This window comes from Methylomonas albis (assembly GCF_014850955.1).
Taxonomy (GTDB): Bacteria; Pseudomonadota; Gammaproteobacteria; order Methylococcales; family Methylomonadaceae; genus Methylomonas; species Methylomonas albis.
This window is the reverse complement of sequence record NZ_JACXSS010000001.1, coordinates 4,203,524-4,261,194: the sequence shown is the minus strand read 5'-3', so window position 1 is coordinate 4,261,194 and position 57,671 is coordinate 4,203,524. Positions and strand designations below refer to the sequence as shown.

Here is a 57,671-nt window from a genome sequence, read left to right as displayed (position 1 = left end):
GCATCAGCTGCGGATATTTCAGATAGATAGACCAGACATCCGCGTAGGATACCGGCTGCTTCACCGCCTGTTTTACCTGGCGGATATAGCCAATGAGAGTGTCCACATCCATGTCCTTACGCAGCAGGACTTCATTGCCGACCAGCACGCGTTTTACCACATCGGGATTAGCGTTGACCGACTCGATCAGCGCGGTGATTTCCTTTTTATTGCTGGCATGGCCGTCGCCCAGCCAGCCTCCTTGGATCATCTCCACGCCGTGTTTGCGAGCGAATGCCGGTGTGGGTTGCATGCCGCCGAGTATCGAGTAGGTGCGGACGGCATGGGTTTTATCCGCAATTAAGCCGAGGTCGGCATCGATGTGCTCCGGCAAGGGAAATTTTTCTTCGATGGGGCTAAAACCTTCCCGATACGGCGCAAACGACAAACTGCGCAATTTGCCGGATGGCACGTCGACGCCGGCATCCTGCGGGCGATTCAGGCTCCAGGCGATGGCTGCATGAACGACAATGATTAAAACAATACAGAACAGCAGTTTGGCGGTGCGCATTAGAGACTGGTTAGGTGAGTAGAGAAGTTATCGCGATTATACAGGCTAGGCGCGCTGCAAAAATCAAAGTCGGGGCTTATTGATAAAACTATGTTATCTGCCGGATATGGCGCGCGTGATTTGACATGCTCCAAGCCGGGAGTCAAAGACGCTATTGGCCAGGTGCAGGCTGCCAGGCCAGGCCAACCAGCGCAATTCGCCTTTGGTTTGATTATTGCTAATGCTCTGCAACGACTTGGCGGAATTGGCCTGTCGTTGTTTTTATACAAGCCATCGATAATTCTCATCCGCATGAGTGCACAGCCATTGACCGATAGTACCGCGTTCTGGACTCAATCCTTGGCCGATGAGTTATTGCGTTTTTTGACCGGGCGCTTGAAATGCCCTGACGTCGCCGCCGAATTAACCCATGACACATATTTGGGGTTGCGGCAGATTGTGGAAAAAACCCCGCCGGATAATGCTCGAGCCATGGCGTTTCGGATCGCGATCAATTTGGCCATCGATCATCAGCGCAAAACCATGGTCAGGGCCCGTTACGGTGCTGACGAAGATTTCGACGCTTTAGCCGAATCCCTTCCTGGCGATTCTGCGTCACCGGACCGGGTTTTGATCGGACGGGAGCGCTTGGGCGCGCTGCAACAAGCGCTGGACGACTTGCCGCAAGCCTGCCGCAGCGTGTTTTTGCTGCATGGCGTCGACGGCCTTACCTATACGCAAATTGCTCAGCGATTGGGGATTTCCAAGTCTCAGGTCAATAAATTATTGGCAAAAGCCATGGCGCATTGCGCGCAGCAGCTGACCGATTAATCGCAAGTCTGCATTTTCTAGATTCAAGCCCTTCCCATGCAAATAGCAACAACTCCCGCCGCTTGTTTGAATAGCGCTGAGCGTGTCCGCCAAATTCGCTGTGACTTCAAGCTTTGGTATGATCGCATTCTCGTCTCGCACGTCTTATTAAACAACGTCCCTGCTTGATTGGAGAACCAATGCCCGCGCCGTCCGATAAATCCGCTCAGCCAAGTCTGCAAGATCAGGCCATCGCCTGGCTGGTCTGTCTGCGTGACGACAGTTTGAGCGATGCGGAACTTGAAGCGTTTGCCGATTGGTTGAGTCAGGATCCACTGCATGCCGAGGCCTTTACCGCCGCTGAAAATTTGTTCAGAGAGATGGTGGTGGCCGGCAGTCTGTCCGGACAAGCGAACGCAAAACAACTGGTGTCTAGACAAACCGCGCCGGCGACTTTCGGTGCGGTTAAAAGCAAGTCATCCTCTCCGCCTTTGTCCACAAAGGCGTCGCAAAGGCCTTGGTTTGCCGCCGGGTTTGCCATTGCGGCGACGTGCTTGTTGGTGATTGGCCTGATCATGCCTCAGCAATCGCGATTGTTGGTTGATTATTTGAGCGATTACCGCACACAAACCGGCGAACTGCGAGAAATTGAGCTTAGCGATGGTAGTCGCTTGTTGATGAACACCAATAGTGCGGTTTCGGTTGAGTTTAATGCGTTTGCCCGGAAGATCGTTTTGCATCATGGGCAAGTCCGCTTTACGGTCGCCAAAGACCTCGCCAGACCGTTTGAAGTCAAAGCGGACAATCTCAATATCCGTGCGCTGGGGACGGTATTCGATGTCTATGAAAGTGTTGGCTCCCAAACCGATGTGATCGTGCAGCAGCATGCGGTAGCCGTATCCCGGCTAACCACGCCGACGGATTACGTCGAGATCCAAGAAGGCCAGCAAATAAACTACAACGCAGGGCAATCATTGCCAAAACCCCAGGCGGCGAGGCTGGAACAAACGACCGCCTGGCAACAGCATCGCTTGGTCATCAATGACCGTCCGTTAATTGAGCTTATCAGCGAACTGGAGCGGTATCGCTTAGGTCGAATTTTCCTCGCCGATGCCGCATTAAAAAACCTGCGGGTTACCGGTGTGTTTTCGCTGGATAACCCGGAACAAACCCTGCACACAGTCACTGCGGCACTGTCGCTGAAACAAACCGCAATTGGGCCCTGGTGGGTTTTATTGCACCGCTAAGTCTTTCTCAACAATAACCAGGGCCATGTGGCGAATGAATGCGGCTCTACTGCTAGTTCTGATGGCAACTGCAATCGGGAAGTTAATTTTTGCTGAATCCGCATTGTAGTAAATCAAAGTGTTCACAATTGCCGTCCAAAGTTTTTCAAGCTTAGGGCGTCCACGCGGATATCGACGTAAATTATTGTTGCCGTTCATGACCAGACCAAAGGACTATTGTTTTTTTGGCACGCCAGCATTGCTGCTGACTTGTATTTTCTCATTCTCAGGTATGGTGTTGGTCGCTCCTGCGGTTTCGGCTGATACCTTGTGTCACTTCGATATCCCGGCACAATCCCTTAACGACGCGCTGCTTAGGTATGCTAATCAAGCGCATATTCAACTGCTTTTTTCCGCGGACATGGTGCGCGGTTTTAGCAGCAAAACTCTGCAAGGTGATCTGGAGCCCACGCAAGCGTTGGAATTGTTGTTAAAAAATAGTGGGCTAAGTTACCGATTTATCGATCCAGCTACCGCCACTCTGCTCGAGCAGCAATCGCAAATCGATGCTCCAAGTCGCGCAACCGAAGTCACTTTAATGGATAGCCTGACGGTTACTGCCACGAGACCAGTCAAGGCGCTTACCAATCTCGCATCGCCAGTTGATGTTGTCGGTCAAGAAGCCGGTTATCGGGTGACCACTATTGCCAGCGCCACGCGGATCGATACACCTATCAAGGAAATCCCACAGTCGATTCAAACCATCAATCGGCAACTGATCGATGACCAGCAAACACTGTTTTTAAGCGATGCCTTGAATAATGTCAGCGGTGTGGTTTCCAGAAGTCTACTATTCAGTCCGGTCATCGAAGGGACTTTGGTGCGCGGTTTCAGAGCCGAACAGCTCATCGATGGCTTTACCCAATATTACAATCCCGGTGATCGGGAAAGCACCGTTAACGTGGAAAGGGTAGAAGTGCTGAAAGGCGCCAATGGAATTTTTTACAGCGGCGGTTCCGGCTCGCCGGTGGGTGGCGTAATCAACGTGGTCTCAAAACTTCCGCAACGCGAAGCCTCCCGCGAAATCGGTTTTACCGCAGGTAGTTACAATTTTTACCAGCCGCATTTTGATCTCAATCAGCCGCTCAACGACAACATCTTATTCCGAGTCACTGCTCAGTACACTGATTCGGAGAACCCTATCGACGACATTCACACCGAGCGTTACAACATCAATCCATCGCTGGTTCTGACCGATAACGAAAACACCACTTTGACGCTCCAGGGCAAAGTCTCGCACTGGGCCCAGCCGGAATATCAGGGCCTGCCGGCGACCGGTACTATTGCCGGTAGTTTTCGGGTACCGCGCGATCTGTACATTGGCCGCTCAGACATTCCCGATAGTACCTCGGAAAGCCAGGCTGTGTGGGCCAAACTGGAGCATCACATCAACCGCATTTGGAGCATGGATTTGAGAGCGCGGTACTCCAATTCCAGCTTCGATGAAAAAATTCAGACGCTGTTTAACGGCACGTTCGTTGCCGACACGCCGCTGCTCGCGCCCTCAACCTGGGCCTTGGTCAATGGCGAGTTAGCGCAGCAGCAGCAGGAGTTTAGTTATATCGCCAACGCGATAGCCAGCTTCGATTTTGGCATCACCCATAACACGGTGTTATTCGGTGGAGACTATAGCAAGCTGAAAGATGATGGTTTCGTCGAGGCCGCTGGGCCGATAGGACTTGTCGATCTCAGCAAGCCGTCGTTTCCGGTCGCGTACAGCGATCCGGGAGTAGGCGCATATAACCAATTTGTAGCGAATACGGTATACGGCGGTTACCTGCAGTGGCAAAGTACTATTGCCAAAGGTCTACATACCTTGCTTAGTTTAAGGTTAGGCGGCCTGGAAATTGCCTACGATGATAAAGTCGTCAAACATTCCAATACCACCACTCGCCTGGAATTATTGCCACGGCTTGGAGCGGTCTACGATGTCACCGATCAGCTTTCGCTCTTCGCCGGTTATAGCGAAGGCATGCGCGGACAGCCGTTCGTGAATTTCGATAGTGCCCCGGTGCCGGAAATGTCGCAGCAAATGGAAACCGGATTCAAGTTCGAGTTTGCCAACAGGCTTTCCGGGCAAGTGGCCGTTTATCAGATAGACCGCCAACAGGTGGCTGTGCCGAATACCGGTGTGGGCTTGTTTTACACTTCTTCGGGCTATCAACGTTCCCAAGGCATTGAAACCGACTTACTCTGGCAATTCAGCGACGAGTTTCAAGTCGTGGCAAATTATGCCCATACCAACGCCCGTTTTATGCTGGACTCAGGTGGAATCGCCAAAGGCAACCGTGTTGCCTGGGTACCTGAGGACGCCGGGCGTTTGTGGGTTAACTACCGTTTTAAAAATGAATTGCTTACCGGGGTTTCTTTGGGGGTCGGAGTCAATCTGCGCTCAGGCAGCTACATCGCCCATGATAATGCGTTTAAGGTCAATGGCTATCACAGCTTTGACGCCACTGCCGCTTATGAAATGCAGGGCTTGCGTTTGGCACTCACCGCAAAAAACCTGACGGATAACGACTATTTTCAGCCCTTCCAATATTTCGGCGGCGGCTATATTGGCGGTGGGCGCGTGGTGCCTTCTGCCGGTGCGTCGCTGTATTTTTCCGCGGCGTTACGCTTTTGAACGGGTAGCCAGCTGCAGACCAATGCTCGCCAAAAGTCCTCTACACCGTTGAAGACTTCAGTGGAACAAATAGGCTATCCATGTTAGTCGCTCTAATTTAGCTCCAACCATCAGTCATCAAGACTTTGTCCGTCTAAGGGTTCTGCCCTTTATATTCAATTGTTTATAAAAAATTCCGCTAAAAACCACATCCCCCGGCAAAAAAATTCCATGTTTCCGTAGTCGATTTCTCCGCCCATACGACTTATTAACAGAAGAGCAATGGTTTATGGAATATAGCCCGTCTTATTACCTTACCAATGTTGCTTCGTTAGCCGCCATCGACAATCTGTGCTCTGCGATGGCGGTAAAGGCAAGCTTTACGTCGGACTTTTAGGACAACTTCGCTCAGGGAAAGGAGCAAAGTCCAGGGATGGACGCACTGCCACATCCGCCGTGAGACGGAGCCGGAAAGCCACGGGTCTTGGGGCCAAGACAGCCGGGTTGCACTTGGGTAGCGTGCCGTATGAGAAACTTGTTTGTTTGCGTGCCGCTTCCGGAGGATGAATTTCAACCCTAACAATGAAGGAAAATTTTGATGGAAAACTGCAATTTAAAATCGGCGGTTGCCGGTGTTTTTACATTGGTCGCAATTGGTTTGGTATTGTCTCCCGCGACTGCCAGTGCTTCGCAAGTCAGTGGCAACGTTTACGTCACTATCGACAACGCGCAAATGGCGGCGGCAACAATCGTACCTGGATACTTTCCGAATGGTGTCATTCTCGAGCAATATTTCGATTCGAGCTTTAACCAAACCTACATCACCGCTAGTAATGCTGGTAGCGGTGGCAACGTGCCGAATATGTTGTTCAGCGTGAACAGCAATACGTCGACGATTACTTATGCCAATGGCCCCGGCCTAGCGGATAACCGCACGCTGCAAAAAACTACCATGGATGCCAACAACACTTCCGTTGGTCAGATCGGCTTAACTGGTGCAATTCGTTTCAGGGACGCTCTGGGTGCAACCGGCAATTACAACTCTTCCACGGACTGGGACTTGCAGAAAGTGAATGGTGTCTGGAATGTCGTATCGAATGATGCCGGATTTGGTGCCAACACTTTGTTCACCTTGGTCAACTCCGTTGAATCGGTTGATGGTTCTGGCCTGCTTCACCTGAGCGGCGATTTGACTTGGGGCACTTCGGTTGACGGCAATTATGTCGGTGTGATGACTTACGGGGATTTTTTCGCTTCGTCAGATCCTCATCACATTTTCGGTCACCTGGAATTGAACCCATCGGCAGTGCCGGTTCCGGCAGCTGTATGGTTTTTTGGTAGCGGTTTGCTCGGTTTGCTTGGCATGAATCGCCGGAAACGTGTCGCTTAAACACTATTAGCTAAAACCATCCGGAACAGCAAATACTGATGTGCCGGATGGGTCCGCCTGCGCTCGTAGCCAACAGGATGATCAACAATGACCTTACGCATTTTTGATCGTCCCTGTTTGGCTAGCGCAATTTATTTGCATCAAACCACTCGGCCAACCTTATGTTTATGAAACAACGCACTACCAACTATTTCACAATGACTGTGATTTCAATGGGATTTGTCTTTTTTGGATTTTTCTTCCCAAGCTTTGCTAACGCCGCTACGGTTTCCGGCGGCGCACTCACTTTAAATATAGACGGCGATGCCTTGGCTGCGGGTATTGCTTTAGATAACACGCCAGCCCCCTCCATCTACGTGGAAGAGTTTTTTAATGCCAGCGCAGTGGCATCTAAAACGTTTATAGAACTGCGAGACGCCAATACGCCTACCGATCCCGCCGATTATGCGGCCAATGAAATCTCAGCTGTAGGCCTGCAGTTCGCTGTTAACGAAGCAGTCGTTCCTGCCAATCCGACCCAACGACAAAATAAAGCAACTACCTTTGCGTTCGATCCGAGCAATATATTCGGGACAGCCACTGGCAGTATCGGTCTAGGAGGCGTGATGCGTTTTCGAGTTGATGTGACTCCGCCTACTAATCGGGTGCTGTTGGGGGATATGACGCTGGAATATCGCCCGGAATTAGAGTCCGCCACACCGGGTCGCTCCGGATGGTTACTGGTAAATCATCTCGGTTTTACCGCTGATGCCTTCGAATTGTTCGACGTATCGACCAGATTGGTTGGCAATAATCTGACGCTCGCCGGTAATCTTGGATATGGTTGGGGCTTTGATCATTTGGGCGCAACCGACGCTCGATTGAGCGACGCGCGTATCGGCACCTTTAGTTTTCAAACCACAGTGGTGCCCGTACCTGCTGCCGTATGGTTGTTCGCGAGCGGTTTGATCGGGCTTGGCATCACTGGTCGAGTTGGCAGGAGAATCACAGCATGAACGGGGGCGATCGAATTCAAGCCGGTGTTTTATTGACGGTGATGATGTTGCCCGCAGTCGCTCAATCGGCGCCTTCTCAAGTCAATACCTTTGGTGTTTATGTCAGTCACCAAGTCAACGTGGATGCAAGCGGTCAAAACATCATAGGCGATATTGGCAACGAGCCGTCCATTGCCATTAACCCTTTGGATGCCGGCAATGTCGTCATCGGCTGGCGCATGTTTGATCCGCAGGACATCCTTACCAAAAAGGGTGGGTACGGGTATAGCTTTGATGCTGGTGCGAGTTGGGGTAATGGCGCACTTCCGGCAATAGCCATGCAGAATCGAACCGACCCGGTTCTGGATGCCGATTCGCAAGGTAATTTTTACTATCAATCGATGTCCCAGGGCAGTGTGGACGGCAGTTCCGTATTCAAATCCACGGATGGTGGCATCACGTGGCACGACCCGGTATACCAATTTATTGGTGACAAGAACTGGCTGGCTATTGATAGAACCGACGGTGAAGGTCAGGGCAATATCTACAGTACTTGGCGGCCTGGCGAAGCTGTACTCGATCCCAACTATGTACCGAAGTTCTTCATTCGCTCCACGGATGGCGGTCATAGCTATCAAGAGCCGGACGTCGGTTTGCCGATTTCGGCGTTCGGTTTCGGTCGAATGGCCATTGGCCCGAACAGTGAGGTTTATGTTTCGGGTATCAATGAGGAGATTTCATCGATTAATGCTATCGGCATTATCCGCAGCGGGCACTACTTTCTGAAATCCACCGACGCCAAGTCGTCCGGACTATCACCAACATTCACGGCCAAGCAAGTGGATATGGGTGGAAACAGCATTGGATTTTATGCGCAGAAAACGCCAAACCCCATAGGCGGCATTGGTGATTTGCAAATTGCAACCGATCAGTCGATAGGCGTCATGCGCGGCAATATTTACATGATGGCCCACGTCCAGAGCTACGATTGGTTGCCAGGCGATGATCCGCTGGATGTCTATTTCGTCCGCAGTTCCGACGGCGGCGAAACGTGGTCGGAACCCTTACGGCTTAACGATGATCCGCCCAGCGCCGGTTCGTTTCAATGGTTCCCGATGTTAGGGGTGGCGCCCAATTCACGCATCGATGCCGTTTGGTACGATACTCGGAACGGCAGCACTACCGATCAATATCGGCATTCGCAACTTTATTATGCATATTCATGGGATGGTGGGCTGACCTGGAGTAAAAACCTAGCCGTGACTCCTGAGTTCGACACCCATTTGCCCTATAAAATCGTCAACGGCCAAGCGCAACAAACATATAAATTGGGCGACTACACCCAGCTGGTTTCCGACGCCAGCGGTGCGCATATTGCCTACACCGCCACCTACAACGGCGAGCAGGATGTTTACTACCTTAACGTGTTTCCGGATTGCAATAGCAACGGCAAATCGGATGTGTTGGATATTCAAAATCGGCTCAGCGGAGATACCAACTTCAATCATCTGCCGGACAGTTGCGAGAATATCACCGTAAGAGGCGATCTGGACGGTGACCGTGACGTCGATCAACTGGATTTGAACGTGGTCATTGCGGCACGCAACCTGCCGGCATCCGGCGTAAGCGACCCGCGAGACCTGGATAAAAACGGCGTGATCAATGTGCTGGATGTGCGCAAGCTTACTTTGCTTTGCACCCGGGTGCGCTGTGCGGTGTAACCAGACAGGTGCCAATCGGTCAGCAATCGATACCCTCAGCCGATTATACGAACCGAAAACATATCGTCATTCCCGCGAATGCGGGAATCCAGGATGCCGAATATAGGATTAACAACGATGATGAAACAACTAAAAGCCGGTCTGGCCGGCATAGCTTTATACGCGACCTGCAGCGTTGCAGATGCTTCAATTGATTTGCATTTTGCACCCCGTAGCCAAACTGCAAATGCCATTGAAATAGGCTTGAATATTTCCGGTTTGGGCGACGATGCGTTAGCAACCTATGATTTTAATATTCAGTTCGACCCAACACATTTGGCTTTCGCCGGCGTGGATTTCGGCGATCCCGTGTTGGGCAACCAGTTGGATGTGCTTAATTTGGGTGGAAACAGTTCCGCCGCTGATTTGCTTGCTCCCGGCGTACTGAATCTGTTCGAGTCGTCATTGGACGACGCGGCGGATTTACAAACCCTGCAAGCCGGTAACTTTACGCTGGCGATCATCCGCTTCAATGTGCTGAGCGGTGGTAGCAGTGAGCTTGATTTACTGATTAACGGTTTGGCGGATGCCGAGGGTAACGCATTGTCGGCAAATGCGGCGCCGCTTACCGTTAATACGGTCGCCGCCGTGCCGCTGCCGGGGATGTTCTGGCCGATGGTTGGCGGGTTTTGGGTGGTACTGATGCGGCGCAGGAGTTAGTCAATGTAGCCTGGATGAAGCGAAGCGTAATCCGGGAGACAATTCGGTGAATAGCCTAGATTTAGACGCACTTCATGCTGGCTAGTTGCTAAGCGTGGGCTTGGGTGATATACGGAACTTTATAATTACTTGTTAGGAGAGTGATTTGAAATGTCAGAGCAATATTTAGATTATACAAGGAGTTACACTACTGTCTTGGCGGAAATTGCTGACTACCTTTCTCGATCCTCCCTACCCTACCTTGAGAATATCGCACTAAGGTTCTCCTATGCGCTTGAAGAAAAGGTCTTAGATCTTAAAAGCGGTAATGAGCAAGCTTTTCTGACCACTGTTCTGGTAAAAGTTACCAACGAAATGTTCGGAGAAATTGGGGCTATACGAAATGGAGCCTTGCTTGCGTCATATCACCATGCGCGTGCAGCTCTTGAGCTGTTTGCTTCACTTGAGCATGTATATTGCAATCCGTTAAAAAAACAACGAAAGCTAGATAAATTTATTCAATACCCGAACGTATCCAAGTATCAGCATTTCCAAGATTGGCAAACGTGCCTGTCTGAAGGAAAAATAACGCATGAAGAGTTTTTGAACGGTTGCAAGGTTTCTGAAAATAACTTTCAAGAACTCAAGTCTAAAATGCCTGATTGGCAACGTATTTGGAAGTTACAGGAAAGTAACCCGAGCAGTATCCTTAACTGGCATCACCCTGCTTCAATAAAGGGGCTATTTGAATCTTCTGACGAGACAAAGAGTCTTTGGGAAACATATGAAATGCTTTGCCATTTAACTCACTTGTCGCCGCTTGGGGAACGGGTAACAGGGGGGCTCTTCTTAATTGGGTTCCCACGTGATGGCAAAGATTTTGACTACCAAAGGATTAATTATCCAATTCACGGGGCCATTCTCGCTGCTCAGCAGATCACTATCTGCCTTCAGAAAAAGGTAGGAGCAGGGTTAATTGAAGGGGTGCTCGATTGGGTTCCGAACGATGAGGCTAAATTACCCACGTAAGGCAGACGGTTTACCGGGTTCGGCCGAATGGCAGCCTCGTAGGTCCGGGGGCGCGTTGGTCTTCCCTGGCAAATTGAAAGGCTGGTATTTAAATTTCGCACAACCGCTTATGCAGTATATATGAACGGTGGTCTGGGCTATGCCTGAAACTATTCCCGATCACCCAATTTAGGCAGCCGATCCGCCAAACCCATCGCATGTCGCGTCAGTAGTTGCTTGGCAAAGGGCAGGTGGTCCAGCATGGTCAAGCCGGCGTTGCGGACGGCGGCCAGCGGCAGGTTGTCGTTGGAGAACAGCTTCACCACGCTGTTGGTAAAACCTATGGTTTTGCCGTGATCCTGTTGGCGTTGCCTGCTGTAGTTTTTCAGCAGGCGGGCATCGCCTAAATCGCCATTGCGTTCGTGTTGATCAAGCAACATTTCCGCCAGTAATGCCACATCGCGTATCCCCAGGTTAAAGCCTTGGCCGGCCACCGGATGCAGTTGATGCACGGCGTTGCCGATGATGACGGTACGGCCGGAGACCATGCTTTCGGCGCGGATCAGGCTCAAGGGAAATGCCCGACGCGGCGCGGCCAGTTTCAGTTCGCCTAAGCGGTAACCGAAGCAGTTTTGTAGCTCGGCGAGAAATTCGCGGTCGCTGACGTTGATCAGGGTTTCGGCTTGCTCGTGAGTGCGGGTCCAGACCACCGCCGATTGTTTACCCGCTACCGGCAGCAAGGCCAACGGGCCGAATTCGGTGAAGCGTTCGAAGGCGATGTTGCGATGTGGTAGCGCCGATTGCACGGTGGTGACCAGTGCGGTTTGACCGTATTCGGTAACTTGCTGCGGTATTTCCAACAACTTGCGCACCGTGGAGTTGCCGCCGTCAGCACCGACCAGTAACTGCGCATTGACGTTTAACGAGCTGCCGTCGTGCTGCTTCAAACTGACGTTTACTGCATCTCGGCCGGACATTAAGCCGGCGACCCGGGTTTGATACAGACAAACCGTGTCGGTTTTTTCCACCAGATCGGCCATGTGTTGTTCGATGTCGCGGGCAACGATCACATAGCCCAAGGCTTCCACGCCCTGATCTTCAGCGGCTAGCCGGGTTTTCCCAAAATGGCCGCGGTCCGAGACGTGGATATGTTTGATGGCAGTGGCTTTATCGGCCACGCCGCGCCAGGCGCCCAAGTCATTGAGCAGTTCCACGGTGCCGGCCGCCAGGGCCAGCGCGCGGTCGCCGGCCGGCGAATGGCGTAGCTGTTCGCGGCTATTGGCTTCGACCAGGGCTATCTTCAAGCCGCTGTTTTTCAGCGCCAGGGCCAGACAGTTACCGGCTAGGCCGGCGCCGACGATGATCAGGTCGAAATCGTGTTGCATGGTTTAGCCCGCCATCAGCGCTTCGATGTCGGCAACGGCTTTAGGAACGCCATGCGTGAGAATTTCATGGCCGTCTTTCGTCACCAGCACATCGTCTTCGATGCGTATGCCGATGCCGCGCCATTGTTTGTCGACGGTTTCGCAATCGGCGGGTACGTACAGGCCGGGTTCGACGGTTAACACCATGCCCGGTTCCAGCAAGCGCCATTCATCCTTAATTTTGTAATCGCCGACATCGTGCACGTCCATGCCCAGCCAGTGGCCGATGCGGTGCATATAAAACTGTTTGTATTTTTCGTCTTTGATGAGTTTTTTGAGTTTGCCTTTTAACAGGCCTAGTTCGATCAGGCCCTTGGTCAAGGTTTCTACCGAAGCCTCATGGGCTTTGTTCCAGGGATTGCCGGGCTTGATCTCGGTCAACGCGGCAGCTTGGGCGTCCAGTACCAGTTGATAGAGTTGTCTTTGCGGTTCGCTGAATTTGCCGGACACCGGAAAGGTGCGGGTAATGTCGGCGGCGTAATGGTCGCACTCGACGCCGGCATCGATCAGCAGCAAATCGCCTTTGTTGAGTTTGTCTTTATTTTCGACGTAGTGCAGCACACAGGCGTTTTTGCCGCCGGCGACGATGGACGGATAAGCCACCGCGCGCAGGCCGTCTTGAATGAATTCGTGGATCAGCTCGGCTTCGATTTGATATTCGTACACACCCGGTTTGCAAGCCAGCATGGCGCGAACATGGGCTTTGGCGGATACCTCGCCGGCGTGGCGCATCAATTTCAATTCTTCCGCGCTTTTGAATAAGCGCATTTCGTGAACGATATGTTCCAGCGATACCAGTTCGCCCGGCGCCGTGACGCCGGAGCGCGACTGCTTGCGGATGTGGTTGATCCACTCCAGTAGTTTATGGTCCAGGTCGCTGTCCTTGCCCATCGGGTAAAATACCTTGCTTTTGTTTTCCAGCATACCGGGCAGGATGTCGTCCAGATCGTCGATGGGGAAAGAATCGTCGGCTTCGTAGTGTTTGGTGGCACCTTCCAGGCCGGCGTGGGCACCTTCCCACAAGGCTTTTTTCTCGTCGAACTCACGGCAGAATAGGATGTATTCGCCTTGCTCGCGGCCGGGAATGAACACGGCCATCGATTCGGCTTCGTTAAAGCCGGTCAGGTAGTAAAAGTCACTGTCCTGGCGGAATGGGTAGTGGACGTCGCGGTTGCGGGTGCGCTGCGGCGCGCTGGCAATGATGGCGATGTTGCCCTTGCCGATTTGCTTCATCAGGCTGGCGCGGCGTTTTTTGAATTCGCTTTGTTTCATGGTCGATCTACTTGATTAATGCGGTTGCGATTGGCCGAGTTCGGCAAATTGATCACGGACGGTAAACACGGCAGCGCGCACATATTCGCGGAGTTCGATTAAGGCGTTTTCGTCGTCTTCGTCACCGACATCGGTGTCGATTTTGGTGAGTTCTATGATGTCGCGCATCACTTCAGCGGTGTCGCCCGGCCAGTCGGCGCCGGTTTGCGCGTAACCCACGCCGAATAAAAAGCCCTGGCACCAACAGCGTAAGGCTTCTACTTGCTCATCGAGAGGATCGTCGTCCTCCGGCATCAATAAATCAAAGGCAAAATCGTCATTCTGGTTTTCCAGCAATACCCGGGTTTTTTCGAATACGCCATGCAGCAAGGCTTTGTCTTCGTCGATCAGCTGTTGCTCGTTGTCTATCAGCTCGCGCAGCCAGTTTTCCACATCGGCGCGGATTTCGACGCAGAGCATGCCGGTGGCGATGCCATGCGCCTCGGCGGCGCCGATGTCGGCGTCTTGTTGCTCTAAAATTGCTTCAATCGAACGGTAGGTCATCTGGGCTGTGTTTCCTATTAAAGCTGTTTAATAACATGGCTTATGCTAACATTCTTAGCCATCTACGATGATTATAACGTCATATCGGCCCATACTCCTGCTATGTCTCAAACAGAAAAAGATCCGTCAACCGAACTTGAAGCATTGGAAGCGAAACTGGATACGCTGATCGCGCAATTCAATCAAGTCAAAAACGAGAATAAATCCTTGAAAGTTAAACAGGATGCCTTGGTTAGAGAAAAAGCCAAATTGTTGGAAAAAACCACGTTGGCCAAAAGCAGGGTGGAAGCGATGATTGCCCGTTTGAAAGCCATGGAGCACGATTCGTGAGTAAAGCCGTCCAGCCTGTTTCACTGAATATCCTGGATAAGGAATATAAAATCGCCTGCGCCGCCGATGAAAAAGACACTTTGATCAATTCGGCTCGCGAGCTGGATAGGCAAATGCGCAAAATTCGCGATACCGGCAAGGTCAGCAGTACCGACCGGATCGCTGTATTGGCGGCCTTGAATTTGGCTCACGATCTAGTGTCTTCCAATAAAGCCGAAAGCGGCAGTAGCGTCGATATTTGTGCGCGTTTGGCCGATTTGCGTAACAAGATAGAAAACGTTTTGGAAAACCCGTAATTCCCCGGTAGACTATAAGTCCAATCTCCTGCGGCGTTCGAGCAGTACTGGGTGTTTCCTGAACCTGTTTTTACCCCGGAAACTTTTTGCCATTCATGGTGCGCATGCCTGTTTATTCAGGAAGCCTGATTGATTGGATTTGGTTTCCACTTGAGCCTTCGGTTCAAGGACGAAAGTATCAGACGGCGCAGGCGGGAGATCTTCTTCGTGTTTCCTTCTTAGTTCAAGTAAAGCGCCAATTCGGCGCTTGATCAATGCTCATAGGCTGTTGATTATCTCGCCAGTTTGTCAATTGCTACCCGGCTTCCAGCGCTTTTTGGTAACAGATCTTATCTTTTTTGGAACTTGCGCCCGGCAATCGAGACTTACCGGCGACGCGATGCATTTGCAGCCATGCTGCGTTGCTGGTCAGAATATGCTTATTGTCTTGACGCCCTGAAGTTTAAGCCTTAGGGTCTACGGCAAAGCGACAACACTTAATTCAAACACTCTGGAAACATGACTATCGAATTTCTGATCAATATGGCGATTGAGCTTCTCGGTGCTGCGGCGGCCTCCTTTTTGGCTTACCGCTCGTTTCAGAAGCGCCGGATTCAGCTCGGTGCGGAACCCACCCTGCCGCAGTACTTTATTCGGCGCAGCACTTACTGGACCGGGATTGCCCTTTACTGCGCGTTAATGGCGGTATTATTCTGCTTGCTGACCTGGCAGTGGTTGCCGTTGGAGCCGCTGGTAACGCTGATCGTCAGCCAATTGCGCGCAGGAGAGTTGGTGAATCTGCTCTACGGTCTGGACGGCAATAAACTGTTGCCGCTCATCGCCGCCGGCATAATGTTGTTTTTTGCCGGGTGGGAAAACCCCTTTAACCCCTTGCTGATTTTACGGGACAGCATACACGACGCGTTTGCAATTCCGACCAAAGCCGTCGAAGTTTACAACGCCCTGATCAAATCCCGGCTATCGGCGGCGGACGATAAAATAAAAGCACAAATCGCCGATCGGCTATTGGTGCAAAGCATAGACTCGGGCGATTTTGATAAATCCGGCGCGACGGTTGAATATAAATGGGCCCATAACAGCCTGTTGTTTGACCAGATCCAACATTATGCCGATCAATCTTCATATCGACGCCTGTTCAGCGAGCCCTCGCTGAAATGGGGGGAAATTTGTATCTCCTACAACGCTATGTCGGAAAAAGTCGCAGTTTGGAAAGAAGCCGAGCCGCATTACACCAAAACCGTCAATCTGCTAAAGGATTTGGATCGGCTAACCGGCCTGCTTTGCCGGTTACTGGCGGCGGCGGTAGTATTCGGCAGTCCCAGTGAGGACGATATGTGGACCACCGTGAAAAAACTCGGCGGCAATGTCCACGAAGCGCGCTTGAAGCATACGTATAAATACGTGCTGATATTTGCCGCGGCGACAGCGTTTGGCGTGATTTTGGGCCGCGAAGTGTCGGTGGCGCTGCACAATGTATTTCTGTTTCCGGGTACGCCGCTGGCGCACTTTAGCTATACCACCTTACGCTGGATAGCGTATTCGGTGGCGATTTATGTATTGCCGATTGCGCTAGTGTTCGTAATGCGGAGTATCGCCTTCAGACACCAACAGGAACCCGCCGAACACTATTATGGCTTCTACATGGCGGTGATGTTTGTCGGCTTCGTGGTCAGTACCACCATATCGACATTCATCCTAGAGCTGACGTTTTATCATCGGGATGACTTTGATTTCCTGGATAGTTTCCTCGACCATGCGCGCTGGGGAATCATGCCAGCCCTGATCAGCGGTTTTGTCGCCTACCGGATGGACGCGCCGGCCAGCGAAGCGGAAGCTTTGAGCAAAACCGTCATTTCCGCCGTGTTGCGGTTTCTAGCCTGGGGCGGGATTGCGGTGATTTTTATGCTGTATGCGACGGATGATTTGGCGATTGATAATCTGAATCTGCGGTTTACCTTGGTGGGGACGGCCTTCTTCGTGATTGGCTTATTGGGCGCTACCGCCCGGTTTAAAACGGCGAGTGATTGAGGGAGATTTGTTTTTGGTGGGTATGGGGTTTTGGGCCCATGTGGTGATGGGGACTATGTGTCGCTAACGCGACTGCTGTTTTAGAAGTCGGGTCTCGGCCCGACAGCCGAGGTACTTTCTTTTGCTCCGCCAAAAGAAAGCGACGTAGGGTGGGCACGGTTTTTGTGCCCACGCGGGTTTGATGTTTGTGTGTCGCTGGCGCGACGGCTATTTTAATGTCGGTTCGCGGACCGACAACCGCGATACTTTTCTTTGCTTGTCCAAAGAAAAGTATCCAAAAGAAAAGACACCCGGATGCCGCTTTGGTCCTGCGCTCCGAAGCTTTTATCGAGGGTCGGCAGAAGGGGCTTCCCAGCCCCTCCGCCGACGCACCGCATCCATGCGGTGCCCCTTCGGGCTATTCTCGATAAAAGCTCCGGTGCTCGGCGCGGCATACGGGAGAAACCCCGTGCCAACTCCGCAGTTTATTTTGTATGGGGTTTTGTGGAGCGCATTAGCGATAGCGTAATGCGCCGAATGATTTAAGGCTCACATATGGCGCAATACGGCTACTCCTATTGACGCCCTACGAATTGCGTCTTACGGCTTTTTCAAACACTAAATTTTCATACTCACGTACCCCAGCAATCACTGGATTCCAGAGGGCTATGTTATCGCCGTATTGTTCGAAGATTTTTCCATGATTCTTTTCTGCGATAATTTTCATCTGCACAAAATTACTTTCAAAGGATTTTTCCTCTGGAAGTTCATTTCTAATGTCAGTTTCGGTTATTGTTGTTACACCTGAGCGTTCTAATTTTAGGAATGCGTTTAATATTTTCGAATTTATTTGATTTTGTCGCTTTGCCCAAAGTTTAAGCCGCCTGTTAACTTTGTTTATCTCCCGCATGTCTGATTTCTTATAGACTTCTACCTCCATGGGGTTTGCTAGCATACCTTCAATTTCGGATAATATGACAAGACTTTGTACGATTTCCGAATGAGCTTCCTTCTCTAAAGCGCCCTTGCTTACCATAAAGGCAGCTGACTCAAGGTGTCCTTTTAGCTTGACTAGTTTAGGTTCGATGCTGTTCATTTCATTCTCCCAGGTGAAGCAAAAAGACTATCCTACTAGTCATTTTTAGTCAATACGAGAGATGTGGTTAGTAAATATGTGTGTGCCTGGATAGGATCTGTAAATCTTCCAGAATTGGATAATATCTGTTAGAAGTGAATTAGAAGGTTGGCCTAGTCGGGAGATCATTTCTGCTCGTCAATTTTGTTTGGGTGCAAGTAAACGGCAGCACGAAGAGGTTAAAAATTGACTTATTGGTTTGAGCTTCGATTTTGAGACGAATTCCCCCGTATGCCGCGCCGAGCACCGGAGCTTTTGAACGGAATAGCCCGTTAGGGGTGCGGCATGGGATGCCGCACGTTGCCGAAGGGGCAGGAAGCCCCTTTCGGCAACCCCGTTCAAAAGCGAGGAGCGCAGGAAATAAGCGGCATCCGGGTGTCTTTTCTTTTGGGTACTTTTCTTTGGACAAGCAAAGAAAAGTATCTCGGCTGTCGGGCCGAGACCCGACATAAAAACAACCGTCGCGTTAGCGACACAAAAAAATCAAACGTTATACGGCGTAGAAATCCAATCCCGTAACACCGCCTCGTCCCTCTCCGGCAAATACGCAAAATCCCCTGAGATGTCCTTGTAGACCGACTCGGCGCTGTAGGTTGAGACCAGCTTGCCTTTCACCATGTAGAAGTACCAGGCAAATGGATAGCCGGCCTGGCGGTCGAAGCGGCTTAGGACATTACTTAAAGCGCTGCCTTTTTTACCGGCGAAGTTTTCCAAATGCGGCAAATTGTTTTTGTGGGTGTTGACGATTTCCACGTTGACGATTTGTTCGCCAAAGCGGCCGGTGTGCCGGTAGGGGCGGATAATCCAGTCTTCGGACATGCTGTGTTTCTGACCGGCACTGCTGCGGTTCCAGTCTTCCATGAAGCGTTGAACGGGATGTTCACCGGGATGACGCTCGTTGATGACTTCCATGAACAGCTTGACATCGGTTTTGCGCCGGTAGGTATATCTTGAATGTCCAAAGCCGAAACTCTCGATGCAAAAGGGCTGCAACGGGTCGATGAATTCTTCCAGGTCGTCGGGCGGATTGTTTTCATCCACCAGCATCCGGTCCGACACTTCGTGGGTTTTATCGATTTCGATCAAGGTAAAGTCTTCGGCTTTGGTACCGGTCTGAACCACAAAATACAGGGTTTTGCCGGTCTGTTTGGTGGCTATCAGCTTTTGTTCCAGCGTGTAATCGATCAGGGTTTGCAGGTTTTGCCCGCATTCCAGATAGCTGCGTTCCACCCATTCGATTAAATCGTTGGCGATGCGTTTGCCGTCCATATCCACCACGCCGCCTAGCCGGTACCATTCATCGCCGGTTAATGCCAAACGGATAGGGTGGTCGGGGATCAGCGCCTGTAGTTTGCTGAGCAGTAAATCGTCGGTTTGACCGGGGATGATTTTTTTACAACAATCGGTAATGTCTTGTCCGGCAAGATTGAGTCTTGATTCAGTCATGATCGGCTTCAGGAGTAGAGTTTGAAGTTAAGCGTTGCTGCACTAGTTCGCGGACATCCGGTTCGGGATCGTCGGCTAGTCCGGCTAAATGGGCCGGATCTACTTTTAGTGCCGCAGTGTAGCGTACTACCCAGTCGCTGTCATTTAGTAGCATGGTCGCGTCATCCGGCGACATGCGTTCCGCGACGATACGGCGCACATCCGGTGAATGGTCGGCAGCCATCAGCCCCAGGCTGACTTCCGGCAGCCTTTCGGCAACGCGTTTGCGTACTTGCAGGTCCTCATCCTTGATAAAGCGAAACAAGCGGCCTGGCGCTAGGCGTTTGGCTACCATCAAACGCACGATATAGTCGGGATCGTTAGCCAGCAATTCCAGATGTTCCAGATCGATACGGTCAGCGACCGTCATCCGTACTTCGCGGTCCGGATCCTCGATCAAGGCCTGTAGTTGCTGGGCCGGAAGCCGAAAAGCCACGGCGCGGCGCACTACTTCGTCTTCGTCGGTGATCAGCGCCGATAAGGCTTTTAGCGGTGCGTAGCGTACGGCGATGGCGCGGCGTTCCCAGAACGGGTCCTGCAGATAATGCGGGGCATAAGCCGGATTGACCCGAAAGAAGCGGTCGATCTGCCGGCCGCTATTGATGAACACGCAAGTATCGCCGGGCATGCAGCGGCCCATTAACAGGGTTTTCCCCCGGAATGGGCAGAGGCTGCAATCGGCGACGGGCAGAGTAACAGGGCTGTCTTGTTCCGCCATGTTATCGCCTTATTCGGGGATAACTTCTGCTATTACAATGCCTGAGGCATTCTCGTAATTATCGGTAATCCGTAAACAATGTTCCCGGCCATCGACCAGATAAAGATTGAAGCCGGCGCCTTCGAATAAGGGTTCATTGTTAGGCAGGTCGTCATCCATGCAATAGGTGAAATGCACGCCGGGATATTCGCCGCGCAGTCCACTCACCACGGTTTCGTCCAAGACGTGGCCGTTAATTTTGTTGGCTATGGTTTGTAGTTGCTCTGGACTAATCATCGCTAAGATTCCTGTTCGAAACAAATTCGTTGCACGGGCTGGATGCCCATCGATTTGGCGAGCCACGGTGGCGGGGCATGCGCTAAAACGATTTGCAGCTGCTTGATAATTTGGGTTATGGCTTCGCCCTGATCGGCTTTGACCGGATGAATGCCGTATTTGATAATTTTCGCCGCCGCCGGACCGCCGATAGAGGCAATATACAGCACTCGGCAATCGGCTATCAGTTCCGCGCGGTAAACATTTTTGTCGTCATGTTGTCGTTGCGCTTCGCTATCGATGCTACGCACATCAATGAGACGGGCGTCGTCGGCCGCAATCTGATAGACCAAAAACTGTCGGCACGAACCGAAATGGCCGCTGACTGTTTGCGGATCGTCGCTGCCAATAGCAATGCGGATCGAGCTGGCGGTTTCGGGTAATAGCGGGCTATCGGCTTCCGGCCTTTTGGCCTCGGCATTTTGCAGGATATTCAGCGATTCGCAGATGCTGTCAGCATCGGCGGCGATACCGAAATTGTTCAGTGCTTGTCGAAACTGGGTTTCGCCGAGTTCCGCTAAGCTTTTGTCGTTTAAAACCGGCCCGGTACAGGCACGCAACACTGATATGAAAAGTTTGGGAGGGGTATCGGGCAGGGCGCGAGCCGCAAGCCCGATGCGCAGGGCCAGTTCCCGGGTTAAGGTAGACTGGCTCATGGCGTTACGCCGCTACAGGCAAAATACAGTTGTCGATTGGGCAAACCTTGACGCATTGTGGTTCGTCGAAGTCGCCATTGCATTCTGTGCATGTCTTTTTGTTGATTTCAAAGACGATCGCACCTTCCTTAATTGAGTCCGTTGGACAGACGGGTAGGCAATCGCCGCAGGAGATACATTCGTCAGCAACAATGTATAAAGTCATGGTAGCCTCATAATTCCGATAGACGTTTAGCTTGTAAAGTCATGGGGATTTTAGGCGGAGTATCCAAAGGCTCAAAGTAATATTTTGAACCGTCGCCTAACACGACTTCGCCGCCCCATTTGTCAGGGGTGTCGAACTCTAAGGATTCGATGGTTTCTTCCAGGTCTTTTTTGGCAATGTAGAACAGCAATTTGCCGTCTTCACGTTTCCTGAGCATGACGCTAGGCATTGGGATTCTCCAGACAAGTGTAGGTCGGGTTACGACTGCATGGATGCAGAAGGATAGGTAATGCAGGAGCAATTACCTATCCATGCGCCGTAACCCGACACGATGTGGTTGACTAGCTTAAGAAGCGGTGGGCACCGCCATCGGTGCCCACCCTACGATTAACGGATCAAATCGTAGTTGTAGTCGGTGGTTCCCATGCCTTTGGTTTCTTTATCCAACTGTTCCAGCAAGGCATTCACAATGGTGGTCAGCAAATACATGCCGCCTTCGTAACCTAAAGTGGTCATGCGGTGTAGATGGTGACGATCAAAGATTGGGAAGCCAACACGGATCAATGGAACTTCGAACTCTTCGCCTTTGTAAAAGGTGTCGCGTTGAATGAATTTACCGTAGGAGTTGCCGATCATGAAGTCGGGTTTGTTAGTGAACATCAATGAACGGAAATGCCACAAGTCCTTACCAATATGTACTGTAGCAGTTTGGCCGTATGGAGACGCTTTCAACACTTCTTCAACCGCTTTTTTGTAACGTTTGTTCGCATGGTTGACCAACACATCGGTTACCTCGGCGCCCATTTCCAGCAGGAATTTGGTCATACCTAAAGCAAAGTCTGCGTCGCCGTACAAGGCGAATTTTTTGCCGTGTAACCAAGCGTGTGAGTCAGTCATCATGTCAACATAACGGCCGCGTTCCACTTCCAGCGATTTTGGAATCGGTTTGCCGGTCAGTTCGGAGATTTTCATCAGGAACTGGTCGGTCCACTCCAAGCCCATTGGGATGTTTAGCTTAGGTGCGTCATGTTTCCAACTGTTTTCAACGAATTTTTTGGTTTTTTCCAATTGCCAAGGTTGCAACAGAATGGTCGTAATCGCATTCGGCGCATCTGTAACTTCGTCGATTGTGGTGCCACCGGCATACATGTTGAAGTGGCCATCAGCAGGCGTATCCAAAACTTCAGTAGGATCGCTCAACAAAGTGTGGTCAACGCCCATTTCGTTCAACATCCGGTGAATGACGCGGAAGTTGCCCAAATAGGTTTCAAAGCCAGGGACTAAGTTGATTTTGTTGTTACTGCCAACTTCGTATTTACCTTCAGGCATCATACCTTTTTCAAGGGTGAAGTAGCGAGCAATGCCTTCGAACATGTTGTCCCAACCTGTGGTATGGCTACCAACGAAGCTAGGGGTGTGAGCGAATGGTACAGGGTAGTCTTGATCGACGTGGCCTTCTTTTTTAGCGTTGTTGATAAACGCGTTCAAGTCGTCGCCGATAACTTCAGCCATACAGGTGGTCGATACTGCGATCATGGTTGGTTTGTACAATGCTTTAGCATTTTCCAAACCGGCAAACATATTTTTTTGACCGCCGAATACCGCCGCGTCTTCAGTCATAGAGTCGGACACGCAAGAAATAGGCTCTTTGAAATGACGGTTGAAGTAAGTACGGAAGTAAGCGACGCAGCCTTGTGAACCGTGCACGTAAGGCATGGTTTTTTCGAAACCCAGTGCGCAAAGGACAGCGCCCAGCGGTTGGCAAGCTTTTGCAGGGTTTACCGTGATCGCTTCGCGTTGGAAGTTTAGATCTTGGTATTCCTGAGTTGTCGTCCATTGGAAGACTTCGTCAATTTGATCTTGCGGATGACGTTCTTCGTATTGCTCACGTTTATTGGCCAGATTTTCCTTGTATTCGTCGGTTCTGAATAAAGGATAACTTGGTTGAATATTGTCGACTTGTTGGCTCATGATAATCTCCTAACGCGCCACTAATCTGTGGTCCGGCGTTGATTGGATTTTGCCGGGAATGACTCCCGACCGATATTTGGCACCTGGTAAGGTGGACGCAAGCCCACCTTTCCGGGAATTAAGGTGGGCTTGTGCCCACCCTACGGATTACGCAACCGCTTTGACGGGTTCGCTCTCAGTAGCCTCGGTTTTCCAAGGTGCTTTAAAGCTTTTCCAGCAAGGGTTGTTGATGGTCATGTCCATATCGCGGGCGAAGATCGCAAAACCGTCGTAACCGTGATAAGGGCCTGAGTAATCCCAGGAGTGCATTTGGCGGAAAGGCACACCCATTTTTTGGAAAATATATTTTTCCTTGATGCCGGAGCCGACCAAGTCAGGTTGGACTCTTTTTACGAATTCTTCAAATTCGTAGCCTGTTACGTCGTCATACAACAAGGTGGCATTGCCCATTTCCTTGATAGTACGGTCGTAGTCGTCGTTGTGACCGAACTCGTAACCGGTACCAACCACTTCCATGCCCAAATCTTCGTAGGCACCGATAACGTGGCGAGGACGCAGGCCGCCGATGTACAACATCACGCGTTTGCCTTCCAAGCGTGGTTTGTATTTAGCGATGACCGCGTTGTATTCAGACTCGTAACGAGCAATAACGCGTTCTGCACCTTCTTTGATGGTGTCATCGAAGTGAGCGGCGATTCTGCGCAAAGACTCGGCGATTTTAGTTGGGCCGAAGAAGTTGTACTCGATCCAAGGGATGTTGTACTTTTCTTCCATGTGCCGAGCGATATAGTTCATCGAGCGGTAGCAGTGAATCAGGTTCAACTTCACTTTTGGCGTTTTTTCGATCTCGGCAATGGTACCGTCACCGGACCATTGTGCAACGACGCGCAGACCCATTTCTTCCAACAAAGTACGTGATGCCCAAGCATCGCCGCCGATGTTGTAGTCGCCAATGACGGCTACATCGTATGGAGTCGTTGGGAAGCTTTCGTCGCCATCACGGTTTTCCAATACCCAGTCGCGAATCGCGTCGTTGGCTATATGGTGACCCAAAGATTGAGATACACCGCGGAAACCTTCGCAACGTACTGGCACGATGGTTTTGTTGTACTCTTTGTTTTTAACTTTGGAAACCGCTTCGATATCGTCGCCGATCAGACCAATTGGGCACTCGGATTGAATCGAGATACCTTTGTTCAGAGGGAACAACAATTCGATTTCGTCGATACATTTAGCCAGTTTTTTGTCGCCACCGAATACGATGTCTTTTTCGGTAAAGTCCGAAGTAAAGTTCATCGTACCGAAGGTGTTGACACCTGTAGTACCTACGTAATAGTTACGGCGACCGGCGCGGGAATATTGTCCGCAGCCAACCGGGCCGTGAGAAATATGGATCATGTCCTTAATAGGACCCCAAACCACCCCTTTTGAACCGGCGTAAGCGCAACCACGAATGGTCATTGTGCCCGGTAAGGATTTACGGTTGGACGTGATGCATTTATTTGATTTTTCCAAGCTTTGATCGTTTACGGCCAGATGTTTGGCGCGATCGGCTTTGGCTTTTTCGGGATAGACTTCCAGCACTTCTTGAATAAGCGCTTCGGTCTCTTCTCTTGTCATGGCTGCCATGATGTAATCCTCCTGGTAGTCGTGGGTAATCCCCCACAGACCTGTTAGGAACAATGCGAAAGCAGGTTGAACTGGCTTAATGGCCAGCCCAACCTACGTCTTGATTAAGCTGAAGCTTCTGCCGCTGCGGTGATACCAACAACGCTTTCGTCAACTTCTTCCATGACACCAAATTCCATCAACAGGTCTTCCAGTTCGTCCATAGTGATTGGAGTTGGGATGACCAAGTTGGTGTTGTTGATGATTTTGGTAGCCAAGTCGCGGTATTCTTGCGCTTGTTTAGCTTGTGGTTCGTACTCGATAACTGTCATACGACGGATTTCGGCACGTTGTACAACGTTGTCACGTGGTACGAAATGGATCATGTGTGTACCCATTTTCGCTGCCAATTCCATGATCAGTTCGTCTTCACGAGCTGTTTGACGTGAGTTGCAGATCAAACCGGCCAAACGAACGCCGCCTGAGTTAGCATATTTCACGATACCTTTAGCGATGTTGTTGGCAGCGTACATAGCCATCATTTCGCCTGAGCAAACGATATAAATTTCTTGTGCTTTGTTTTCACGAATTGGCATCGCGAAACCACCGCATACAACGTCACCCAATACATCGTAGAATACGAAGTCTAGGTCTTCGGTGTAAGCGCCTTCTTCTTCCAAGAAGTTGATCGCGGTAATAACACCACGGCCTGCGCAGCCTACGCCTGGCTCTGGACCGCCGGACTCAACGCATTTAATGTCGCGATAACCGACTTTCAATACATCTTCCAATTCCAAATCTTCTACGCTGCCAGCGTCAGCAGCCATTTGCATGATAGAGTTTTGCGCTTTAGCATGCAGGATCAAACGAGTAGAATCGGCTTTAGGGTCGCAGCCGACGATCATTACTTTTTTGCCGATCTCAGCTAAGCCAGCAACCAGGTTTTGCGTGGTGGTAGATTTACCAATACCACCTTTACCGTAAATAGCACATTGACGTAATCTCGCCATGATCTTCTCCTCTTGAGTGGATGTTGTTAATAACAAACTGATAAGAGCAATGGCCGTGCCAAAGTTTTGGTTAGTCATAAGTAATTGAAAATAAACGATTAATAATAATATTTTCTGTTTTTTGGATGGTCGGATTAGCAACATTTTTTGTAAGGCCTGTTATCTAACCAACATAAATCGCGGGGTTTTTGTGGGGTGGTAGGGTGAGTGGCTATATTTACACCTCGAATTGACGAGCGACTTACCCGTTAATCATGGCTCAGGGGCGCTCTTGGTTCGCTTTAGTTTGCGTTTGTTAGGACCAATATGTCGTTCTACGCGGACGGGGGCGACACTTAATTGGCTACAGGCCCTATACTCAACGTCGGGTTTTTGGGGGCTTGCTATACGGTCTTACTAAGGGCCTTATATTTAGTGTCCGGTTACAGTCACATTCTTAACCAAGGCGTGGTTACTGATGTTGTATTTTTCTTTTATAGCGATATTTTATTTGTATGTTTTATAAGAATTGGTGGCCTTTTCGCCGCAAGCTAAAGAATAAGGCGAAGAAAGACGATTCCTTTGATGTTAATCAGCGGGTCCACACACCGGTTAGCCTGTTAACCATAGGTATGTATGTCATAGAATTGGATAGACCTTGGTTGGAGAGCCCGTTTTTATTTCAAGGGTTTGAATTGGAAACCGAAGCGGATATCCGTGCGGTAAAAGACGTCTGTCAGTACGTGTATATCGATGCCACCAGAAAACGAAAACGCCCCGTCGCCAGCAAAGGTCTGGAAGAGAGCTTGCTCAACGAAAGCAATATCGATTTTGGCAAACCGCCGCCGCCAAAGCTAAGCGTGTTTGAGAAAGAGTTTAGCCGGGCCGAAAACGTCCACAACGAAGTGGGCCAGTTGGTATCCAGCTTTATGGAGCGCATCGCCAATGGCGAAGGTATCGATACCAAGGCCGCCAAAGAAGCGGTAGCCCAATGCGTAAACAGCATTTTGCATTCGCCGGATGCTTTTTTGTGGCTTAATCAATTAAAGAACAAAGATAAATACACAGCGCAACATAGCTTGAACGTCTGCACCTTGGCCATTGTTTTGGGTCGATACCTGAACTTTTCCGTAGCTAACCTCAACAATGTCGGCTTATGCGGCATGATGCACGATATGGGTAAAATGTTAGTGCCTTTGGACATCCTGAATAAGCCTGGCAGTTTGGATCCGGATGAAATGCTAATCATGCGCTCGCATCCCGCATTGGGTTACGAGTTGTTGAAGTCTAGCGACCAAATGTATCCAGGTGCTATAGATGCCGCATATACCCATCACGAAACGCTGGACGGTAAGGGTTATCCTCGGCAAATCGGTGAAAGAGGAATTTCGCTATTTACCCGGATCGTCACGATAGTCGATATGTACGACGCCATTACCAGCGACAGAGTGTATCAGAAAGGTCGGACCCATCTGGAGGCGACTAATATCCTGGCAAATATGGCCGGCACCCAATTGGATGAGCGTTTGGTGATCAAATTTATAGAATGTCTGGGCGTTTATCCGCCCGGCAGCATCGTCATGATGACTAACGGTTACATAGCGATTGTGGTGGAAGTAAATGAATTGCAGAAGCTGAGGCCGAAAGTGATCATGTTGCTCGATGTTCAAAAGCGGCGTATCCCCGAGAAAATCACCAATCTTGCCGAGATGTTGTTAGACGAACACGGAAAAGTGCTGACTATCAAATGCATCGTCAAAGCCCAAGATTACAATATCGACATCAAAAAATATTATCAACAAGGCATATTACAAAAGGGGTTTGCTAATGACAAGCGTTAGGGCAATTCACATAATCGGACATCTCGCGCAATCCTGCTAAAATGAGGAAGCTGACGATTGTGGAGGAATGATTTGTTCATGGGGATGTTCGTCTGGATTCTTGTGGCTGGCTAAGCCATGGATACAAATTTTCTCGGGGCATCTTGGTAAATGTACAGAAATAACATGGTGGGATACGGATTTACCTTGATTGAGATGCTGTTGGCGGTTGCTATCATGGCGGTGTTGACGACCATTGCGATACCTGCCTACAACGGTTATATCGATAAGACTAAGAACGATCTTGCCATTAGCTACCTGATAGGCATCCAAATGGAAATCGAACGGTATTACACCCGCGAATTTCGCTACCCGAATGCACTTAGCGACATCACCTCCGTTCTCCCAAACAACGGTAAGGACCCTTGGGGTAGAGATTATGTTTATCTCAATATCATTGAGGGTGGGCCGGGCACTCACGGCGAAGTGCGCAAAGACCACGCGCTTAATCCAATCAATACCAAATACGATTTGTACAGCCTGGGTAAAAATGGTGTCACAAAAAAGCAGATTAGTCAGAAGGACAGTCTGGACGATATTATCCTGGCCCGCGACGGTGGTTTCGTCGGTCTGGCCGCTGATTTCTGAGTAATCCATCGGCGATGGGTAGCAGGCTATCTTTTAGCGGTAGTAAAGTTGCCCGCCGCATTCTGTTTTCTTTCGTGCTGGCCGCGCTGATTCCTATTGTCATTCTGGGTGTACTTTCCTTTCAACAGGTGAAGCAGCAGCTGCAAGCGCAGACTGCCAAGGCATTACATAGAGGTTGTAAGGATTACGCCTACGGATTGGTCAGTCGTTTGCTGTTTGCCGAAAGCTCTCTGCGACTGGCGGCCTTGAAAATTTATAAATCCAGCAATAGTGATAAGCCGGTCGCGATGGCCGGCGAACAATGGCTGCAAGGCCAATTCACCGGGTTGGCGGTGCTGCGGGCCGATGGCCAACCCTCCACATTATCCCGAGACAACACGGCAATACCGACGCTGACGCCAGAAGAGCTAGCGCAGATTGTGATCGGGAAAACGTTGATTAAACCGGTGAGTGGTCAGCGGCTTGAAGACAATCGTTTGTGGATGGCCATCAATCTAGTCGAAAACTCACCGAAAGCCGGCATCCTGATGGCCGAATTGAAACCCGACTTGTTATGGAATTCCGAAACTATCGATCCCAACAATCTGCTATGGGTGATGGCTGCCGACTCGCTACAGATATTGTTCGCGCTGGAGCAAGATTTCGATCCGTCTCCGGAGCTTAGGGCGCAAGTCGCACAAGCCAATAGCGGCCGCTTCTCGTGGCAAAGGGACGGCGAAGCCTACCTCGGTGCGTATTGGAAGCTGCCGGTCGCTACGCTATTTTTCGGTCCGGACCTAATCATCGTGCAAAGCCAGCCTGAATCGCTGGCGTTTGCGGCAATCAAGCAATTCAGCGCGATTTACCCGCCCGTGATTCTGCTGGCCGCGCTGATTGTCGTGTATTTGAGCAGCAGGTTGATTGCTAAATATTTAACGCCGCTCGAACGCTTAAAAATCGGCACCCAACGGGTTGCCGACGGCAATCTGGAATGTCGAGTAGATATTCATAGCCATGACGAATTTGAAGAGTTGGCGGATTCGTTCAACGAAATGACGCGCCGCCTGCGCAGCCAGTTCGATATTCTCGCTATCATGGCGGAAATCGACCGCAATATTCTCTCCGCTTTAAATGCCGAAGATATTATCGACACTGCACTGAACCGATTGCCCAGTATATTGTTTTGCGATTTGATTTCCATCGCCGCCGTTAATCCGGATACCGGTATCGCCGACGAGATTCGGGTGCGGCGTAGCGGACACGATGCCGAAATATTAGCCGAGCCGGTGATTTTGAACCAACAGGATGTCGCGGATTTACGCGACTTGCAAAATGGCGCCCTCGAGATTGGTGGCGATGACGAGCGGATGTCCGAGTATTTGCGGGTGTTCGGCGTGTCTGGCGCATGGCGCTATTTGCTAGTTCCCGTTCACTTCAACGGCGCACTGGCTTCGATTATTTGCTTGGGTTATCAAGCACCGAATCAGATTCCACCGGAATCGCGCAACGCGGCCATCAACTTCGGCGACCGCATTGCCGTCGCGCTGTCCAATGCCGCCTGGGAAGAGAAGCTGTACCAGCACGCCCATTACGATTCCTTGACCGGGCTGCCCAATCGCTTGGTGCTGCATGACAGATTGGGGCAAGAAATGGCGCGGGCCAGACGCGATAATGCGCAACTGGCGGTATTTTTTATGGACTTGGACCGCTTCAAAAACGTCAATGATTCGTTGGGGCACTCGGCTGGCGATGAATTGCTGCGCCAGGTGGCGGGCATTTTCCTTACTTGTGTCAGAGCCACCGATCTGGTGGTCAGATTGGGCGGTGACGAGTTCGTCATCGTGGTTGGTGAATTACATACACAGCATAATCCGGCCGCGTTCGTCAGCGCGGTTGCCGAGAAAATCCTTTGCGCGCTGAAGCAACCCGTCACGGTGGCGGGGCTACCCATGACCGTGACCACGAGTGTCGGTATTGCCTTATTTCCCGACGATGCCGACAACGTGCAGGACTTACTGAAGAATGCCGACGCTGCCATGTATCATGCCAAGAGCGAGGGACGTGCCAATTTCCGGTTTTATTCGCCGGAATTGAATGCGGCCGCGTTGGAAAATATCAAGCTGGAACAAGAGCTGCGTGGCGCAATCGGTAGAAACGAGCTGCAGGTGTTTTATCAACCCAAAGTCGATTGGGATGGCCGAATCGTCGGCGCCGAAGCGTTGATCCGCTGGCGGCACACCGAGCAGGGCATGATTTCGCCGGCCAAATTCATCCCCTTGGCCGAGCAAACCAGTTTGATCGTGGAAATCAGCGATTGGGTGTTGGAGCAAACCTGTTTGTGGGTGAATGCTTGCCACGCGCAAGGACTGGGGCCGTTGCGGATTTCCGTGAATCTTTCCGCTGTCGATTTTAAGCATCCGGAATTGGTTGAGAAAATAGCGGCCGTTTTGAACAGAACCGGTGTGGACCCGAAGTTCATCGAGCTGGAACTCACGGAATCGGTGGCTATCGGCGATATAAAAATGTGTATCGAGCGCATGCATCGCTTAAAAGACCTAGGACTTACCTTGTCCATGGACGATTTCGGCACCGGTTTCTCGTCGCTGTCCTATCTAAAAGAGCTACCGCTGGATGTGCTTAAGATCGATCAATCTTTTGTGCGGCAGTTGGAAACCGAGGGCAGTAGCGCGGCCATCGTCCGCGCTATTCTGGCGCTCGCCGACGGCTTGGGTATGGAGACCATCGCCGAGGGCGTCGAAACCGCAGTGCAACTTGAGTTATTGAAACAACATCACTGTGGCTTATTTCAGGGCTATTTTTTCAGCCGGCCCGTACCTAAAGACGAATTTTTAAGCTTATTGCAGACTGATGCGCTTAACCGTGGCGCGGAACAGGCCGCTAGTTCTTGAGTGCTTACCCGATATGTCGTTCGCTGAGCGGAGCCGAAGCGAACGGTTGACTTCGGCTTCGCTCAGCACAAGTTCGCTCATTCAACGGCAAGTTGCTTATTTATTGCCATAAATCACCTTGTTAAGATTGCCGGCTATTTTGCTTGGCGCTTAAAAATCGGCGGCCCCAGGCGCTCAAGCCATCCAGGTACAGATAAACCACCGGCGTGGTATACAGTGTCAGCAGTTGACTGAAAATCAAACCGCCGACGATGGAAATCCCCAAGGGCTGGCGCAGTTCCGCACCGTAACCCGAGCCCAAAGCCAATGGCAGTGCGCCCAGCATGGCCGCCAACGTGGTCATCATGATAGGCCGGAAGCGCAATAAACAGGCTTGAAAGATAGCTTCTTCCGCGCTCAGGCCGTGCCGGCGTTCCGCGTCCAGGGCAAAATCGATCATCATGATTGCGTTCTTCTTCACTATGCCGATCAGTAAAATCACGCCGATTAAAGCGATGATGCTGAACTCGGTATCGCAGACCAGCAAGGCTAGCAAGGCGCCGACGCCGGCCGAGGGCAGCGTGGACAATATCGTCAGCGGATGAATATAGCTTTCGTAGAGCATGCCCAGCACGATGTAAATACTCAGCAGCGCCGCAGCAATCAGCCAGGGTTGATTACGTAGCGACTCCTGAAAAGCCTTAGCCGAGCCCTGGAAACTGCCGCGCACTGCGGCCGGGGTGCCGAGGTCGCGCAGGGTTTGTTCGATGAATTGCGTGGCGGTGGACAGCGAGGTGCCGGGCATCAGGTTAAACGACACGGTGGCGGCGGCAAACTGGCCTTGATGATTGATGGTTAGCGGCGCGTTGCTGGTTTGGAAGCTGGCCAGGGTGGCTAGCGGAATCTGTGTACCGGTGCTGGCGCTAACATACAACTGTTGCAAGGTTTGCGGGTTTTGCCAGTATTCGGGTGCCAGCTCCATCACTACCCGGTATTGGTTCAAGGGTTTATAGATAACCGAGACTTGGCGTTGACCAAAAGCGTTGTTCAAAGCGGCATCAATGGCCGCCTGACTGACCCCCAGACTTGAGGCTTTATCTCTATCCACCACCAGCGATATTTGTCGGCCTTTGTCTTGCTGATTGGTGTTGACGTCGCTCAGCTCCGGTCGCTTGCGCAACGCCGCGACGATTTTGGGCGTCCATTCGCGCAGTAGATTCAAGTCTTCCGATTGCAAGGCAAATTCGTACAGCGCCGCCGAGCCGCGACCGCCGATGCGTAAATCTTGCACCGGCTGTAAAAACAAGCTGGCGCCGGGTTCGTCGGCCAGTTTTTCCCGCAATCGGCGGCTGATCTCGGCTATCGGCGCATCGCGCTGCTCGGGCGGCTTCAGCACCGCAAACATCAGGCCGGAATTGGTGTTTTGCATGCCGCCGGCAAAGCCCACCACATTGGTCACCGCCGGGTCTTGCCGCAAAATATCGACAAAATCATGCAATTTGGTTTTCATGGCCTGGAAGGAAATACTTTGATCCGCCTGGATGGTGCCGCTGAGTCGGCCGTTATCCTGCACCGGGAAAAAGCCTTTCGGGACGATGATGTACAGATAGACATTTAAGCCGATGCAAGCCAACAGTACCGTCAGCATCAACTTGGGATGGTGTAAGGCCCAGCTTAAACTGCGGCGGTAGCCGTCGTGCAGGCGCTGGAATTGATATTCGATCCAGATCGACAGTCTGCCGGGTTGATGCTGCTCAGCCGGCTCCAGCCAGCGTGCGCACAACATCGGCGTGACGGTTAACGATACCAGCAGCGACACCAAAACCGCCGCTGACAGTGTCACCGCAAATTCCCGAAACAGCCGACCGACGATGCCGCCCATCAATAAAATTGGCGTAAATACCGCGATTAGCGACAAACTCATCGCCAACACCGTAAAGCCAACCTCGCCGGCCCCACGCAACGCCGCCTGGAACGGCGGCACGCCATTTTCTATATGCCGGCTGCTGTTTTCCAGAACCACGATGGCGTCGTCCACCACGAAGCCGGTAGCGATGGTCAGGGCCATCAGCGATAAGTTATCCAGGCTGTAATCGCACAAATACATCACCGCGCAAGCGCCCAGCAGCGATGCCGGCACCGCGATTAGCGGGATGAGGGTGGAATGCCAGCGGCGCAGAAACAACAGCACCACCATGATCACCAGCACGACCGAGATCAACAGACTGCGTTCCACTTCATCGACCGAGGCGCGGATGGTCGAGGATCTATCCACCACCACTGACAACTCGATGGCCGCCGGCAACAGCGCGCGCAGCTGGGGCAGCATGGTTTTCACCTGTTCGACGGTTTCGATGATATTGGCGCCTGGTTGTTTGTTCAGGATCAGCAACACCGAAGGCTGGCCGTTTTTCAGACCGGTGCTGCGCAAATCTTCCACCGAGTCGACCGCTGTGCCCAGATCGGCGATACGCACCGGCGCGTCGTTACGGTAAGCGACGATCAGCGGCAGGTAGTCGGCAGCATGCTCGGCCTGATCGTTGGCGTGAATTTGCCAATGCCGGTCGCCGCGCTCTAGTGTGCCTTTGGGGCGATTGGCGTTGCTGGCATTGATGGCTTTACCAACCTGATCCAGGCCGATGTTGTATTTGGCTAATGCCGCCGGATTTAATTCCACCCGCACCGCCGGTAAGGAACTGCCGCCGACGCTGACCTGGCCGATGCCGGGTAACTGGGCGATTTTTTGCGCCAAGATCGTCGAGGCGGCATCGTACATTTGCCCACGGCTGTGCGTGTTGGAGGTCAAGGCCAGAATCAAAATGGGCGAATCTGCCGGATTGACTTTGCGGTAATTGGGCCGGTTGGGCAGATTGCTCGGCAGCAAACTACTGGCGGCGTTGATCGCGGCCTGGACGTCGCGCGCGGCGCCGTCGATGTCGCGATTTAAATCAAACTGCAAGGTAATCCGAGTCGAGCCCAAGGAACTGGCCGATGTCATTTCGGTGATGCCGGCGATGCGGCCCAGCGCCCGTTCCAGCGGCGTAGCCACGGTGGCGGCCATGGTTTCCGGGCTGGCGCCGGGTAGGTTGGCGGATACCGAGATGGTCGGGAAATCCACTTGCGGCAAAGGGGCGACCGGCAATTGCAGGAAGGCGATGATGCCCGCCAGCGCCAAGCCCAGCGTTAAAAGTGTGGTGGCGACCGGCCGATAGATAAACAGCGCAGAGAAGTTCACGGCTGGCTGTCGCCGCTGTCTGCTAGTGTCGATTCGGTTGCGCCGCGCAGCCGGCGAGCCAGTCGGTCCAGGCTCAAGTAGATTACCGGCGTGGTGTACAGCGTCAGCAACTGGCTGAGCAACAAGCCGCCGACCATGCTAACGCCTAAGGGATGGCGTAATTCGGAGCCGACGCCGCTGCCCAGCATCAAGGGCAAAGCGCCCAGCAAAGCCGCCAGCGTGGTCATCAAGATCGGCCGGAAGCGTAACAGGCAGGCCTGGAAAATCGCCTCGTGCGGCGGCAAGCCTTGCTTACGCTCGGCCTCCAGAGCAAAGTCTATCATCATGATGGCGTTTTTCTTCACTATGCCGATCAGCAGCACGATGCCAATCACCGCGATGATGCCCAAATCGTTGCCGGATAACTGCAAGGCCAGCAGCGCGCCAACCCCGGCCGAGGGCAGGGTGGACAGGATGGTGATGGGATGAATATAGCTTTCGTAGAGTACGCCCAGCACGATATACACAGTGACTATGGCGGCCAGGATCAACCACAGCGTGCCGCTCAGCGAGGCATTAAACGCCAAGGCCGCGCCTTGATAATCGCTTTGTACCGCCAGTGGTAAGCCGATGGCTTGTTTGGCGGACTCGATGGCATTCAGCGCATTGCCCAAGGCTGCACCCGGTGCCAGATTGAAGGAAATGGTCGCTGACGGGAACTGATCCAGGTGGTTGATTGCCAACGCGGTTTGCCGTTCGGAAACAGTCGCTAAGGCGGACAGAGGCACCTGAGTACCGTTGCCGGAGGGGACGCGTAGTTGTTGCAAGCCTTCCGGGCCACTCTGCTCCTTAGGATCTACTTCCAATACCACTCGGTATTGGTTGGATTGGGTGAAGATGGTCGAAACCAGGCGTTGGCCGTAAGCGTTGTACAAGGCGTTATCGATGTCAGCAGTGCTGACGCCCAGTCGGCTGGCGCTGGCCCGGTCGATTTCGATATAGGCCTGCAGGCCTTGATCCTGCACGTCGCTGGCGGCATCGGCGATGTCGGGTATCGCGCGCATGCGCTCGACCAGACGCTGGGTCCAGCGGTTCAGTTCCGCCAAATCGACCGTCTGCAGGGTAAATTGAAACTGGGTGCGGCTGACGCGGTTTTCCAAGGTCATGTCCTGCACCGGTTGCAGATAAACCGAGATACCTGACACCTCCGCCAGACGCGGCCGCAAGCGTTCGATTACCGCCGTGGCGTTGTCGCGTTGCGCTTGCGGCTTCAGGTTGATCAGAAAGCGGCCGCTGTTCAGGGTGGCATTGCTGCCGTCTACACCGACGAACGACGACAAGCTGGCGACCGCTGGATCGGCCAGGATCTGTTTGGCCATGGCTTGCTGGCGCTCGGCCATCGCCGCGAAGGAAATGCTGGGCGGTGCTTCCGAGATGCCTTGAATCAGGCCGGTGTCCTGGATGGGGAACAGACCTTTAGGCATGGCCATGTATAAACATATGGTTAGTGCCAGGGTGGTAATGGCGATCAGCAGGGTTAGACCTTGTCGCTTCAGCACCCATTCCAGGCTGCGGCCATAAGCAGCGATGACTTTATTGATGAAGTCTTCGCGCTGAACATGGTCGGGGTCTAGCGGGCGCAATATCTTCGCGCACATCATCGGTGTCAAAGTCAGCGACACTACCGCCGAGATCAGAATCGCCACCGCCAAGGTAATCGCAAATTCCCGAAACAAGCGGCCGACCACGTCGCCCATGAACAGCAACGGAATCAGTACCGCTACCAGCGAGACCGTTAAGGAGATGATGGTAAAGCCGATTTGCTCTGAGCCTTTCAGCGCCGCCTGCAAGGCCGACTCGCCGCGTTCCAGGTAGCGGGAAATGTTTTCGATGACGACGATGGCGTCGTCCACCACAAAGCCGCTGGCGATGGTCAGCGCCATCAAGGTCAGATTATTGATGCTGAAGCCGGCTAGATGCATCACCGCAAAGGTGCCGACCAGCGACAGCGGCACGGCGACCGCTGGAATCAGGGTGGCTGGTAGATTGCGCAGAAACAGGAAGATCACCATGATGACTAAAGCCACTGCCAGCATCAATTCAAACTGCACGTCATGCACCGAGGCGCGGATGGTGACGGTGCGGTCGGTTAAAGGCAGTACATCGACCGCGCTGGGCAGGGTGGCGCGCAGTTGCGGCAACAGCTTGTTGATCCGGTCCACGACCTCGATCACATTTGCGCCCGGTTGGCGCTGGATATTGACGATCACCGCCGCCGTGTCGTTGGCCCAGGCGGCCAGTTTGACGTTCTCGGCGGCATCGACTGCGTCGGCCACGTCCGCGAGTCGCACCGGCGCGCCATTGCGGTAGGCGATGACCAGGTTTCGGTATTCGGCGGCGGAGCGCAATTGATCGTTGTTATCAATAATCGCCGAGCGTTGCGGGCCATCGAACATGCCCTTGGGTTGATTGACATTGGCGGCAGCGATCGCGCTGCGCAAGTCCTCCAGGCTGAGGCCGTAAGCGGCCAGGGCTTGATGGTTGGCTTGTATCCGCACGGCCGGCCTTTGGCCGCCACTGATGGCAACCAAACCGACGCCGGGCAATTGGGCGATCTTCTGCGCCAAGCGGGTGTCCACCAAGTCTTGGACTTTGGCTAAGGGCAGGGTCGCCGAGCTGATCGCCAAGGTCAGAATGGGCGCATCGGCTGGATTGACTTTGTTATAGATGGGCGGCATCGGTAAATCGGCCGGCAGGAAATTATTGGCGGCATTGATGGCCGCCTGCACGGTTTGCTCGGCGACGTCCAAATTCAATTCCAGATCGAATTGCAGGGTCACCACCGACGCGCCGCCGGAGCTGGTCGAGGACATTTGTCGCAGGCCGGGCATTTGCCCGAATTGGCGCTCCAATGGTGCGGTGATGGCCGAGGTCATCACTTCCGGGCTGGCACCGGGGTAAAGCGTAGTGACCTGGATGGTTGGGTAATCGACTTGCGGCAATGCCGAGATCGGCAATAAGCGATAGGTCAAAATCCCGGCCAGCAGCAGTGCCACCATCAGCAAGGAGGTGGCGACCGGCCGCAGGATAAAATGGCGCGAGGGGTTGAAGCCGGGTAAGGGGTTTTGCGCAGCTGCCATGCTTAGTGGCTCGGTGTGCCGGCGTTTGGAGCGGCTGGCTTGGCTTTGTCTATTACCTTAACTTCGCGGCCTTCGCGCAGTTTGTCGGCGCCGTCGATTACCAGTTTTTGGTTTGGCGTCAAGCCTTCCAGAATCGCCACGGTTTCGCCATCTGTTGCTCCGGTTTTTACCGGCCGCACGCTGACGGTATTGTCGTCTTTGACCCAATAGACGAAGGCGCCCTTGCTGCCCTGCTGGATCGCGGCAGTCGGTGCTAAGGTCACGGCGCGCAGGGTGTCCAGGCGCATTTTGATGTTGACGAACTGGTTGGCAAACAGGGTGCGATCTTCGTTTTCGAATTGAGCTTTTAATTTCAGGGTGCCGGTGCTGGCATCGATCTGATTGTCCACCGCCAGCAGTTTGCCGCTGGCCAGTTTTAGCTGGCCGGCCCGATCGTAAGCGTCTATGCCGATGGCCTCGGCCGAGCGCCAACGGCGCATGACCGCCGGAACTTGATCTTCCGGCAAGGTGAATACCACGGTGATTGGCTGAATTTGGGTGATGACCGCCAGGCCATTGACGTCGCTGGCGCGAACCATATTGCCCTGATCGACCAGACGCAAGCCGATCCGGCCCACTACCGGTGCGGTGATGCGCGCGTAACTCAACTGCAATTTGGCGTTATCGAGTTGGGCGCGGTCGATCTCGACGGTACCGCGATATTGTTTAACCAGCGCGGCCTGGGTGGCGGTTTGTTGGGCGGCGATAGAGTCCTGTTCCAGCAATGTTTGATAGCGGGCCTGGTCGATTTCGGCGTTTTTTAGCAGCGCCTCGTCGCGCAGCAACTGGCCCTCGGCTTGTTGCACGGCTACTTGATAGGGACGCGGGTCGATTTCGGCGAGCAGTTCGCCTTGGCGTACCGCTTGGCCCTCGCTAAAAGCCACCCGGATCAATTCGCCATCGACACGCGAACGCACCATGACGGTGTGTAGCGGGGTAACGCTACCGAGACCATTCAGATAAATCGGCAGGTCGCCTTGCCTGGTTAGCGCAACCGCCACACTGATCGGGGCGTTTTCAATCTCGCTGTGGCGGGCATCCGGATTTTCTTGCTTGTGTGGGTCGGCGTGGAGGAAATAATAGCCGCCGGTTGCGGCAATTACGGTGAGTACTGCAGCCCAGCGCCAGCGCGAAGTTGGCTTTAATGCGGCGTAATCCTGATCCTGGTTCATAGCCATGCGGGTATTAATAAGTGGGTTCCGGCCTCATGCCGGTCAGCGGAGTCTACCGGTACAACTAAAAAAGGCACCCTGAAGATGCCTTTTTGCAGATTGTCGGCCGATATAACAGCAATCAATCGTAGTGGTAGTGTTTACGCAAGGGCTTAACCACTTCCCAATGGCTATCCAGGCCTTCGTGAAACATCACCAAGTCGCCTGGCAAAATCCGCACTGGCTCGCCGCCGACAGGGGTGACGATGATTTCGCCTTCCAACACATAAGCGGTTTCAGTTTCGTCGAAATCGATGGTGAACGTGGAAATTTCTTTTTCCCAGATCGGCCAGCTTGATACGCCTAGCTCCTGTAAACGTTCTTCGCTAGGGTTATGCTCAACGGTAATTTGGCTCATGGGTTTCCTGTTTGAATGAAGTTTATCGAGCGGCGAATTTTAGCATTGTTGCTGCGCCGCAGCTATGATTCGGGCGTTTCGTCCGGCAATTGTTTCGGATCGTCCGCGCGGCGTAGTCTATTTACCGGCTCGAATCCCAAGGGTTTATTGTGGACTTCGTTTTCCAATTTGGGGTCGGGATGGTGGTAGAGCTGAATTTCGGTATAGGAATCTACGGTCGGCTGTGTGGGCTCTTTGTTCAGATAATCGCTAAGCCAGACCACGAGTAGCGCTATTCCCAGGCTAGCGATACAGGCGATGCTGGCGTCCTGGTCGTAATCGGGTTTTACCGGTTTATCCGGCAGAGAGGCCCAATCCACTACATCCAATTGGGGATTGCTTTGGCGTTGTTTTACGTCGATCTCAACCAGTCGCTGTTTGGTTTGCTGTGATAACTCCTCCAATTTAACCAGCTCTTCCTGCATGGCTTTGTGTTTGGCAAATTGATTGGTGTATTCAGAGGCTTTTTGTTTGTGTTCGGCCATTTGTTTTTGAATGGTCAGCACGGTGCGATGCGCCGCTTCGTAGGCATTCTCCGCTTCTTGCGTTGCATAGGTGCTGCCCGCTTGTTCCTTGCTGGCGATCTTTTCATCCAGCTCGGCCAGTTGGATTTTTAAGTTGCGCAAGGTGGGATGAAACTCGATGTATTCGTCTGTGTATTGGCTTCTTTGCGCTTCCAGGCGCTCGCGCAGGTGTTCGGCTTGCTGGGTTAATACCGCCAGACTTTGTGAATCGGCTTCCGGCACCACGGCTTTGCCTTCCGCAATCGCAGCGCGAATGGCGTCCAGTTTGGCTTTGGCTTTAGCTTCTTCTTCCTGGGCGGCATTCAGCGAGTTATTTAAGCCTTGTAAACGGGCGTGCGCCTCGTTATCGGTGCTTTCCAGGGAGACAATGTCATGCTGCAATCTGAACAATTCGATTTCCTGACGTTTGTCGCGCACTTGCTGTTCGATGCGTGTCAATTCGGCAGTAATCGTGGTGCTGGCTTTTTCGGTGATTTCGCCGATGTATTCAGTGCGAATTTGTTGGTAGGTTTTTATCCAGGTATTTAAGGCCAGCTGCAGAAATTGCGGATGGGAGCCTTCCGCAGTCAATTGCACCAGATTGGTTTCCGGCACCGCTTTTACTTGGAAGAGCGCTTTCAGTTGATTGACCGTGGGGTGTTCAATATCTTTCTGTTGTTTTAGCGTGTCGGCGGTTTTTTCCAATACCGGCTGACCCAGCAAGACCTGCTTTTGAATATTGACGTGTTCCGGATCCGCTTCGACATGCGATTGATCGACATCGGTTGCTGCGGTGGTCAAGACTAAGGCCTGGCTTTCAAAAATTGCCGGCTGCAGAAATACATAGGTTTCGGTAATCAGCAATAAAGGTAAAAACAGCAGCAAAAATAAGGTCCGGCGCCGCATTCTGTGTGGCCAGGGCATGGGGTTTGAATGGTAAAAATCGTCTCCGACGACGCGGAAATCATGGCGATATGGAAGCATCACGATTTTCTCCCTGGTGCTAAGTCCGAAGGTTATAGTTTTTGTTATAGCCGAGCTGGGCGAAATTTTAGAACATTTTACTAAGCTATCCGTGTCGAGAAAATCTTTAATGCCGAAACGAAGTCTGTGAAAGTTAGCTTCGATAACGGGCTATTAAACTAAGGTCGGGCTTAGTGTTTTCGATATTGTAAGCTAAGGTAAGCGGGTCGGTCTGATTGTTCAAGACGTCTTGAAAACTTTCAGTATCCGCGCTGGTGGGCCTGTTCTGGTGCCAAAACACTAAATATCACCGAGTTGCCAGTTTAAACCAATCCGAGAATCTAGCAATTCTAAATTTGCTAAAGGTTTTAAATGTCGGTCATCAGCTTGGCTTCGTCCTGGTTCTGGTGGTGTGCTAACGTGGAGGACATGGCCGGTTATGAGTCGAACGGTCTGGAGCGGTCGTAGCGGCTTTCAAATCGAAGATATTACGCCACGATAAAATATGCTTCGCCTATACTAAAACATCAACTGAATTTGTGATCCGCCGCTGGTTTGCGGACTTATTGTTCGGACAAGCCCGAGCTAGCTATGTATGCTAGCAAACTGACGTCTGAGGTTAAGTCAGAAGCAATTTTCTTAGATGCCGTTTTGGCAGCTATTTTTCAAGTTTTTTGGATTTTCACAAATCCCAGATTGGACTCGTATGGCTGATAAAGAGGATGGAATACTCAGAATTCATGTGTATGAACTGAGAGTTGGCATGTGCGTAAGCCGTCTGGAAGCGCCCGTGGAAGATTCGCCTTTTTTATTGGATAGAGTCGTTATTGAAAGTCATGCGGATATTCAAGCCATTCAGGCAATTTGCGATTATGTCTATATCGATGTTAAATATCAAAAGTCTTCTTCCGGTGCGATTCCCACCAAAAATACCGAAGCTAGAAAATATTTAGGTTTCGCCAGGTCATTTAATCAAACCGCCAATACCTATCAGCGCACCGGTAATTTAATAAAAACGGTGATGGACGATATTCGCTTCGGTAATCAATTCAGCGTTAGCGCGGTTAAGCAAGCTGTCTCCGAATGTGTCGATAAAGTATTGGAAAACCCCGATACAATGTTATTACTGACCCAGCTTAAAGATCAGGATCAATATACCGCGCAACACTGTATGAATGTTTGTATATTGTCAATTCTGTTAGGCCGAGAGTTAAACTTTTCGATAGAAGATCTCAATAAAGTAGGTTTTTGCGGTTTAATGCACGATGTCGGCAAAATGAAAGTGCCTTTGGAAATACTCAATAAGCCGGGTTCTTTGGAAGACTATGAAATGGATATCATGCGTAAGCATACGCTATACGGACGCAATGTTTTAATGTCTGCCCGTAACGTGTATCCGGGTGCCGTCGACGTTGCTTACGACCATCACGAGCATTTGGCCGGCACGGGTTATCCTCGGGGGGTAAACAAATCAACGTTGTCGGTTTTTACTAAAGTGGTAGCGGTTGTCGATACCTACGATGCCATCACCAGTGACCGGGTTTACCAGAGGGGCAAGCCCCATCTCATGGCTTTGGGGGTTTTGGTGAAAGGGATGAATCAACAATATGAAGCTAATTATGTGACGCAGTTTATTAACTGCATAGGATTTTATCCGCAAGGAAATTTAGTAGAATTAAGTACTGGCGAGGTCGGTATAATAGTCGAGCAAAATAAAGCAGATCGACTTAAGCCAAAATTATTGTTAATCCAAGATGGCAATAAAAATCCTGTTGAAGAGAAAATACTTGATTTATCCTTGAATCTTACCGACGCAAGCGGCAAACGTTATGGTGTTAAACAAGTGATAAGGCCGCAAGATTGCGGTGTCGATTTGGCCAAGTATTATCAAGATGGTAAGTTTACTAAAGAATACGCGGTAGTCATCTAAAAATTAAATGCTGTAAATTGGTAACTCCTTGGGTATTATTTTTCAATAATGGTTAAAAAAATTAATATTAACCAGCTCAGAAAAGGTATGTTTGTTTGCGGCACTGATCGGAAATGGATGGATATACCTTTCTTTCGTACTAAATTTCTGATTGCATCCGATAAGCAAATTAATAAATTAAAAGAGTATTGCCAAACCGTTTCTATCGATACCGCAAAAGGTATTGATGTCGATAAGCCGGCTGAAACTCAAGTAATAGTGGACGCGGACAGTTTCTCGGCGATAGAGATGTCGAGCCGCGTCGATGAAAACAATTCTTTTAAAAAGCTTTACGAACAAAGCCTATTGCTTTTTAGTGCCGTGTTAAACGATGCACGGTCTAACAGAGAGCTTGATTTGCTCAAGATTGACAGCATAGCGGCGGATTTACTGGCGGCAGTTACCGCCGATGTTCAGGCTATGTTTGGACAGATGCGGCTCAATGGCAAAAATATCGATGGTTTGGCGCATAAATCGGTCAATGTCTGTATTTTGGCTGCCGCTTTGGGTTTGTATTTAAAGCTGCCGGAAAATAAATTGCAGTTGTTGGGGCTGGGTGCGTTGTTGCATGATATCGGCATGGTAGGGGTACCGGAGGCCCTTCTTGTAAAAATCGAAGTGTTGATGCCGGAAGAGCGGCTTATTCTGGAGCGACATCCTGACTATGGTGCGAACTTGTTGCGCAAAGTGCCTGAACTACCTGCGGAGGTTTTGGAAATCGTCCTTAGCCATCACGAACAAATGGATGGTGGCGGATATCCAAACGGTTTACCGGCGGCACGCGTTGGCGAACTGGCGCGGATAGTCAGTATCGCCTCAGTTTACGAAGCTTTAACCGGTGAACGCGTTTACCGTAATGCCTTAACGCCGCTTGACGCATTGGAGCATCTATATTGTTCCGGTCAGTTTTTGTTCGATACGCAATGGGTGGCCCGTTTTATAGAGGTGCTGGCTATTTATCCGGTTGCTTGCATTGTCGAATTGCAAACTGACGAGCTCGCGGTGGTGGTCCAGGCAAATTCACAATTCCCTCAGCGTCCGCTATTGAAGGTAATCACCAATCCGCAGAAACAATTGCTTTTTCAAGAGCGGACGCTTGATTTGGCCGATGAGCAGCAAAATAACATCAAGATAGTCAGAGTTTTGGCCAGCGATGAACCGATTATCGAACTGCTGAAAATGTTTGTCGAATTGGAAAAAATTTAGCCGGCCAACAGCTCAGGCACGCGGTTCAGTTTTGCCGAATAGCTCCTTGCTTAGGGTAATGATGGCGTGCGGATCGATTTCGCCAATCGAATAGTCGTTTTTATCCAGTTTGAACGGATTGACCGGCGACGGCGACTTCAATACTTTATTGATATCGGTTTGGTAAACCCGGCTGACCGGCGTCGGTCCGAACAAGGTAATCGATGGTCGGTTTAAACCCCAAGCCATGTGCGTAGGTCCGGTATCGTTACCGATCACTAAATCGGCCCTGGCCAGCGCCGCTTTCAAATCATTCAGGCTTAATGGCGGTAATACTCTTGCCAGGCTGCGTTCGGCCAGCCATTGCGCCATCCAGTGTTCTTTCTCGTTGCCCCAACAGATCAGAAAATTCGCTTCCAGGCCGAAGATCACCTGGAGAAATTTCTCCAAAGGGTAATTGCGGCTGGGCCAGGTCGAGCCTATCACCAAAACGATGTTGGGTTGGCCGGCTGGAAAATACTCGTCCAACGGTGTTTGCGGCGGCTGAAAAAACAAAAACGCCTGTTTCGCCTGAATTTGTGCGGGTGTGACATCGAGACCCAGCGGCCGAGTCAGCACGGCGACATTGCGATCAATGGTGTTGGCGTCATAAGGGTAAGCGACATGCCTGCTATAGAAAAAAGCCGCCCATTTTTCCCGGATCGAATCTTGATCGAAACCCACGCAATTGGCCGATAGCAAGCGCGCGACCACTGCGGATTTAATCAAACCTTGCGCATCCAGAACCAAGTCGTAGCCTTGCTCGGCATAAGCGCGAATTTTACTTATCTCGGCAAAGACGCGCCATTTGTCGGTTTTCAGGGCTTTTAAATACACACCTAAAATATTATCCAGGTGTGGATTGTCGGCCAGCACGCCGACGAAGCGTTCTTCAACTATCCAGTCGATTTGTGCCAGCGGTAATGCGGCTTTGATGAATTGCAAGGCCGCCATCGCATGCACGATGTCGCCCAAAGCCGACAATTTGACGATGGCAATTTTCATCGCTTAGGCGTCCAACGCCGCCAGCACCTGTTCCGGCCGGATTTCCGTCAAGCAGCGCGTATGGCCCAACGGGCACTCACGCTTAAAGCACGGCGAACAGTCCAGGTGTAAATCCAGTATCTCCGCCTTGGGATGCAGCGGTGGGGTAAAGCCGGGGTCGGAAGAGCCATAAACCGCGATTAATTTTTTATCCAGTGCGGCCGCGACATGCATCAGACCGGAATCGTTGCTGACCACCGCATCGGCCAAGGACAGCAAATCCACCGCATCGGCCAGCGAGGTAATGCCGGCGAAATTGCGGCAAATACCGCCCGATAATTCATTGATTTGCTCGGCAACGGCTTTGTCCTTATCGGAACCGAATAACCAGACTTGCCAGCCTTGTTCTTCCTTTTGCCGGGCGACGGCGGCGTAATGTTCGCAAGGCCAGCGTTTGGCAGGGCCGTATTCCGCGCCGGGGCACAGGGCCAGGATTTTGCTGACTATAGGGCGCAATTCATCCGAGTCCTCAAGCAGGGCGCTGGGGTGGGGGATTTCGATTAAATCCGCGCCAGTAATCTCGAATTTTTTGCAGACGTTTAATTGTTGTTCGGTGGTGATCGTCAGCTTCGGAACTTGGTAAGTTGGCGGCTGAGGCGCTTCGTTCGGTAAACCCAGTGTCACGAAGCGCTGCACGGTCATGGTTAGCACGGTCTTATCCAGCTTGCGCACATCGTTCAACAGGCCCCGGCGCAGTTCGCCGAGAAAGCCGGTGCGCTTAGGAATGTGTGCAAAAAATGGAATCAAAGCCGACTTCCAGGAGTTGGGCAGCACAATTGCTTGATCGTAATGATGGCTTTGCAGTTGCCGGCCAATACGGATACGGCCGCGCAAATCAAATTGCCCGTGACCAAGCGGCATGGCGATACCCTGCCGTACTTCCGGCATGCGCTCCAGCAGGGCCAGTGACCAAGCCGGGGCCAGCACGTCGATAAGGCAATCGTGGTGTTGTTGCTTGAGGGTGATGAACAGGCTTTGCGCCATCACCATGTCGCCGACCCAGGATGGGCCGACGACCAGGATTTTATAAGGCTGCGCTGACACTTAAGAAACGAGGGTCAACCATTCCTTATGGTCAGCGCGGCGGCCTTGAACGTAGTCAAAATACAAGGCTTGCAGTTTTTCGGTGACGGGTCCGCGGCTGCCGGCACCGATGTCACGGTTGTCGTATTGGCGAATCGGTGTGACTTCAGCGGCGGAGCCGGTAAAGAAGGCTTCGTCGGCCACATAAACTTCGTCGCGGGTGATACGTTTTTCGATCACTTCATAGCCTTGTTCGCGGGCAATAGTCATCAAGGTATCGCGAGTGATACCTTCCAAAGCCGATGTCGTTTCCGGGGTATAAATTTTGCCGTTGCGGACAATGAACAGGTTCTCGCCGCTGCCTTCTGCGCAGAAACCTTCGTGGTCCAATAGCAAGGCTTCGTCATAACCGGTGGACAAAGCTTCTTGCAGGGCCAGGATGGAGTTGATGTAGTTGCCGTTGGCCTTGGCTTTACACATCGTGCTATTGACGTGGTTGCGAGTGTAAGACGAGGTGCGGATGCGGATGCCTTTTTCCATGTTTTCCGCGCCCAGATACGCGCCCCAGGTCCAAGCCGCGACCATGACATGTACTTTCAGGTTGTCGGCGCGCAGGCCCATGCCTTCTGAGCCAAAGAACACCATGCTACGGATGTAAGCGCTGTCCAGGTTGTTTTTGGCGACCGCGTCGCGATGCGCCTGGTTGATCTCGTCTTTAGAGAACGGCATTTTCATGTTCATGATATGCGCGGAGCGGAACAGACGGTCGGTGTGCTCGGCTAGTTTGAAAATCGCGGTGCCGTTGTCGGTTTTATATGCGCGCAGACCTTCAAAGACGCCGCAGCCGTAGTGCAAGGTGTGAGTCAAGACGTGGACCTTGGCGTCGCGCCAATCAACCCATTTTCCGTCTAGCCAAATCAACCCGTCTCTATCATCCATCGTTGCCATTATCTGAACCTGTGTTGTTTAGTGATTATTGCTGCGCCGCATCGGCTAAAAATTGGCGGAAATTGTACTATAAAGCGCTCTCCGGCAATACCGGCTGCGCAGAAGTCTTGATTTTGGCGTGAGAATGAGTTTGGCAGCTTGTGAGTGATTGGGTGTATGAGCGCTAACCGTTTTTCGGGCACCGGTGAAATAATTCACTGATTCCTCGTGGCATAGGCTACCGACGGCAAGCGCTGTTTGCGATAACTTAAACTCAGCGTCAATTTTTAGAAGTTGCCTAAGTTTAGAAAAAATCATACCACTATGATTTGTAAAGGCTTTTGTTAATTGGCGTTACTTATGCTCAAGATATATTAGTCAAATCGGCATATTCGGGAGAACGTCATGGAAACAAGCAATGAAGTCAACGAAATCAGTACACTGCGTATCGTGTTTATCGAAACTTTAAGCAGGCAGTTTATCGCCATTACCGGTTGCGGCATTTATGTATACCTCAATCCGCTTACCATTAATGAATTGTTCAACCGCTATTTAAGCAGCAGCGTGCCTATCAATGTTTTTGCCAGGCAATGCGTCAGAAATATAGTGGCTTGATGTTGCGCAGCCGACCCGGACGACTAACGTCGTCCAGGACGTCTTTTAATCAAATAGCGTCGTCAGGCTTTGGCAAAGCGCCGTCGTGAGCCGAAGAGTATCGCCAACAATAGCAACGCCAGTGCCGCTTGTCCGGCAATCAAGTTTAGACATGCCGCCGGATTTGCCGGATACGTAAAGGCAAAGCGCGGTTGGTCGTGACTGAGCTCATCGCTCCAAGCGCTATCGCTCATAATCTTCGGTACGAAATAGTCGCGCCATTGATCTTCAAAATTATTGACCGCCTGAATATATTCGGCATAGCGCGGCGCGTCGATACCGGCCAGCCTATCCGCCATTTGCACGGCCGCCAGCGCCGGCGACAGCCAGGACCACGCTTCCAAAAACTCGAATTGCGCTTGGCGGGCGCTGTCGAAGCGGTACATCACCGGTCTGATCTGTTGATCCAGAACCAAACCGGCCGGCAAACCGGCGATTTCGCGCGGTAACTCTTTGCCGGTTTGCGGCAGCTGCAGATCGGGATGATTGCTATACCACTGCGCCATTAGCGCTTGGCGTTGTTGATTGTTTTGTTCCTGAAACTGGCGGACGGCGATGATGCTATCCAACCTGGATGGCATAGGCGCATGCTGATCAGCGGCCCACCCCAGCAGCGCCGGACTGGCGAAGGTTAAAACCAACCACACCCCCAGCATGCCGATGGCCGCCGCCCCTGAAGAGAAGGGCAGCAGCAGGAACAAGCCGGCGATACAAAACCACACTAGAGTGTACAGACCGGCGAACGCCAGCCAATAAACCAGCGTTTCCAGGCTGAATGCCGGATCCAGCCATAGCGCCAACAGCGAACTGCTGAAAACCGCCAATACCACCACGCTATACCGCACGTCCAGCGCCGCACATACCAAGCGCCAGGGCGCTGACATTTGCGTGCAGACCAAACGCCAGACCCCGCTCTCCCGGTCTTCCTGCACCAGTCCGTAGCTCAAGGCAATCACCATCAGCGGCGTCAGCAGCGCGAACACGGTGGCAAAATCCAGCATGCCCAATTCATGCAGCATCGGGTTGAACAATTGATCACTATTGCGACCGTCGGTGTGGCGGCTCCGAGTGGAGATCTTGATGCCGGTACTTAAAAAATCCAGTTGTCGAACACTCAGGGCCAAACCACCCAAGGCCGGCAGCCGCAATGGTGCTGCGGCGGCGCTGGCGGAAAAAACACTGGCTTTAGGCGCATTGTCGGTCGCTTTCGGCGCATCGTGCATCTCTGCTTGATTGGACATGGCGTTGACGGTCTGCGGCGCTGCCGTGCCGTGTTGACGGAATTCGCGCGCAGCCAAACCCGACCAGACGGCGCTACCCAGCATCACCAGCAGAAATAGTCCTGTCACCCACAGGTTTAAGCGGTTGCGTTTAAAACGCAGCCATTCGATGGCGATTAGTTGCATCATGGCACCAGTCTCCGTGCGGAAAGACTCAACAAGCCGACCGATAAGCTCAGCCACAGCAATAAAACCAATAGATCCAGCTCGGCGGCCTGTAAGGCAAAGCCGATGTCCGGGGCTTGATAGCTAAAGTCCGCCACGCTGCGCCAATCGGCTTCTGCGCCGGTGGCCTTGCGCTCCGTGCCGCGGCTGCGTTCGCGGTCCCAGTCTTCGGTCAGGTTGATAAAATAGCGCCGATATTGCTCTGCCGCGTCTTCAAAATGGCGTTGATGCGCCAAATCCATACCGGCCAAGGTCATGGACAAGGAGCGCAGCGCCAGACTGGGGCCTAGCCAGGAAGCCAGATGGCTTAAGTGTTGTTGTGCGACAAAGTTGTCGCGCAAGGCATCGAAATGCAAGGCGTGCACCTTAACGGAATAGGCATCGTTGTGCTGGCGATTTAAGGACACGAAACCGACCGGCAAATCTTCTTTTCGCGTCACCCCGTACTGCGCTAAGACTTGCGCTTCGAAGGCCTTGGCGCGTTGCTCATGATCGCCGTCGTGTTCCAGACCGTGGTCGATGTCGTCCTTGATCTCACGCCAGAACTCGCTGGCGCTGGGGTTGGGCGCCAGCATTTCCGCAGCCACGGCTCCCAGGCGCGGGGCGATAAACACGCTGGCTAACCAAAAGCCCAGCAGGCAAAACAAGGCCGTGCGGCTGGTGTTGAAAGACGCGGACGCAGCGATGGCGACTGCGGCGAAGATGCCGTAATACAGATTTAACAACACCAGTAACACCAGCAGGCGCAGCACGTCATCCAGGGTAAACGCGAAGTTGCCCAGCAGTACCACGGCAGCTACCAACAGCGCCGGCGCCAAGACCAGGGCAAACGCGCTCAGCAAGCCCAGCAATTTGCCGAATAACAATTGGCCGGCGTTCACCCCCAAACTGTGCAACATCCGCAAGGTGCCGGATTCGCGTTCCTGGCTGACTGAGTTAAAGGTCAAGGCCACGATCAAGAGCGGTAATAAGGCGGTTAACACAAAACTGGTCGTGGCTTGGTCAAAGCGGCCGGCCAGCACTTGATCCGCCGCCGGGCTGAAGCGGGTCAGGTTGCGTTTATGCGGTTCCAGCCATAAAGACTGGCCGATATACGGCCGCAAGCCCGGATCCAGCGCCGCCACCGGCGTGTCCGGCTTAAACACGTAGATGCCGTAATGCGCGGCGGCGTGCGGGTTTTTCACGCTCTGCGTATTCCATTGTTCTTTGGCGGTGGTGCCTACGCGGTGCTTTTCCGCGCGCAATTGTTGCAACTCGTAGGCTGACGCCAGGAAGAAGCCGACAAACAATAGCAATAGAGCAATCCCTAAGGTCAGCAAGCGGCCGTCGCGGAGCGTGGCGAGAAATTCTTTGCGGATGATGGTCTTGATCATGCTAGCCCCCGTGCATGCGCCAGATATTTTTGCTCCAGTTCGTCGTGTTGCACGGTGTGGGCGTCGAATTCTTCCACCAGCCGGCCGTTTTTCATGATACCGATGCGGTCGGCGACTTGCTTGGCGTTGAACAAATCGTGAGTGGCCATCAACACCGCCATGCCTTGATCGGCGGCGGCGCGGATGCGTTGCGCAAAGTCGTTGGCGGCGCTGGGATCCAGGCCTGAGGTGGGTTCGTCCAGCAACATGGCTTTGGCCTGCTTCGCCGAGGCGATGGCCAAGCCCACTTTTTGGCGCATACCCTTGGAATAAGCCGCCACCCGTTTGTCGTGGGCATCGGCTTGCAGGCCGCTGTCCAATAACAAGTTACGGGCTTGCTCGTCATGCAAACGAATATTCGCCAGCGTGCAGAAATAACTCAGGTTTTCCAGGCCGCTCATCACCTCGTAAAGCGCGACGTTTTCCGGCAGATAGGCCAGTTTAGAGCGCACCAGATCGGCATTGGTATGCGGTGATTCGCCCTCGATCAGCACCTGCCCGCTACTGGGCTGGTTGAAGGTCAAAAACGTGCTGATGGTCGTGGACTTGCCGGCACCATTGCCACCCAGCAGTGCATACACGCAGCCCTTAGGGATGTGCAAATTCAAATTGTCGACCGCGCGATGTTGTCGGTACTCGACAACCAGGTTTAGTGCGGCCAATACGGGGGACTCAGAGTTCATAAAGGATACTTGGGTTAGGGGCTAATAATTCGCGACGGTCAGCGTCGATGCGCCGCCGTCGCTTTCGGCTGGCTCAGTATTTTAACGATAGACTGACGTAATAGGTGCGTTGTGCTAATGGGTTATTTTCTTCCTGGATATACTGAACCAGGATATTTTCGATAACCGCTGACGCAGTGTTTTTTTCTGGTGATAAGACCTCTGCAACCGTAAAGCGATAGGCTTTGGCGAATTAGTAACGGAAATTCCATAGGTAATCGCGCGTTCTCAGAGAATGAAAAAGCCGATTGGTACTCGGCGTCTGAGAGCCCGAGTCGGAGGTCTGTTTGTCAAGCCAATTGCGCGCTATTTGATTTGTTTATGAATCGATAGTAAATGATCGTTATCGACCCTGAAGAGACGTTCGGCTTGCTGCTTGCCGTCCGTCAACTTCCTGTCGGTTTTTGTACAAATTAAGGGCACATCCATATTGGATTAATTTGAATCGAACCGCGCACGGATGGGAGCTGGAAAGTTTCGATTACAAGCCGTTAGTGTGTCATGAATTGGCTGAGGCGAAAGTCTTTGGTGCAATGCTGTATCAAAGATGCCCCCTAGGAATCGCGCACAGGTGCAATTTTGAGCTGGTCAAGAACCTCTCAGGCAGGCACCTTAGCGGGTATTTCGCCACGATGATCACTTCGGCGGGCTCTTACAAGCCATCTGCGTGGAAGCAGCAAACCCAGCGGTGCAGCTGCTGGGATCGCCCTCAGCAGCTTAAGCTATGTGTCCTGGGTGTGTCTACTCAGGCCGGTTGCCCGCCAGTGTGGATGATCGTCCCGACGTGCTCACCGCGCAGCGCAGCGGTGAGCCGGCCCGGTACCAGGCCGTTCACGACCTGTACGTGATCGAGGTGACGTGCGTTCGCCATCACTTCGAGGAGGGCTCGGTCGATTGGCAGTGTGCCTTGCTGCTTGATGAGGTCGGCGGCATTGGTTTCCCGATGCAACTGCGCTGTTTCACCTCCAGGGCCTCTGGGGTCGGTGGTGTATACACCATCCACGTCCTCCACGATCGTTAGGCCTGCAGCACCGAGCGCGTCGGCGAGCAGGAACGCACCTGTGTCAGCCCGGTGCGGAGGAATGCGCGAGCCTGGAAACTCGTGGTGGTGGTATGGCGGGAAGCCGCTTCCCACGACCGCACGGGCTGCGGTTAGATGGATCGCGAGTTGGTTTGCCAGTGTGGAGTGCTCGACGTAGGAGACACCCTCCGGCGCGAGCAGCGACGCCAGGATATGGCCGTTCTGACCAGCCTCGCTGGCGGCGAGCGGGGCGAGCGACCCGACCGGCAGGCCGAGGTCGAGACCGACGCTGTAGATGTGGCGGGCGCGGACGCCGGCACCAGTCAGAATCAGCAGACGGTGCTCGGGGAGGATCTTGCGGATCTCGTCCACGATCGGGAGGATGGCATCGGCGCCGCGATCCATGATGGAGCGGCCGCCAATCTTCACGACTTGCAGCCAGGGGAGGATTCGGATTGGCCGCACACCTGCCACGGGGCGGGTAAGCTCGCCGTCGAGGAGGGTCTGACGCGCGAGCGGCGAAGCGACGTGCTTGATGGTATTGGTGGTGTCCGTCATGGCAGTGGCCCTCAGTTCGCGGTGATGATAGTGCCGACGTGCTCGCCTGCTAGTGCGCGCGTCAGGTTGCCGGGGACAAGACCGTTCACGACCTGAACCTGCCGGACGTGACGAGCCGCCTTGAGCAGGTCGAGCATCGGGAACTCTAGGATCGAGTCATGTAGTCCCTGCGCCTTCATCTCATCTACCGAGATCTTGGGGATGAGGGTGGCGTTTTTCGAGGTTTTCGGATTCGCGGTGTAGAGGCCATCCTCGTCCTTCACATAGATCATCGCCTTGCAGCCGAATTGCTCGGCAACCAGGAAACAGCCGGCGTCGGTGCGGTAAGGTGGGATGACGCCGTCGGCGGGAGAGCGCATCCAGAGACTGTAGGGCGGCATGCCACTGAAAACGACGGCGTGCACCTCGGCGAGGTAGAGCGGTACCGCCGAGAGTCCGGCGCTGCTGACCGACGAGATACCGTACTTCGCGAGCAGTTGTCCGAGCATCGCGGCGTTCTGATCGGCAACCGAATCTCCGAGCTGCGAGAGCACGCCCGCCGGCAGGTTTAGCCCCGCCGCGATCGAATAGAGGTGTCTGGCGCGGGTGCCAGCACCGGTCCCAATAAGCAGCTTGTGTTCTTTGCGGGCGGAGACGATCTCATCCACCAGCGGATAGACAGCCGAGCGGCCACGATCGATGACGCTCTGCCCGCCGATCTTGATTACCGTTGCATCCGGCAGGATCCGGAAGTCTTCCGCTTCCTCTATTGCTGCCAGAAGCTGCGAGTCGTCCAGCGATCGCTGCATAAGGAGCTCTTCGAGCTCAGCTGTTGTGTTGCTCATATGGGATACCTCTTTCGTTGTAGTTATCCACTGCAGCGATCCTCTCCGGGGCTGGGAGTGTTCCCCTCCGGCAACACCTTAGTAATAGCCTGGGCAGCTTTAGAAAGATCGCACAGTGATTGTCAGGCGTGCCGACAATTAGAGACATGCATTTTAAACATAGATCATACATGATGAACATGTCAACCAGACATAGCGCTTTACGAATAAATCGGTTCTAAGTGCGCAAGTTGAGTAACGGTTATGGTAATGAAATGAACTATCGCGAATATGTTGACCCCAAAATCTGCAATTGTTCAACAGTAGCTAAATGCTTCCACTATGCCTTCAACGTCGGGTTACAGTCAGCAATCCGACGTTCAAAGAGGTTATATTTTCACTCACTGAGGGGCTGAAAGTGGCCGATAGCCACGTAAGTCTGCCAGCAATACATTGATCAATCACATGCAATTCCGGGACGGTTGGACAGTGCCTGGCCTGATTTTCTAGGGGGATATCGCTTCTCCCCTCAACCGCAGGCCTTGAAGCCTCACGCTAGTCGCATTTTGCTATTTGCTAAAGATTCGCTCGCTTGGGCGCAAACCAAAACGCGTTGCCGTAGGGCTTTGCAGGCTTACGGGCAAGGTAAAAAGCTTTACTGCGATAGCACCAAGACCGCATGCGCGAGCTTAAATGCGTTGTGCGCGAGGCGTTTTGCCGATCGGGCGAATGAATTTGCCCTGCCTGCAAGGCTTTATGGTTAATTCGCAAGGCTGGGTAGGCTTGCTCGCAAGGTAAAATGCTTTGCGACGATAGCAAAAGGCCTCGTGCGCGAGCTTATTTGTGTTGCGCGCAAGGCGTTTTGCCGGTCGGGCGAATGAATTTGTGTTGCCCGCAAGGCATTTAGGTTAATTCCCAAGGCAAGGTAGGGGGGTATCCCGAATTTTGTGTAAACGGGTTTAAGTTATCGGTTAGGGATTCGGTCTTCGAACTGAATACTAAACCGGTTTAATGCGGCTTTCCAGTCATAGACGGGCATGGTCCACTTTTGGCTGATATTCTTCAATGCCAGATAGAGCAACTTGGATAATGCGTCATCGCTGGGGAAGATCGCGCGATTTTTTATGATTTTTCTCAGGCTTCGGTTCACCGATTCGATGGTATTAGTGGTGTAGATCACCTTGCGAATCTCGGGCGGATAGTCGAAAAACGGGATGATACGGTCCCAGTTTCGTCGCCAGATCGGGGCAATGGTGGGATAGGCTTCGTGCCAGTTGGCCTCGAATTCGGCCAGTTTTTGTTCGGCTTCCCTGACGGTAGCGGCTTGATAGATACGCTTGAGGTCGTCGGCGACCGACTGGCGCCTTTTGTAGCTGACGTAGTTAAGGCTGTTACGGACCAAGTGCACGATGCACAACTGCACAGTGGCTTTGGGAAACACGGTTTCGATCGCTTCCGGAAACCCCTTTAGACCGTCGACACAGGCGATAAAAACGTCGTTGACGCCACGGTTCTTGAGCTCGGTGACCACTTGCAGCCAAAATTTGGCGCCTTCGCTTTGGGCAATCCACAGCCCCAGCACCTCTTTGTGGCCGTCCAGATTGACACCAATAGCCAGATAGACCGCCTTGATCCGCACACTGCCACTGTCCCGCACTTTGGTGTGTAGGCAGTCGAGGTAGACGATGGGGTAAATCGGATCCAGCGGACGGGTTTGCCAGGCGCTCACCTCCTCAAGGACCGCGTCGGTCACCGAGGAAATCAAGGTGGGCGACACCTCCGTGTGATAGATCTCCAATAGATGGGCCTGGATTTCCCGTACCGTCAGGCCGCGGGCGTACAACGAGATGATCTTGTCGTCGAAGCCCGTCCAGCGCCGTTGATGCTTGGCGATAATCTGGGGTTCGAATTCGCCATGACGGTCACGGGGAATCTCGATGGGTAAGTCGCCGAAGTCGCCTTTGAGCGTTTTCCGGCTCTTGCCGTTACGGGCATTGCTATTGGCGTTGGTCACCGCCTCATGCTTGCCGTGGCCCAAATGCGCGGTCATTTCCGCTTCCAGGGCGCGTTCGACAATGGCTTTGGTCAACTGCTTTAACAGTCCATTGGCACCGATCAGGTCTTCGGGTGTTTGATAGTTCGACATTAAGGCATCGAGTAATTCATCAGGAATGGCTTTGGGTGATACGGTCATTTTTTCATCCTCATCAGGATCGGTAGTTTCCTACCTCATGGCCGTTTACACAAAAATTCTTACACCCTCCAAGGTAGGCTTGCTCGCAAGGTAAAAAGCCTTGCGACGATCGCAAAAGACCTCGTGCGCTAGCTTATATGCGTTGCGCGCAAGGCGTTTTGCCGGTCGGGCGAAAGAATTTGCGTTGCCCGCAAGGCTTTTAGGTTAACACGTGAGGCTTTGGGGCTTGCACTCAACGTAAAAAGCTTTGCGACGATAGCGGAAGGCCCAATGCACCACCATAAACGCTTTGAGCGCAGGGCGGTAAGCGGAGCGCCGCATGCCTAGGGTAAGCCTCTCGAGGCATGACACTATCGCTTATGCATGCTTCGATTGCGGACAATTATCTGGCGGCAAACGAACAGTTTGATGTCATTGAAATTGCTTTATCAGAGACAGGTCTTGGCCGAATTTGCTCAGTCAGCACTGAATGCCTGCGAAATATTCCAATAGAGCTGGTGCACTCAGAATTCTTTCAGCAATGCTGCCAAAGGGATTGCGGTGTGTGTGCCATAAAGAATGAAAAATCGCTTCGTAAGGGGCGGGGCTTTTAATTGCAGCCGTTGCCGCCGACGGTTGATTCGGTCGGCGGCTGGCGGAGAGGGCGGCGTTACGCCCGCGATGAAAACTCGCCTGTATCGGTATTAACCTTGATCATCTCGCCGGATTCTATATATTCGGGGACTTGCACTTCCAGGCCGGTGCTGAGTTTGGCGGTTTTGGTGCGTTTGGTGGCGCTGGAGCCTTTCATGGATGGCGGGGTTTCGACGATTTGCAGCGTGATGGTGGTTGGTAACTGGATACCTAGCGCGGCGTCGTCCATCAGCAGCATGATGATGCCTTCCAGACCGTCCGATAAATATTCGGTTTGGCCTTCCAAATCTTCCGCCGACAAACTGTATTGCTCATAGGTTTCGGCGTTCATAAAGTAATAGGTGTCGCCGTCCTGGTAGGAATATTGCACATTGCACCGTGAGCAATCGGCGGCTTTCAGCATCTCGTCGCTTTTGTAAGTTTCGTCCAGTTTTTGCCGGGTTTTCATGTGCGTAAAACGGACTTTGTATAGCGTGGTGGCGCCGCGCGAAGTGGGGTTGCGCACATCGATGCTTTTGACCACATACGGTTCGCCGTTGATTTCGATGGCGGTTCCCTTTTTCAGTTCGTTGGCTTTTGGCACGGCTTAATCCTCTATAAATGTTTGCTTTGAAATAACTTGCCACTGGCCGTCTATCAGGCCGATCAGCGGTTGATAATCGATTTTGTAGCGCATTTTACGACAGTCTTTGATCCAGTAGCCCAGATAAAGATATTCCAGGCCCAAATGCTTGGCGGTTTCGATTTGCCATAACACCGCGTAAACGCCGGGGCTGTAGTCGGCAAAATCCGGGTCGAAAAAGGTATACACCGCCGACAAACCGTCGCTTACCACATCGACCACCGCTACGGCCGCCAACTGGCCGCCGATTAAAAACTCCACGAACATGGTGTCGCACCAACGGCTACCCAGAAAATTGATGTAGTCATCCGGCGTGGTTTCGGTATCTTCACCGGGTTTGTCGTGACGGGCACTTAGATAACGTTGATAAAGCTGGAAATGGCGCGGGTCGTATTCGGCTCCTTTGATGACTACCCTGGTTTGCGCATTGCGTTTGCCGCAGCGCTTTTGTTTACGGTCGGCTTGGAATAAGGCCGCCGGCAAACGCGTCGGCACACAAGCCCGACAGCCTTCGCAATAAGGTTTATAAACATGATCGCCGCTACGGCGGAAGCCCTGGGTAATCAATTGCGAATACAGCGGCGTGTCCATCGCCAGCGAGGGATGGACGAAGCCGGAACGCGCCAAACGGCCGTCCAGATAACTGCAGGCGTGGCCGCTGTC

At 52.4% G+C, this 57,671-nt stretch carries 48 protein-coding genes, 1 other RNA gene and 1 riboswitch (2 of these 50 running past the window's edge); of the genes, 18 read left to right on the top strand and 31 right to left on the bottom strand.

What is annotated here, in order from left to right:
- Nucleotides 1-550, bottom strand: the start of a protein-coding gene (locus tag EBA_RS19435) for a glycoside hydrolase family 17 protein (protein WP_192376243.1). It extends 1,151 nt beyond the left edge of the window; 550 of the gene's 1,701 nt are visible here — the first part of the coding sequence; its start codon is at nt 548-550; its stop codon lies beyond the left edge, outside the window.
- 291 nt (nt 551-841) lie between these two features.
- Here EBA_RS19435 and EBA_RS19430 point away from each other — a divergent pair, with 291 nt between their 5' ends.
- Both EBA_RS19430 and EBA_RS19425 read left to right on the top strand, forming a co-directional pair.
- Complete coding sequence (locus tag EBA_RS19430; protein ID WP_192376242.1) at nt 842-1,360, top strand: sigma-70 family RNA polymerase sigma factor; 519 nt, start codon at nt 842-844, stop codon at nt 1,358-1,360.
- A gap of 179 nt (nt 1,361-1,539) precedes the next feature.
- Entirely contained in the window at nt 1,540-2,586 is a 1,047-nt protein-coding gene (locus EBA_RS19425; RefSeq protein WP_192376241.1) for a FecR family protein, read from the top strand.
- Here the strand turns inward: EBA_RS19425 and EBA_RS19420 are convergent.
- On the bottom strand, nt 2,572-2,784 hold the full coding sequence (locus EBA_RS19420; RefSeq protein WP_192376240.1) for a hypothetical protein: 213 nt from the start codon (nt 2,782-2,784) through the stop codon (nt 2,572-2,574). The genes EBA_RS19425 and EBA_RS19420 overlap by 15 nt on opposite strands.
- On the opposite strand from EBA_RS19420, the gene EBA_RS19415 reads away from it, so the two are divergent.
- From EBA_RS19415 to EBA_RS19390, 6 genes are all read left to right on the top strand, one after another.
- The gene (locus EBA_RS19415) at nt 2,783-5,251 is read left to right on the top strand and encodes a TonB-dependent siderophore receptor (protein ID WP_225616375.1); all 2,469 of its coding nucleotides are present in this window, start codon (nt 2,783-2,785) and stop codon (nt 5,249-5,251) included. The genes EBA_RS19420 and EBA_RS19415 overlap by 2 nt on opposite strands.
- 413 nt (nt 5,252-5,664) lie before the next feature.
- Nucleotides 5,665-5,742, top strand: a riboswitch (cyclic di-GMP riboswitch).
- 86 nt (nt 5,743-5,828) lie between these two features.
- Nucleotides 5,829-6,620: a hypothetical protein gene (locus EBA_RS19410; RefSeq protein ID WP_192376239.1), complete on the top strand. Its 792-nt coding sequence runs from the start codon at nt 5,829-5,831 to the stop codon at nt 6,618-6,620.
- A 212-nt stretch (nt 6,621-6,832) separates the two neighbouring features.
- Complete coding sequence (locus EBA_RS19405) at nt 6,833-7,615, top strand: hypothetical protein (protein WP_192376238.1); 783 nt, start codon at nt 6,833-6,835, stop codon at nt 7,613-7,615.
- Nucleotides 7,612-9,315 carry a hypothetical protein gene (locus EBA_RS19400; protein ID WP_192376237.1) on the top strand — a complete coding sequence of 568 codons (1,704 nt, stop codon included), beginning with the start codon at nt 7,612-7,614 and terminating at the stop codon, nt 9,313-9,315. The genes EBA_RS19405 and EBA_RS19400 overlap by 4 nt, the downstream gene beginning before the upstream one ends.
- Nucleotides 9,316-9,432: 117 nt before the next feature.
- Complete coding sequence (locus EBA_RS19395; RefSeq protein WP_192376236.1) at nt 9,433-10,014, top strand: cohesin domain-containing protein; 582 nt, start codon at nt 9,433-9,435, stop codon at nt 10,012-10,014.
- Nucleotides 10,015-10,164: 150 nt separating this feature from the next.
- Entirely contained in the window at nt 10,165-11,022 is an 858-nt protein-coding gene (locus EBA_RS19390) for a hypothetical protein (protein ID WP_192376235.1), read from the top strand.
- A 149-nt stretch (nt 11,023-11,171) separates the two neighbouring features.
- Here EBA_RS19390 and ubiH read toward each other — a convergent pair whose 3' ends face one another.
- Genes ubiH through EBA_RS19375 form a run of 3 tightly spaced genes read right to left on the bottom strand, consistent with a single transcriptional unit; the run spans nt 11,172 to nt 14,240 of the window.
- A complete protein-coding gene (gene ubiH / locus EBA_RS19385) occupies nt 11,172-12,386 on the bottom strand; it encodes a 2-octaprenyl-6-methoxyphenyl hydroxylase (RefSeq protein WP_192376234.1) in 1,215 nt (404 codons plus the stop codon).
- A gap of 3 nt (nt 12,387-12,389) precedes the next feature.
- Nucleotides 12,390-13,697, bottom strand: coding sequence for a Xaa-Pro aminopeptidase (pepP, locus tag EBA_RS19380; protein WP_192376233.1), 1,308 nt, complete (start codon nt 13,695-13,697; stop codon nt 12,390-12,392).
- A 15-nt stretch (nt 13,698-13,712) separates the two neighbouring features.
- Nucleotides 13,713-14,240 (bottom strand): UPF0149 family protein, encoded by a 528-nt coding sequence (locus tag EBA_RS19375; RefSeq protein ID WP_192376232.1) that lies wholly within the window; start codon nt 14,238-14,240, stop codon nt 13,713-13,715.
- Nucleotides 14,241-14,342: 102 nt separating this feature from the next.
- Here EBA_RS19375 and EBA_RS19370 point away from each other — a divergent pair, with 102 nt between their 5' ends.
- From EBA_RS19370 to EBA_RS19355, 4 genes are all read left to right on the top strand, one after another.
- Entirely contained in the window at nt 14,343-14,570 is a 228-nt protein-coding gene (locus EBA_RS19370; RefSeq protein WP_192376231.1) for a TIGR02449 family protein, read from the top strand.
- On the top strand, nt 14,567-14,866 hold the full coding sequence (locus EBA_RS19365; protein ID WP_192376230.1) for a cell division protein ZapA: 300 nt from the start codon (nt 14,567-14,569) through the stop codon (nt 14,864-14,866). The genes EBA_RS19370 and EBA_RS19365 overlap by 4 nt, the downstream gene beginning before the upstream one ends.
- 22 nt (nt 14,867-14,888) lie before the next feature.
- Nucleotides 14,889-15,068: non-coding RNA, 6S RNA (gene ssrS / locus EBA_RS19360), on the top strand.
- Nucleotides 15,069-15,364: 296 nt separating this feature from the next.
- Nucleotides 15,365-16,894 (top strand): hypothetical protein, encoded by a 1,530-nt coding sequence (locus EBA_RS19355; protein WP_192376229.1) that lies wholly within the window; start codon nt 15,365-15,367, stop codon nt 16,892-16,894.
- Between the two features lie 565 nt (nt 16,895-17,459).
- Here EBA_RS19355 and EBA_RS19350 read toward each other — a convergent pair.
- From EBA_RS19350 to nifH, 10 genes are all read right to left on the bottom strand, one after another.
- On the bottom strand, nt 17,460-17,969 hold the full coding sequence (locus EBA_RS19350) for a hypothetical protein (RefSeq protein ID WP_192376228.1): 510 nt from the start codon (nt 17,967-17,969) through the stop codon (nt 17,460-17,462).
- 522 nt (nt 17,970-18,491) lie between these two features.
- A complete protein-coding gene (locus tag EBA_RS19345) occupies nt 18,492-19,454 on the bottom strand; it encodes a hypothetical protein (RefSeq protein WP_192376227.1) in 963 nt (320 codons plus the stop codon).
- On the bottom strand, nt 19,447-20,211 hold the full coding sequence (locus EBA_RS19340; protein ID WP_192376226.1) for a 4Fe4S-binding leucine-rich repeat protein: 765 nt from the start codon (nt 20,209-20,211) through the stop codon (nt 19,447-19,449). The genes EBA_RS19345 and EBA_RS19340 overlap by 8 nt, the downstream gene beginning before the upstream one ends.
- A gap of 9 nt (nt 20,212-20,220) precedes the next feature.
- Nucleotides 20,221-20,487 (bottom strand): DUF6129 family protein, encoded by a 267-nt coding sequence (locus EBA_RS19335; protein WP_192376225.1) that lies wholly within the window; start codon nt 20,485-20,487, stop codon nt 20,221-20,223.
- Between the two features lie 2 nt (nt 20,488-20,489).
- A complete protein-coding gene (gene nifX, locus EBA_RS19330; protein WP_192376224.1) occupies nt 20,490-21,182 on the bottom strand; it encodes a nitrogen fixation protein NifX in 693 nt (230 codons plus the stop codon).
- A gap of 4 nt (nt 21,183-21,186) precedes the next feature.
- Complete coding sequence (locus EBA_RS19325) at nt 21,187-21,387, bottom strand: 4Fe-4S dicluster domain-containing protein (protein WP_192376223.1); 201 nt, start codon at nt 21,385-21,387, stop codon at nt 21,187-21,189.
- Between the two features lie 7 nt (nt 21,388-21,394).
- Nucleotides 21,395-21,616, bottom strand: coding sequence for a putative nitrogen fixation protein NifT (gene nifT, locus EBA_RS19320; protein WP_192376222.1), 222 nt, complete (start codon nt 21,614-21,616; stop codon nt 21,395-21,397).
- A 158-nt stretch (nt 21,617-21,774) separates the two neighbouring features.
- Complete coding sequence (gene nifK, locus EBA_RS19315) at nt 21,775-23,358, bottom strand: nitrogenase molybdenum-iron protein subunit beta (RefSeq protein ID WP_192376221.1); 1,584 nt, start codon at nt 23,356-23,358, stop codon at nt 21,775-21,777.
- A gap of 147 nt (nt 23,359-23,505) precedes the next feature.
- A complete protein-coding gene (gene nifD / locus EBA_RS19310) occupies nt 23,506-24,987 on the bottom strand; it encodes a nitrogenase molybdenum-iron protein alpha chain (RefSeq protein ID WP_192376220.1) in 1,482 nt (493 codons plus the stop codon).
- Between the two features lie 104 nt (nt 24,988-25,091).
- The gene (gene nifH / locus EBA_RS19305) at nt 25,092-25,976 is read right to left on the bottom strand and encodes a nitrogenase iron protein (protein WP_192377342.1); all 885 of its coding nucleotides are present in this window, start codon (nt 25,974-25,976) and stop codon (nt 25,092-25,094) included.
- A 494-nt stretch (nt 25,977-26,470) separates the two neighbouring features.
- On the opposite strand from nifH, the gene EBA_RS19300 reads away from it, so the two are divergent.
- The 3 genes from EBA_RS19300 (at nt 26,471) to EBA_RS19290 (ending at nt 31,311) form a co-directional block, all read left to right on the top strand.
- The gene (locus EBA_RS19300; RefSeq protein WP_192376219.1) at nt 26,471-27,796 is read left to right on the top strand and encodes an HD-GYP domain-containing protein; all 1,326 of its coding nucleotides are present in this window, start codon (nt 26,471-26,473) and stop codon (nt 27,794-27,796) included.
- A 150-nt stretch (nt 27,797-27,946) separates the two neighbouring features.
- A complete protein-coding gene (locus EBA_RS19295; protein WP_192376218.1) occupies nt 27,947-28,423 on the top strand; it encodes a type IV pilin protein in 477 nt (158 codons plus the stop codon).
- A 14-nt stretch (nt 28,424-28,437) separates the two neighbouring features.
- Nucleotides 28,438-31,311 (top strand): bifunctional diguanylate cyclase/phosphodiesterase, encoded by a 2,874-nt coding sequence (locus EBA_RS19290; protein ID WP_192376217.1) that lies wholly within the window; start codon nt 28,438-28,440, stop codon nt 31,309-31,311.
- A 121-nt stretch (nt 31,312-31,432) separates the two neighbouring features.
- Here EBA_RS19290 and EBA_RS19285 read toward each other — a convergent pair whose 3' ends face one another.
- The 5 genes from EBA_RS19285 to EBA_RS19265 all read right to left on the bottom strand — a co-directional run bounded on the left by EBA_RS19285 (nt 31,433) and on the right by EBA_RS19265 (nt 40,781).
- Nucleotides 31,433-34,525 (bottom strand): multidrug efflux RND transporter permease subunit, encoded by a 3,093-nt coding sequence (locus tag EBA_RS19285; protein ID WP_192376216.1) that lies wholly within the window; start codon nt 34,523-34,525, stop codon nt 31,433-31,435.
- Entirely contained in the window at nt 34,522-37,644 is a 3,123-nt protein-coding gene (locus EBA_RS19280; protein WP_192376215.1) for an MdtB/MuxB family multidrug efflux RND transporter permease subunit, read from the bottom strand. Before EBA_RS19280 ends, EBA_RS19285 begins: the two co-directional genes overlap by 4 nt.
- Before the next feature lie 2 nt (nt 37,645-37,646).
- Nucleotides 37,647-38,855, bottom strand: coding sequence for an MdtA/MuxA family multidrug efflux RND transporter periplasmic adaptor subunit (locus EBA_RS19275; RefSeq protein ID WP_192376214.1), 1,209 nt, complete (start codon nt 38,853-38,855; stop codon nt 37,647-37,649).
- Nucleotides 38,856-38,976: 121 nt separating this feature from the next.
- Nucleotides 38,977-39,252, bottom strand: coding sequence for a cupin domain-containing protein (locus tag EBA_RS19270; protein ID WP_020483279.1), 276 nt, complete (start codon nt 39,250-39,252; stop codon nt 38,977-38,979).
- Nucleotides 39,253-39,314: 62 nt separating this feature from the next.
- The gene (locus EBA_RS19265; protein ID WP_192376213.1) at nt 39,315-40,781 is read right to left on the bottom strand and encodes a GumC family protein; all 1,467 of its coding nucleotides are present in this window, start codon (nt 40,779-40,781) and stop codon (nt 39,315-39,317) included.
- A gap of 682 nt (nt 40,782-41,463) precedes the next feature.
- Between EBA_RS19265 and EBA_RS19260 the strand changes: the two genes are divergently transcribed.
- Together EBA_RS19260 and EBA_RS19255 are read left to right on the top strand one after the other, a co-directional pair.
- Nucleotides 41,464-42,687 carry an HD-GYP domain-containing protein gene (locus EBA_RS19260; protein ID WP_192376212.1) on the top strand — a complete coding sequence of 408 codons (1,224 nt, stop codon included), beginning with the start codon at nt 41,464-41,466 and terminating at the stop codon, nt 42,685-42,687.
- A 48-nt stretch (nt 42,688-42,735) separates the two neighbouring features.
- Nucleotides 42,736-43,932 (top strand): HD-GYP domain-containing protein, encoded by a 1,197-nt coding sequence (locus EBA_RS19255; protein ID WP_192376211.1) that lies wholly within the window; start codon nt 42,736-42,738, stop codon nt 43,930-43,932.
- Between the two features lie 12 nt (nt 43,933-43,944).
- Here the strand turns inward: EBA_RS19255 and waaC are convergent, their stop codons facing one another.
- The 3 genes from waaC to EBA_RS19240 are packed head-to-tail and all read right to left on the bottom strand — an operon-like array spanning nt 43,945 to nt 46,965.
- A complete protein-coding gene (waaC, locus tag EBA_RS19250; protein WP_192376210.1) occupies nt 43,945-44,955 on the bottom strand; it encodes a lipopolysaccharide heptosyltransferase I in 1,011 nt (336 codons plus the stop codon).
- 3 nt (nt 44,956-44,958) lie between these two features.
- On the bottom strand, nt 44,959-45,984 hold the full coding sequence (gene waaF / locus EBA_RS19245; protein WP_229427466.1) for a lipopolysaccharide heptosyltransferase II: 1,026 nt from the start codon (nt 45,982-45,984) through the stop codon (nt 44,959-44,961).
- A 54-nt stretch (nt 45,985-46,038) separates the two neighbouring features.
- On the bottom strand, nt 46,039-46,965 hold the full coding sequence (locus EBA_RS19240) for a branched-chain amino acid transaminase (protein ID WP_192376208.1): 927 nt from the start codon (nt 46,963-46,965) through the stop codon (nt 46,039-46,041).
- A 384-nt stretch (nt 46,966-47,349) separates the two neighbouring features.
- Between EBA_RS19240 and EBA_RS19235 the strand changes: the two genes are divergently transcribed.
- Nucleotides 47,350-47,559, top strand: a complete 210-nt coding sequence (locus tag EBA_RS19235) for a hypothetical protein (RefSeq protein WP_033159049.1) — start codon at nt 47,350-47,352, stop codon at nt 47,557-47,559.
- A gap of 62 nt (nt 47,560-47,621) precedes the next feature.
- Here EBA_RS19235 and EBA_RS19230 read toward each other — a convergent pair whose 3' ends face one another.
- The 8 genes from EBA_RS19230 to EBA_RS19195 all read right to left on the bottom strand — a co-directional run.
- Nucleotides 47,622-49,007 carry a DUF3526 domain-containing protein gene (locus tag EBA_RS19230; RefSeq protein WP_192376207.1) on the bottom strand — a complete coding sequence of 462 codons (1,386 nt, stop codon included), beginning with the start codon at nt 49,005-49,007 and terminating at the stop codon, nt 47,622-47,624.
- Nucleotides 49,004-50,416: an ABC transporter permease subunit gene (locus EBA_RS19225; RefSeq protein WP_192376206.1), complete on the bottom strand. Its 1,413-nt coding sequence runs from the start codon at nt 50,414-50,416 to the stop codon at nt 49,004-49,006. The genes EBA_RS19230 and EBA_RS19225 overlap by 4 nt, the downstream gene beginning before the upstream one ends.
- Nucleotides 50,413-51,138: an ABC transporter ATP-binding protein gene (locus EBA_RS19220; RefSeq protein ID WP_192376205.1), complete on the bottom strand. Its 726-nt coding sequence runs from the start codon at nt 51,136-51,138 to the stop codon at nt 50,413-50,415. Before EBA_RS19220 ends, EBA_RS19225 begins: the two co-directional genes overlap by 4 nt.
- 784 nt (nt 51,139-51,922) lie before the next feature.
- The gene (locus tag EBA_RS19215; protein WP_192376204.1) at nt 51,923-52,756 is read right to left on the bottom strand and encodes an amino acid kinase family protein; all 834 of its coding nucleotides are present in this window, start codon (nt 52,754-52,756) and stop codon (nt 51,923-51,925) included.
- Between the two features lie 11 nt (nt 52,757-52,767).
- A complete protein-coding gene (locus tag EBA_RS19210; RefSeq protein ID WP_192376203.1) occupies nt 52,768-53,580 on the bottom strand; it encodes an amino acid kinase family protein in 813 nt (270 codons plus the stop codon).
- A gap of 943 nt (nt 53,581-54,523) precedes the next feature.
- Nucleotides 54,524-55,753 (bottom strand): IS256 family transposase, encoded by a 1,230-nt coding sequence (locus EBA_RS19205; RefSeq protein ID WP_192374356.1) that lies wholly within the window; start codon nt 55,751-55,753, stop codon nt 54,524-54,526.
- A gap of 649 nt (nt 55,754-56,402) precedes the next feature.
- Complete coding sequence (gene efpL / locus EBA_RS19200; RefSeq protein WP_192376202.1) at nt 56,403-56,969, bottom strand: elongation factor P-like protein EfpL; 567 nt, start codon at nt 56,967-56,969, stop codon at nt 56,403-56,405.
- Nucleotides 56,970-56,972: 3 nt separating this feature from the next.
- On the bottom strand, nt 56,973-57,671 hold the 3' portion of the coding sequence (locus EBA_RS19195) for an arginyltransferase (protein ID WP_192376201.1). Its footprint extends 24 nt past the window's final position; 699 of the gene's 723 nt are visible here — the last part of the coding sequence; its start codon lies off the right edge, out of view — the gene reads right to left on this strand; the stop codon is at nt 56,973-56,975.

Excerpts from the sequence above, each read along its gene's own strand:
- EBA_RS19280 (WP_192376215.1), bottom strand. The coding sequence starts at position 37,644 with ATGGCAGCTGCGCAAAACCCCTTACCCGGCTTCAACCCCTCGCGCCAT.
- EBA_RS19415 (WP_225616375.1), top strand. The coding sequence starts at position 2,783 with ATGACCAGACCAAAGGACTATTGTTTTTTTGGCACGCCAGCATTGCTG.
- EBA_RS19325 (WP_192376223.1), bottom strand. The coding sequence starts at position 21,387 with ATGACTTTATACATTGTTGCTGACGAATGTATCTCCTGCGGCGATTGC.
- EBA_RS19235 (WP_033159049.1), top strand. The coding sequence starts at position 47,350 with ATGGAAACAAGCAATGAAGTCAACGAAATCAGTACACTGCGTATCGTG.
- nifT (WP_192376222.1), bottom strand. The coding sequence starts at position 21,616 with ATGCCTAGCGTCATGCTCAGGAAACGTGAAGACGGCAAATTGCTGTTC.
- EBA_RS19215 (WP_192376204.1), bottom strand. The coding sequence starts at position 52,756 with ATGACGGACACCACCAATACCATCAAGCACGTCGCTTCGCCGCTCGCG.
- nifX (WP_192376224.1), bottom strand. The coding sequence starts at position 21,182 with ATGAGCCAGTCTACCTTAACCCGGGAACTGGCCCTGCGCATCGGGCTT.
- nifH (WP_192377342.1), bottom strand. The coding sequence starts at position 25,976 with ATGGCGAGATTACGTCAATGTGCTATTTACGGTAAAGGTGGTATTGGT.
- ubiH (WP_192376234.1), bottom strand. The coding sequence starts at position 12,386 with ATGCAACACGATTTCGACCTGATCATCGTCGGCGCCGGCCTAGCCGGT.
- EBA_RS19390 (WP_192376235.1), top strand. The coding sequence starts at position 10,165 with ATGTCAGAGCAATATTTAGATTATACAAGGAGTTACACTACTGTCTTG.
- EBA_RS19220 (WP_192376205.1), bottom strand. The coding sequence starts at position 51,138 with ATGAACTCTGAGTCCCCCGTATTGGCCGCACTAAACCTGGTTGTCGAG.
- EBA_RS19400 (WP_192376237.1), top strand. The coding sequence starts at position 7,612 with ATGAACGGGGGCGATCGAATTCAAGCCGGTGTTTTATTGACGGTGATG.
- nifD (WP_192376220.1), bottom strand. The coding sequence starts at position 24,987 with ATGGCAGCCATGACAAGAGAAGAGACCGAAGCGCTTATTCAAGAAGTG.
- EBA_RS19375 (WP_192376232.1), bottom strand. The coding sequence starts at position 14,240 with ATGACCTACCGTTCGATTGAAGCAATTTTAGAGCAACAAGACGCCGAC.
- EBA_RS19255 (WP_192376211.1), top strand. The coding sequence starts at position 42,736 with ATGGTTAAAAAAATTAATATTAACCAGCTCAGAAAAGGTATGTTTGTT.
- EBA_RS19240 (WP_192376208.1), bottom strand. The coding sequence starts at position 46,965 with ATGGCAACGATGGATGATAGAGACGGGTTGATTTGGCTAGACGGAAAA.
- EBA_RS19295 (WP_192376218.1), top strand. The coding sequence starts at position 27,947 with ATGTACAGAAATAACATGGTGGGATACGGATTTACCTTGATTGAGATG.
- EBA_RS19225 (WP_192376206.1), bottom strand. The coding sequence starts at position 50,416 with ATGATCAAGACCATCATCCGCAAAGAATTTCTCGCCACGCTCCGCGAC.
- pepP (WP_192376233.1), bottom strand. The coding sequence starts at position 13,697 with ATGAAACAAAGCGAATTCAAAAAACGCCGCGCCAGCCTGATGAAGCAA.
- EBA_RS19410 (WP_192376239.1), top strand. The coding sequence starts at position 5,829 with ATGGAAAACTGCAATTTAAAATCGGCGGTTGCCGGTGTTTTTACATTG.
- EBA_RS19420 (WP_192376240.1), bottom strand. The coding sequence starts at position 2,784 with ATGAACGGCAACAATAATTTACGTCGATATCCGCGTGGACGCCCTAAG.
- waaF (WP_229427466.1), bottom strand. The coding sequence starts at position 45,984 with ATGGTGATGGCGCAAAGCCTGTTCATCACCCTCAAGCAACAACACCAC.
- EBA_RS19275 (WP_192376214.1), bottom strand. The coding sequence starts at position 38,855 with ATGAACCAGGATCAGGATTACGCCGCATTAAAGCCAACTTCGCGCTGG.
- EBA_RS19430 (WP_192376242.1), top strand. The coding sequence starts at position 842 with ATGAGTGCACAGCCATTGACCGATAGTACCGCGTTCTGGACTCAATCC.
- EBA_RS19340 (WP_192376226.1), bottom strand. The coding sequence starts at position 20,211 with ATGGCGGAACAAGACAGCCCTGTTACTCTGCCCGTCGCCGATTGCAGC.
- EBA_RS19270 (WP_020483279.1), bottom strand. The coding sequence starts at position 39,252 with ATGAGCCAAATTACCGTTGAGCATAACCCTAGCGAAGAACGTTTACAG.
- EBA_RS19355 (WP_192376229.1), top strand. The coding sequence starts at position 15,365 with ATGACTATCGAATTTCTGATCAATATGGCGATTGAGCTTCTCGGTGCT.
- EBA_RS19210 (WP_192376203.1), bottom strand. The coding sequence starts at position 53,580 with ATGAGCAACACAACAGCTGAGCTCGAAGAGCTCCTTATGCAGCGATCG.
- EBA_RS19345 (WP_192376227.1), bottom strand. The coding sequence starts at position 19,454 with ATGACTGAATCAAGACTCAATCTTGCCGGACAAGACATTACCGATTGT.
- EBA_RS19290 (WP_192376217.1), top strand. The coding sequence starts at position 28,438 with ATGGGTAGCAGGCTATCTTTTAGCGGTAGTAAAGTTGCCCGCCGCATT.
- EBA_RS19230 (WP_192376207.1), bottom strand. The coding sequence starts at position 49,007 with ATGATGCAACTAATCGCCATCGAATGGCTGCGTTTTAAACGCAACCGC.
- EBA_RS19395 (WP_192376236.1), top strand. The coding sequence starts at position 9,433 with ATGATGAAACAACTAAAAGCCGGTCTGGCCGGCATAGCTTTATACGCG.
- EBA_RS19335 (WP_192376225.1), bottom strand. The coding sequence starts at position 20,487 with ATGATTAGTCCAGAGCAACTACAAACCATAGCCAACAAAATTAACGGC.
- EBA_RS19260 (WP_192376212.1), top strand. The coding sequence starts at position 41,464 with ATGGCTGATAAAGAGGATGGAATACTCAGAATTCATGTGTATGAACTG.
- waaC (WP_192376210.1), bottom strand. The coding sequence starts at position 44,955 with ATGAAAATTGCCATCGTCAAATTGTCGGCTTTGGGCGACATCGTGCAT.
- EBA_RS19425 (WP_192376241.1), top strand. The coding sequence starts at position 1,540 with ATGCCCGCGCCGTCCGATAAATCCGCTCAGCCAAGTCTGCAAGATCAG.
- EBA_RS19300 (WP_192376219.1), top strand. The coding sequence starts at position 26,471 with ATGTTTTATAAGAATTGGTGGCCTTTTCGCCGCAAGCTAAAGAATAAG.
- nifK (WP_192376221.1), bottom strand. The coding sequence starts at position 23,358 with ATGAGCCAACAAGTCGACAATATTCAACCAAGTTATCCTTTATTCAGA.
- EBA_RS19350 (WP_192376228.1), bottom strand. The coding sequence starts at position 17,969 with ATGAACAGCATCGAACCTAAACTAGTCAAGCTAAAAGGACACCTTGAG.
- EBA_RS19405 (WP_192376238.1), top strand. The coding sequence starts at position 6,833 with ATGGGATTTGTCTTTTTTGGATTTTTCTTCCCAAGCTTTGCTAACGCC.
- EBA_RS19205 (WP_192374356.1), bottom strand. The coding sequence starts at position 55,753 with ATGACCGTATCACCCAAAGCCATTCCTGATGAATTACTCGATGCCTTA.
- EBA_RS19370 (WP_192376231.1), top strand. The coding sequence starts at position 14,343 with ATGTCTCAAACAGAAAAAGATCCGTCAACCGAACTTGAAGCATTGGAA.